Origin of the sequence: Stutzerimonas stutzeri (assembly GCF_000219605.1) — a bacterium.
In the GTDB taxonomy this organism is placed as follows: Bacteria; Pseudomonadota; Gammaproteobacteria; order Pseudomonadales; family Pseudomonadaceae; genus Stutzerimonas; species Stutzerimonas stutzeri.
The window spans coordinates 3007178-3060894 of sequence record NC_015740.1 but is presented as its reverse complement, the minus strand read 5'-3'; the positions used below and the strand labels follow the sequence as shown (position 1 = coordinate 3060894).

Annotated in this window: 63 protein-coding genes and 2 tRNA genes (1 of these 65 cut by a window edge); 39 read left to right on the top strand and 26 right to left on the bottom strand. The window is 61.3% G+C overall.

Annotated elements, in window-relative coordinates; translation table 11 throughout:
- Positions 1 to 83 precede the first annotated feature (83 nt).
- On the bottom strand, positions 84 to 413 hold the full coding sequence (locus PSTAB_RS14205) for a thioredoxin family protein (protein WP_013983457.1): 330 nt from the start codon (positions 411 to 413) through the stop codon (positions 84 to 86).
- A gap of 130 nt (positions 414 to 543) precedes the next feature.
- On the opposite strand from PSTAB_RS14205, the gene PSTAB_RS14200 reads away from it, so the two are divergent.
- Both PSTAB_RS14200 and PSTAB_RS21800 read left to right on the top strand, forming a co-directional pair.
- The gene (locus PSTAB_RS14200; protein ID WP_011913939.1) at positions 544 to 789 is read left to right on the top strand and encodes a hypothetical protein; all 246 of its coding nucleotides are present in this window, start codon (positions 544 to 546) and stop codon (positions 787 to 789) included.
- Positions 790 to 803: 14 nt separating this feature from the next.
- The gene (locus PSTAB_RS21800; RefSeq protein WP_011913938.1) at positions 804 to 965 is read left to right on the top strand and encodes a hypothetical protein; all 162 of its coding nucleotides are present in this window, start codon (positions 804 to 806) and stop codon (positions 963 to 965) included.
- A gap of 40 nt (positions 966 to 1005) precedes the next feature.
- Here PSTAB_RS21800 and dapC read toward each other — a convergent pair whose 3' ends face one another.
- The 5 genes from dapC to purM are packed head-to-tail and all read right to left on the bottom strand — an operon-like array spanning position 1006 to position 5396.
- A complete protein-coding gene (gene dapC, locus PSTAB_RS14195) occupies positions 1006 to 2202 on the bottom strand; it encodes a succinyldiaminopimelate transaminase (protein WP_013983456.1) in 1197 nt (398 codons plus the stop codon).
- 50 nt (positions 2203 to 2252) lie between these two features.
- Positions 2253 to 2918: a COG3650 family protein gene (locus PSTAB_RS14190; protein ID WP_013983455.1), complete on the bottom strand. Its 666-nt coding sequence runs from the start codon at positions 2916 to 2918 to the stop codon at positions 2253 to 2255.
- A gap of 53 nt (positions 2919 to 2971) precedes the next feature.
- Positions 2972 to 3682: a DUF3108 domain-containing protein gene (locus PSTAB_RS14185; protein ID WP_011913935.1), complete on the bottom strand. Its 711-nt coding sequence runs from the start codon at positions 3680 to 3682 to the stop codon at positions 2972 to 2974.
- Positions 3683 to 3690: 8 nt separating this feature from the next.
- Positions 3691 to 4338 carry a phosphoribosylglycinamide formyltransferase gene (purN, locus tag PSTAB_RS14180; protein ID WP_013983454.1) on the bottom strand — a complete coding sequence of 216 codons (648 nt, stop codon included), beginning with the start codon at positions 4336 to 4338 and terminating at the stop codon, positions 3691 to 3693.
- Positions 4338 to 5396: a phosphoribosylformylglycinamidine cyclo-ligase gene (gene purM, locus PSTAB_RS14175; protein WP_013983453.1), complete on the bottom strand. Its 1059-nt coding sequence runs from the start codon at positions 5394 to 5396 to the stop codon at positions 4338 to 4340. The genes purN and purM overlap by 1 nt, the downstream gene beginning before the upstream one ends.
- A 342-nt stretch (positions 5397 to 5738) precedes the next feature.
- Between purM and PSTAB_RS14170 the strand changes: the two genes are divergently transcribed.
- The 3 genes from PSTAB_RS14170 to hda are packed head-to-tail and all read left to right on the top strand — an operon-like array spanning position 5739 to position 8656.
- Positions 5739 to 6797: a DUF2066 domain-containing protein gene (locus PSTAB_RS14170; protein WP_013983452.1), complete on the top strand. Its 1059-nt coding sequence runs from the start codon at positions 5739 to 5741 to the stop codon at positions 6795 to 6797.
- A 60-nt stretch (positions 6798 to 6857) separates the two neighbouring features.
- Positions 6858 to 7955, top strand: coding sequence for an AI-2E family transporter (locus PSTAB_RS14165; RefSeq protein ID WP_013983451.1), 1098 nt, complete (start codon positions 6858 to 6860; stop codon positions 7953 to 7955).
- The gene (gene hda, locus PSTAB_RS14160; protein ID WP_013983450.1) at positions 7952 to 8656 is read left to right on the top strand and encodes a DnaA regulatory inactivator Hda; all 705 of its coding nucleotides are present in this window, start codon (positions 7952 to 7954) and stop codon (positions 8654 to 8656) included. Before PSTAB_RS14165 ends, hda begins: the two co-directional genes overlap by 4 nt.
- Before the next feature lie 40 nt (positions 8657 to 8696).
- Here hda and PSTAB_RS14155 read toward each other — a convergent pair whose 3' ends face one another.
- Genes PSTAB_RS14155 through arsC form a run of 3 tightly spaced genes read right to left on the bottom strand, consistent with a single transcriptional unit; the run spans position 8697 to position 10055 of the window.
- Positions 8697 to 9107 (bottom strand): DUF2069 domain-containing protein, encoded by a 411-nt coding sequence (locus tag PSTAB_RS14155; protein ID WP_011913930.1) that lies wholly within the window; start codon positions 9105 to 9107, stop codon positions 8697 to 8699.
- Positions 9100 to 9705, bottom strand: coding sequence for an NAD(P)H:quinone oxidoreductase (gene wrbA, locus PSTAB_RS14150; RefSeq protein ID WP_013983449.1), 606 nt, complete (start codon positions 9703 to 9705; stop codon positions 9100 to 9102). Before wrbA ends, PSTAB_RS14155 begins: the two co-directional genes overlap by 8 nt.
- Positions 9702 to 10055 carry an arsenate reductase (glutaredoxin) gene (gene arsC / locus PSTAB_RS14145; protein ID WP_013983448.1) on the bottom strand — a complete coding sequence of 118 codons (354 nt, stop codon included), beginning with the start codon at positions 10053 to 10055 and terminating at the stop codon, positions 9702 to 9704. The genes wrbA and arsC overlap by 4 nt, the downstream gene beginning before the upstream one ends.
- Positions 10056 to 10211: 156 nt before the next feature.
- On the opposite strand from arsC, the gene PSTAB_RS14140 reads away from it, so the two are divergent.
- Together PSTAB_RS14140 and PSTAB_RS14135 are read left to right on the top strand one after the other, a co-directional pair.
- Positions 10212 to 11444, top strand: coding sequence for a YihY family inner membrane protein (locus PSTAB_RS14140; RefSeq protein WP_013983447.1), 1233 nt, complete (start codon positions 10212 to 10214; stop codon positions 11442 to 11444).
- 147 nt (positions 11445 to 11591) lie between these two features.
- Positions 11592 to 11789, top strand: a complete 198-nt coding sequence (locus PSTAB_RS14135) for a hypothetical protein (RefSeq protein ID WP_013983446.1) — start codon at positions 11592 to 11594, stop codon at positions 11787 to 11789.
- Between the two features lie 2 nt (positions 11790 to 11791).
- On the opposite strand, the gene PSTAB_RS14130 is transcribed toward PSTAB_RS14135, so the two are convergent.
- On the bottom strand, positions 11792 to 12181 hold the full coding sequence (locus PSTAB_RS14130; RefSeq protein WP_013983445.1) for a hypothetical protein: 390 nt from the start codon (positions 12179 to 12181) through the stop codon (positions 11792 to 11794).
- A gap of 223 nt (positions 12182 to 12404) precedes the next feature.
- On the opposite strand from PSTAB_RS14130, the gene PSTAB_RS14125 reads away from it, so the two are divergent.
- Positions 12405 to 12860, top strand: a complete 456-nt coding sequence (locus PSTAB_RS14125) for a TlpA family protein disulfide reductase (RefSeq protein ID WP_011913925.1) — start codon at positions 12405 to 12407, stop codon at positions 12858 to 12860.
- 7 nt (positions 12861 to 12867) lie between these two features.
- Here the strand turns inward: PSTAB_RS14125 and PSTAB_RS14120 are convergent, their stop codons facing one another.
- From PSTAB_RS14120 to PSTAB_RS14105, 4 genes are all read right to left on the bottom strand, one after another.
- Positions 12868 to 13440: a lytic transglycosylase domain-containing protein gene (locus tag PSTAB_RS14120; protein ID WP_011913924.1), complete on the bottom strand. Its 573-nt coding sequence runs from the start codon at positions 13438 to 13440 to the stop codon at positions 12868 to 12870.
- A 5-nt stretch (positions 13441 to 13445) separates the two neighbouring features.
- Positions 13446 to 14378: a hypothetical protein gene (locus tag PSTAB_RS14115; RefSeq protein WP_013983444.1), complete on the bottom strand. Its 933-nt coding sequence runs from the start codon at positions 14376 to 14378 to the stop codon at positions 13446 to 13448.
- Between the two features lie 9 nt (positions 14379 to 14387).
- The gene (locus PSTAB_RS14110) at positions 14388 to 16103 is read right to left on the bottom strand and encodes a proline--tRNA ligase (RefSeq protein WP_013983443.1); all 1716 of its coding nucleotides are present in this window, start codon (positions 16101 to 16103) and stop codon (positions 14388 to 14390) included.
- 165 nt (positions 16104 to 16268) lie between these two features.
- Entirely contained in the window at positions 16269 to 17528 is a 1260-nt protein-coding gene (locus tag PSTAB_RS14105) for an OprD family porin (RefSeq protein WP_013983442.1), read from the bottom strand.
- A 436-nt stretch (positions 17529 to 17964) separates the two neighbouring features.
- Between PSTAB_RS14105 and PSTAB_RS14100 the strand changes: the two genes are divergently transcribed.
- Positions 17965 to 18387, top strand: a complete 423-nt coding sequence (locus tag PSTAB_RS14100; RefSeq protein ID WP_013983441.1) for an HIT family protein — start codon at positions 17965 to 17967, stop codon at positions 18385 to 18387.
- Positions 18384 to 18599 (top strand): SlyX family protein, encoded by a 216-nt coding sequence (locus PSTAB_RS14095; protein WP_011913919.1) that lies wholly within the window; start codon positions 18384 to 18386, stop codon positions 18597 to 18599. The genes PSTAB_RS14100 and PSTAB_RS14095 overlap by 4 nt, the downstream gene beginning before the upstream one ends.
- A gap of 39 nt (positions 18600 to 18638) precedes the next feature.
- On the opposite strand, the gene PSTAB_RS22075 is transcribed toward PSTAB_RS14095, so the two are convergent.
- Together PSTAB_RS22075 and PSTAB_RS14085 are read right to left on the bottom strand one after the other, a co-directional pair.
- On the bottom strand, positions 18639 to 19253 hold the full coding sequence (locus PSTAB_RS22075; protein WP_013983439.1) for a cold-shock protein: 615 nt from the start codon (positions 19251 to 19253) through the stop codon (positions 18639 to 18641).
- A 241-nt stretch (positions 19254 to 19494) separates the two neighbouring features.
- Positions 19495 to 19965: a Dps family protein gene (locus PSTAB_RS14085; RefSeq protein ID WP_011913917.1), complete on the bottom strand. Its 471-nt coding sequence runs from the start codon at positions 19963 to 19965 to the stop codon at positions 19495 to 19497.
- A 346-nt stretch (positions 19966 to 20311) separates the two neighbouring features.
- On the opposite strand from PSTAB_RS14085, the gene aspS reads away from it, so the two are divergent.
- From aspS to nadA, 17 genes are all read left to right on the top strand, one after another.
- Positions 20312 to 22087 carry an aspartate--tRNA ligase gene (aspS, locus tag PSTAB_RS14080; RefSeq protein ID WP_013983437.1) on the top strand — a complete coding sequence of 592 codons (1776 nt, stop codon included), beginning with the start codon at positions 20312 to 20314 and terminating at the stop codon, positions 22085 to 22087.
- A gap of 150 nt (positions 22088 to 22237) precedes the next feature.
- Positions 22238 to 22987, top strand: coding sequence for a YebC/PmpR family DNA-binding transcriptional regulator (locus tag PSTAB_RS14075; RefSeq protein WP_011913914.1), 750 nt, complete (start codon positions 22238 to 22240; stop codon positions 22985 to 22987).
- Between the two features lie 159 nt (positions 22988 to 23146).
- On the top strand, positions 23147 to 23671 hold the full coding sequence (gene ruvC, locus PSTAB_RS14070; protein WP_011913913.1) for a crossover junction endodeoxyribonuclease RuvC: 525 nt from the start codon (positions 23147 to 23149) through the stop codon (positions 23669 to 23671).
- Positions 23672 to 23717: 46 nt separating this feature from the next.
- Positions 23718 to 24323 (top strand): Holliday junction branch migration protein RuvA, encoded by a 606-nt coding sequence (gene ruvA, locus PSTAB_RS14065; protein WP_011913912.1) that lies wholly within the window; start codon positions 23718 to 23720, stop codon positions 24321 to 24323.
- Between the two features lie 3 nt (positions 24324 to 24326).
- The gene (ruvB, locus tag PSTAB_RS14060; RefSeq protein WP_011913911.1) at positions 24327 to 25379 is read left to right on the top strand and encodes a Holliday junction branch migration DNA helicase RuvB; all 1053 of its coding nucleotides are present in this window, start codon (positions 24327 to 24329) and stop codon (positions 25377 to 25379) included.
- A 51-nt stretch (positions 25380 to 25430) separates the two neighbouring features.
- On the top strand, positions 25431 to 25874 hold the full coding sequence (gene ybgC, locus PSTAB_RS14055) for a tol-pal system-associated acyl-CoA thioesterase (RefSeq protein WP_013983436.1): 444 nt from the start codon (positions 25431 to 25433) through the stop codon (positions 25872 to 25874).
- A gap of 2 nt (positions 25875 to 25876) precedes the next feature.
- Positions 25877 to 26569, top strand: a complete 693-nt coding sequence (gene tolQ / locus PSTAB_RS14050; protein ID WP_013983435.1) for a protein TolQ — start codon at positions 25877 to 25879, stop codon at positions 26567 to 26569.
- Positions 26570 to 26580: 11 nt separating this feature from the next.
- Positions 26581 to 27021, top strand: coding sequence for a protein TolR (gene tolR / locus PSTAB_RS14045; protein ID WP_011913908.1), 441 nt, complete (start codon positions 26581 to 26583; stop codon positions 27019 to 27021).
- Positions 27021 to 28019: a cell envelope integrity protein TolA gene (gene tolA / locus PSTAB_RS14040; RefSeq protein WP_013983434.1), complete on the top strand. Its 999-nt coding sequence runs from the start codon at positions 27021 to 27023 to the stop codon at positions 28017 to 28019. Before tolR ends, tolA begins: the two co-directional genes overlap by 1 nt.
- Positions 28016 to 29317 carry a Tol-Pal system beta propeller repeat protein TolB gene (tolB, locus tag PSTAB_RS14035; protein WP_013983433.1) on the top strand — a complete coding sequence of 434 codons (1302 nt, stop codon included), beginning with the start codon at positions 28016 to 28018 and terminating at the stop codon, positions 29315 to 29317. The genes tolA and tolB overlap by 4 nt, the downstream gene beginning before the upstream one ends.
- Positions 29318 to 29365: 48 nt before the next feature.
- Positions 29366 to 29869, top strand: coding sequence for a peptidoglycan-associated lipoprotein Pal (gene pal, locus PSTAB_RS14030; RefSeq protein ID WP_011913905.1), 504 nt, complete (start codon positions 29366 to 29368; stop codon positions 29867 to 29869).
- Positions 29870 to 29875: 6 nt separating this feature from the next.
- Positions 29876 to 30700, top strand: a complete 825-nt coding sequence (ybgF, locus tag PSTAB_RS14025; protein ID WP_013983432.1) for a tol-pal system protein YbgF — start codon at positions 29876 to 29878, stop codon at positions 30698 to 30700.
- Positions 30701 to 30819: 119 nt separating this feature from the next.
- A complete protein-coding gene (gene queE / locus PSTAB_RS14020; protein WP_041771797.1) occupies positions 30820 to 31461 on the top strand; it encodes a 7-carboxy-7-deazaguanine synthase QueE in 642 nt (213 codons plus the stop codon).
- A 40-nt stretch (positions 31462 to 31501) separates the two neighbouring features.
- Positions 31502 to 32176: a 7-cyano-7-deazaguanine synthase QueC gene (gene queC / locus PSTAB_RS14015; RefSeq protein ID WP_013983430.1), complete on the top strand. Its 675-nt coding sequence runs from the start codon at positions 31502 to 31504 to the stop codon at positions 32174 to 32176.
- A 107-nt stretch (positions 32177 to 32283) separates the two neighbouring features.
- Positions 32284 to 32359, top strand: a tRNA-Lys gene (locus tag PSTAB_RS14010).
- 199 nt (positions 32360 to 32558) lie between these two features.
- Entirely contained in the window at positions 32559 to 34055 is a 1497-nt protein-coding gene (locus tag PSTAB_RS14005; RefSeq protein ID WP_013983428.1) for an acetyl-CoA hydrolase/transferase family protein, read from the top strand.
- Positions 34056 to 34288: 233 nt separating this feature from the next.
- A complete protein-coding gene (gene nadA, locus PSTAB_RS14000) occupies positions 34289 to 35347 on the top strand; it encodes a quinolinate synthase NadA (protein ID WP_013983427.1) in 1059 nt (352 codons plus the stop codon).
- Between the two features lie 108 nt (positions 35348 to 35455).
- Here nadA and PSTAB_RS13995 read toward each other — a convergent pair whose 3' ends face one another.
- On the bottom strand, positions 35456 to 36886 hold the full coding sequence (locus PSTAB_RS13995; protein WP_013983426.1) for a M48 family metalloprotease: 1431 nt from the start codon (positions 36884 to 36886) through the stop codon (positions 35456 to 35458).
- A 110-nt stretch (positions 36887 to 36996) separates the two neighbouring features.
- Here PSTAB_RS13995 and PSTAB_RS13990 point away from each other — a divergent pair, with 110 nt between their 5' ends.
- A complete protein-coding gene (locus PSTAB_RS13990) occupies positions 36997 to 37248 on the top strand; it encodes a sulfurtransferase TusA family protein (RefSeq protein WP_013983425.1) in 252 nt (83 codons plus the stop codon).
- Between the two features lie 21 nt (positions 37249 to 37269).
- A complete protein-coding gene (locus tag PSTAB_RS13985; RefSeq protein WP_013983424.1) occupies positions 37270 to 38346 on the top strand; it encodes an AI-2E family transporter in 1077 nt (358 codons plus the stop codon).
- A 36-nt stretch (positions 38347 to 38382) separates the two neighbouring features.
- Here the strand turns inward: PSTAB_RS13985 and PSTAB_RS13980 are convergent, their stop codons facing one another.
- Together PSTAB_RS13980 and PSTAB_RS13975 are read right to left on the bottom strand one after the other, a co-directional pair.
- Positions 38383 to 38856: a peroxiredoxin gene (locus PSTAB_RS13980; protein WP_011913896.1), complete on the bottom strand. Its 474-nt coding sequence runs from the start codon at positions 38854 to 38856 to the stop codon at positions 38383 to 38385.
- A gap of 14 nt (positions 38857 to 38870) precedes the next feature.
- Entirely contained in the window at positions 38871 to 39431 is a 561-nt protein-coding gene (locus tag PSTAB_RS13975) for a glycine cleavage system transcriptional repressor (protein ID WP_013983423.1), read from the bottom strand.
- 226 nt (positions 39432 to 39657) lie between these two features.
- On the opposite strand from PSTAB_RS13975, the gene dapA reads away from it, so the two are divergent.
- The 4 genes from dapA (at position 39658) to PSTAB_RS13955 (ending at position 42823) form a co-directional block, all read left to right on the top strand.
- Positions 39658 to 40536 carry a 4-hydroxy-tetrahydrodipicolinate synthase gene (dapA, locus tag PSTAB_RS13970; RefSeq protein WP_013983422.1) on the top strand — a complete coding sequence of 293 codons (879 nt, stop codon included), beginning with the start codon at positions 39658 to 39660 and terminating at the stop codon, positions 40534 to 40536.
- Between the two features lie 16 nt (positions 40537 to 40552).
- Positions 40553 to 41653, top strand: a complete 1101-nt coding sequence (gene bamC, locus PSTAB_RS13965) for an outer membrane protein assembly factor BamC (RefSeq protein WP_011913893.1) — start codon at positions 40553 to 40555, stop codon at positions 41651 to 41653.
- A 94-nt stretch (positions 41654 to 41747) separates the two neighbouring features.
- On the top strand, positions 41748 to 42617 hold the full coding sequence (locus tag PSTAB_RS13960) for a phosphoribosylaminoimidazolesuccinocarboxamide synthase (RefSeq protein ID WP_013983421.1): 870 nt from the start codon (positions 41748 to 41750) through the stop codon (positions 42615 to 42617).
- A gap of 116 nt (positions 42618 to 42733) precedes the next feature.
- Positions 42734 to 42823: transfer RNA gene (locus tag PSTAB_RS13955), tRNA-Ser, on the top strand.
- Positions 42824 to 42944: 121 nt separating this feature from the next.
- Here PSTAB_RS13955 and PSTAB_RS13950 read toward each other — a convergent pair.
- The 3 genes from PSTAB_RS13950 to PSTAB_RS13940 form a co-directional block, all read right to left on the bottom strand.
- Entirely contained in the window at positions 42945 to 44177 is a 1233-nt protein-coding gene (locus PSTAB_RS13950) for an Arm DNA-binding domain-containing protein (protein WP_037005223.1), read from the bottom strand.
- Positions 44174 to 44386 (bottom strand): hypothetical protein, encoded by a 213-nt coding sequence (locus PSTAB_RS13945; RefSeq protein ID WP_020308482.1) that lies wholly within the window; start codon positions 44384 to 44386, stop codon positions 44174 to 44176. The genes PSTAB_RS13950 and PSTAB_RS13945 overlap by 4 nt, the downstream gene beginning before the upstream one ends.
- 333 nt (positions 44387 to 44719) lie before the next feature.
- On the bottom strand, positions 44720 to 45112 hold the full coding sequence (locus tag PSTAB_RS13940; RefSeq protein WP_013983419.1) for a hypothetical protein: 393 nt from the start codon (positions 45110 to 45112) through the stop codon (positions 44720 to 44722).
- Positions 45113 to 45380: 268 nt separating this feature from the next.
- Here PSTAB_RS13940 and PSTAB_RS13935 point away from each other — a divergent pair, with 268 nt between their 5' ends.
- The 3 genes from PSTAB_RS13935 (at position 45381) to PSTAB_RS13925 (ending at position 46759) form a co-directional block, all read left to right on the top strand.
- The gene (locus PSTAB_RS13935) at positions 45381 to 45698 is read left to right on the top strand and encodes a hypothetical protein (RefSeq protein ID WP_169313167.1); all 318 of its coding nucleotides are present in this window, start codon (positions 45381 to 45383) and stop codon (positions 45696 to 45698) included.
- A 195-nt stretch (positions 45699 to 45893) separates the two neighbouring features.
- The gene (locus PSTAB_RS13930) at positions 45894 to 46343 is read left to right on the top strand and encodes a hypothetical protein (RefSeq protein ID WP_037005245.1); all 450 of its coding nucleotides are present in this window, start codon (positions 45894 to 45896) and stop codon (positions 46341 to 46343) included.
- A gap of 185 nt (positions 46344 to 46528) precedes the next feature.
- Positions 46529 to 46759 (top strand): hypothetical protein, encoded by a 231-nt coding sequence (locus PSTAB_RS13925; RefSeq protein WP_013983417.1) that lies wholly within the window; start codon positions 46529 to 46531, stop codon positions 46757 to 46759.
- 321 nt (positions 46760 to 47080) lie between these two features.
- Here the strand turns inward: PSTAB_RS13925 and PSTAB_RS13920 are convergent, their stop codons facing one another.
- The gene (locus tag PSTAB_RS13920; RefSeq protein ID WP_013983416.1) at positions 47081 to 48202 is read right to left on the bottom strand and encodes an AAA family ATPase; all 1122 of its coding nucleotides are present in this window, start codon (positions 48200 to 48202) and stop codon (positions 47081 to 47083) included.
- An 854-nt stretch (positions 48203 to 49056) separates the two neighbouring features.
- Here PSTAB_RS13920 and PSTAB_RS13910 point away from each other — a divergent pair.
- A protein-coding gene (locus PSTAB_RS13910; protein WP_148263419.1) for an IS3 family transposase occupies positions 49057 to 50603 on the top strand; the annotation gives its coding sequence in 2 pieces (ribosomal slippage) (positions 49057 to 49543 and positions 49543 to 50603; 1548 coding nt in all).
- A 155-nt stretch (positions 50604 to 50758) separates the two neighbouring features.
- Here the strand turns inward: PSTAB_RS13910 and PSTAB_RS21345 are convergent.
- The 3 genes from PSTAB_RS21345 to cadR all read right to left on the bottom strand — a co-directional run bounded on the left by PSTAB_RS21345 (position 50759) and on the right by cadR (position 51929).
- On the bottom strand, positions 50759 to 51022 hold the full coding sequence (locus PSTAB_RS21345; protein ID WP_257719837.1) for a tyrosine-type recombinase/integrase: 264 nt from the start codon (positions 51020 to 51022) through the stop codon (positions 50759 to 50761).
- A 36-nt stretch (positions 51023 to 51058) separates the two neighbouring features.
- Positions 51059 to 51271, bottom strand: coding sequence for a hypothetical protein (locus PSTAB_RS22155; protein ID WP_148263418.1), 213 nt, complete (start codon positions 51269 to 51271; stop codon positions 51059 to 51061).
- A 223-nt stretch (positions 51272 to 51494) separates the two neighbouring features.
- The gene (cadR, locus tag PSTAB_RS13905; RefSeq protein WP_008175821.1) at positions 51495 to 51929 is read right to left on the bottom strand and encodes a Cd(II)/Pb(II)-responsive transcriptional regulator; all 435 of its coding nucleotides are present in this window, start codon (positions 51927 to 51929) and stop codon (positions 51495 to 51497) included.
- Between the two features lie 98 nt (positions 51930 to 52027).
- Between cadR and PSTAB_RS13900 the strand changes: the two genes are divergently transcribed.
- The gene (locus tag PSTAB_RS13900) at positions 52028 to 52924 is read left to right on the top strand and encodes a cation efflux transmembrane domain-containing protein (protein ID WP_008928737.1); all 897 of its coding nucleotides are present in this window, start codon (positions 52028 to 52030) and stop codon (positions 52922 to 52924) included.
- 145 nt (positions 52925 to 53069) lie between these two features.
- Positions 53070 to 53717, top strand: the 5' portion of a protein-coding gene (locus PSTAB_RS13895; RefSeq protein WP_013983411.1) for a ZIP family metal transporter. 111 nt of this gene lie beyond the right edge of the window; only the first 648 of its 759 coding nucleotides appear in the window; its start codon is at positions 53070 to 53072; its stop codon lies off the right edge, out of view.

Sequence of the window (53717 nt, the reverse complement as noted above, 5' to 3'; positions counted from 1 at the left end):
GCCACGGCTTGCCTGCCGATGGTCGTGAAGCACGGGGTCAATGCCGGTATTGCCAGGCCCGTGACCGCGTGGTTGCACGCGGTTCAGTCTCGTCCGGCTGCACCCAAGGCCTGCTCGATGGCCCGCAAGTCCTGCGGGCGAACCACGCGTCCCAGCTCCTGGCCCTTGCTCAGCAGAATCAGCGTAGGCCACAACTTGACCCGGAACGAACGTCCCAGCGGCCGCCCCGGGCCATCTTCGATCTTCAGATGGGTGATGCCTGACCGGTCCGCCAGCGCCTTGCCGATCAGCGGTTGGGCGGCGCGGCAGTGGCCGCACCAGGCCGTGCCGAACTCCAGCAGCACGGGGCCTTCCAGCGCGTCCACGTCAGCGCGGCTCGGTTCGATGTTCGCGTAGTGCTCGGTCATTTCCACTGGGGCGGCCCTCCGGATTGCGCGTATAGGTTCGAGCCTGCCATGGGCATGACGTTCAGCCGGCGGTCTCGACCTTTTACGCGGATGCTGTTGTCCATTGATGACAATCGCAACGGTGAGGTGATGACTAATGGCACGCAAGCATTTCGAGAAGTTCGAGGCGATTTCTTCGGCGGTGCCTGCTGAAGATGCGTTCGAGGCGGTGATCGCCATCAAGCGGCGCGACAGCGACGAGGACGTGCAGGTGTTCAAGGTCGCCGACGGTCGTCGCTATGACCTGGCATCGGAAGCGGACGCCATCGCCGAGGCCGCGTTGACTAAAGTTATAGAGGTCAGCGACGAGGGTCAGCTGATCTGGGAAGAACATGCCATCTGAAAGGGGGCAGGCTTATGAACGAGCATGACGAGCGGACAGAGCGGCAACACGGCGAGGCGCATCCCGAGCCGCGCGACGAGCATCCGGGTGCGGACATTCCCGAGCACATGAAGCCGGAGAACCTGGAGAAGCTGCGCGACTACGGCAAGGACATGATCCCGCCTGGCGTGGCTTGAGGGATCGTCAGGCCGGGCGGTCGGACCGCCCGGTGCGCTGTCAGAGCGTTTCGATGAAGTGGCGAATTCGCTGTGCTGCTTCGATGCATTCGGCTAGCGGTGCGACCAGCGCCATGCGCACGCGTCCGGCACCCGGAGAGGCACCATCCACCTCGCGTGACAGGTACGACCCGGGCACCACGGTGACGTGCTCGCGGGCGAAGAGCTCACGGGTGAATTGCTGGTCATCCATCGGCGTTTTCGGCCAGAGATAGAAGCCACCATCCGGGCGCTGCACGTCCATCACCGGCGCGAGGATATCCAGCACCGCGTCGAATTTGGCTCGATACAGCTCGCGATTGGCGCGCACATGTATCTCGTCGTTCCAGGCGGCGATGCTCGCCAGCTGAGTCTGCACCGGCATGGCGCAACCGTGATAGGTACGGTAGAGCAGGAATACCTTGAGGATTTCGGCATCACCGGCGACAAAGCCCGAGCGCAGGCCCGGCAGGTTCGAGCGCTTCGACAGGCTATGAAACACCACGCAGCGCTTGTAGTCGTTGCGACCCAGTGCAGCGCAGGCGCTGAGCAAGCCTGCAGGGGGATTGGCCTCGTCGAAGTACAGCTCGCTGTAACACTCGTCGGCGGCGATGACGAAGTCGTGCTCGTCCGCCAGGGCGATCAGCCTCTGCAGTGTTTCCAGCGGTACCAGCGCACCGGTCGGGTTGCCTGGCGAGCAGAGGAAGAGGATCTGACAGCGCTGCCAGATTTCCGCGGGCACGGCCTCGAAATCCGGGTTGAAGCCGTTCTCTTCGAGGCACGGCAGGTAGTGCGGCGTGGCTCCGGCGAGCAGCGCTGCGCCTTCGTAGATCTGATAGAACGGATTGGGGCTGACCACCAACCCATTGGCGTTGCGATCGACCACTGCCTGGGTGAAGGCGAACAGTGCTTCGCGTGTTCCGTTCACCGGCAAGACATGGCGCGCCGGGTCCAGCGCCTCGGCAGCCAGGCCGAAACGCCCTTCGCACCAGCGCGCGATGGCTTCGCGCAGCGCAGGAATGCCGAGCGTGGTCGGATAGACCGAGAGTTGGTCGAGGTTGTCCGCCAGCGCCTGGGCGACGAAATCCGGCGAACGATGCTTGGGCTCGCCGATCGACAGGGCGATGGCGCGCTTGTCCGCAGGCGGTTGGACGCCGGCAAGCAGCGTGCGCAGTTTCTCGAAAGGGTAGGGGTGCAGCAGATTCAGGGCGTTGTTCATGAGTGCTGTTCTTTCAGGATGAGCGCGGCGACCGCCCCGCATTCGTTGTTTCAGTCGTCGCGTCCGCCGCCATAGTAAGCGCAGCCGCGCAGGGTCTGGCCGTCCAGACGAAGTTCGGCGCTCAGATGGCTGACGGTCCCGCTGGCGCTGTCGACGCAGCGCTGCGGTGCGACCCAGAGATCCAGCTGCTGTGCATTGGCCTCGCTGGTGAAACTGAGTTGACCGCCGGGCAGTTGCTCCTGCAGGTAAGGCAGGGCAACCGGTTCCTGCCCGGGGCGGGTCAGCAGCATGCCGCGAGAGGTCACGTTGACGGTCCAGCCCGGCTCATGGCCACTGGCGCGTAGGATCAGGTGCTTGAAATTCTCCTCGCCGCAGCCGTGGCCTTCGCGCTGCAGGCGATAGACGCGGGTCAGCGCGAACTGGCCGGTCTCGTTCGGCCTGGCCTGGCTGAGCGTGCCGCGCAGGTCGGCGAAAAGGCGGTCGTGCCGGCCGATCACCAGCGCCTGGACCTCTTCCTGCAAGCCAGTCTTTCCCTCGAGCAGGTTGAGCATCCGCTGGCCCTGGCAGCTCTGGAACTGCAACTGGCCATCGACCTGGCGCAGCTCGCCTTGCAGGCGCTCGGTGGCCACTCGCGAGGGTGCCCGATCAGCAAAGAAGGATTGGCAGCCGGCCAGGGACAGCAGCAGCGCGATCAGCAGGGAGCGTGAAAGGGCCATCGGTGAACTCGGAGAGGTTGCGGGGCGGCGACCGCGATGGCCGCCGTGATGGATCAGTTGCCTTTGACGGTCTTGCCGCCAACGCTGCCCTCTTCGAGCATGATCTGGTACTCCTTGCCGTCCTTTTCCACCTGATGCAGCCGGACCAGCAGGTAATCCCAGTCCTTGGCGAACCAGAGGATGGTTTCACGCTTGCTCTGGGTCGGGTCGCGCACGCGCTCGACCTTGATCGCATCGACCTGACCGGCCTTGGTGCTGACCTTCTCCTGGCCGAGCACGCGGAAATCGTAGGTTTCGATTTCGTCGCCATCCACGACCTGGTAGCTCATGCTCTTCTTGCCGGCTGCCACTTCATGCTGCAGAGCCACCTGGTAGGTGGACTTGTCCAGCAGGCCGACGTGCAACGGCAGCTTCACCGGCTCGCCGCGGTCGCTACCCTCGACCACCTTGTTGTCCCAGTCGAAACGGTGCTCGACACGCTTGCCCTTGCCCAGACCGCTGCGCTTGAGGCGATAGGACTGCGGCAGGAAGGTGTCGCCTTCGGTTCGGAAGGTGCTGCGCTCGTTGAGGCTGGCGACCAGCATGGAGGCGTCGAAGTCCAGCCGCCAGCTGCCATCGTCCAGTTGCTCGAGGCTGCGCTGGGCGGTGCCACTGACCGGTACCTGTTTCCAGTCGGCGGTGTAGCTGGCGGAGAAGGGCTTGAGCTCCAGGGCCTGGACCGGAAGGGCCAGCACGGCGAGAGCAAGCAGCAAGGCGCGACGCATGGTATCTCCTAGATTTTGATCTGATAGCCGGAGACCGGCAGGGTGACGCCGTCCAGCATCGCGCCTTGTTCGGCGAGGCGCAAGCGCCCCTCGGCGAACCAGCGCATGGCCAGCGGGTAGATCTGGTGTTCGGCTACATGCACCCGCTGGGTCAGGCCTTCGATGTCGTCGCCTGGTTTGACCTGCAGGGCGGCCTGGAGGACCACCGGGCCGCCGTCCAATTCCTCGGTCACGAAATGCACGCTGCAGCCATGCTCTGCATCGCCCGCCTCAAGCGCGCGGCGATGGGTGTCGAGCCCCTTGTACTTGGGCAGCAGCGACGGATGGATGTTGAGCAGGCGGCCGTGGTAGTGACGGACAAAGCCAGGGCTGAGGATGCGCATGAAGCCCGCCAGGATCACCAGATCCGGGGCATGGGCGTCGATCAGTTCCATCAGCTCGGCATCGAACGCCTCGCGGCCATCGAACGCCTTGTGATCCAGAACGGCGGTGGGGATGCCGGCGCCCTTGGCCCGGGTCAGGCCGAAGGCATCGGCGCGGTTGGCAATCACGGCGCGAATGCGCGCCGGGTTGCCTTCGTGCTGACTATCGATCAGTGCCTGCAGGTTGCTGCCGGACCCCGAAATCAGCACCACTACGTTGCAGGTCGTGCCCATCAATGCTGTTTCAGGTTGTTCAGTACGACGCGTTCCGCGCCCTGCGCTGCAGTGGCGATCTGGCCGATGACCCACGGTGCCTCACCGGATGCGCGCAGGTCGGCCAGGACGGACTCGACCTGCTCCTGAGCCACGCAGATGACCATGCCGACGCCGCAGTTGAGCACGCGGTGCATCTCGTGTTCGTCGACGTTGCCCTTTTCCTGCAACCAGTCGAACACCGCCGGGCGAGTCCAGCTGGCGACATCGATCACCGCCTGGGCACCTTCGGGCAGCACGCGCGGGATGTTGTCGAGCAGGCCGCCGCCGGTGATGTGGGCCATGGCCTTGACCGCCCCGGTATCCTTGATCAGCTTGAGCAGGGGCTTGACGTAGATGCGGGTCGGTGCCATCAGCAACTCGGTGAGCGGCTTGCCGGCCAGCTGGGTGTTCTCGATATCGGCACCGGCCACCTCGATGATCTTGCGGATCAGCGAATAGCCGTTGGAGTGCGGGCCGGAGGAGGGCAGCGCGATCAGGGCATCACCGGCCTGCACCTTGGAGCCGTCGATGATCTCGCTCTTCTCCACCACGCCGACGCAGAAGCCGGCCAGGTCGTAATCCTCGCCTTCGTACATGCCCGGCATCTCGGCGGTTTCGCCACCCACCAGGGAGCAGCCGGCCAGTTCGCAACCGGCGCCGATGCCGGTGACCACGGTGGCGGCCACGTCGACGTTGAGCTTGCCGGTGGCGTAGTAGTCGAGGAAGAACAGCGGCTCGGCGCCACAGACCACCAGGTCGTTGACGCACATGGCGACCAGATCCTGACCGATGCTGTCATGCTTGTTCAGGTTCAGCGCCAGACGCAGTTTGGTACCGACGCCGTCAGTGCCGGAGACCAGCACGGGCTGCTTGTAGCCTGCCGGGATTTCGCACAGGGCGCCGAAGCCGCCCAGGCCGCCCAATACCTCAGGTCGTGCGGTGCGTTTGGCCACGCCCTTGATGCGTTCGACCAGCGCTTCGCCTGCATCGATGTCGACGCCAGCGTCCTTGTAGCTGAGGGAGGGTTGCTTGCTCATAGAATCCGGGCCTGTGAAAGGAGTGCGGGTGTCGACCGGTTGGTTGCTGCATGCGTGCTCGTGAAAACGCCGCCGGCGGCTCGGCTGTCTCGAGGAAGCCGGGCAGGCCCGCTGGCATTTCCCAAGGCCCGAATGCCGGGCGTGAGAGCGCCGGAACCGGTCTGCGGAAAGCGCGCGATTTTATCAGGCTTGCCGCATAGCGGCCATCCCGCAACGCTATCGGTGCCGCCTGACGGTTGGTGTGTCTGTGAGGTAGGCGGTTGCCGCCTCTGGGCCGCCTGTTTAAGGTGTAGCGTCCTGTCGCCCCACAATCCTGCCCCGGCTTGCCTGCGAGAATCGATCATGCGCCTTATCTACCGTTCACTCATCCTGTGCCTTGCGCTGGGCATGGCATTGCCTATTCAGGCCGAACAGCTCAGAGGCCTGTATCAGGTGCGTGAGGCCGTCTCCGGGCAGCAGGCGCAGGAGCGCGCTGCCGCTCTGCAGCGGGCATTCGACACGCTGCTGCTGCGCCTGACCGGCGACGCCGAGGTCGGCAAGCGCCAGGCTGTTGCCGCCCTACGCGAAGATCCGCAACAACTGATCAGCAAGTATGGTTATGAAGGTGAGCATATCGTCGTCGACTTCGACCCCGGCACTACCGAGCGCAGCCTGCGTCGCGCCGGCGTAGCGCTGTGGGGGGCGAATCGGCCGAGCGTGCTGGCCTGGTGGCTGAACGAGCGGGTCGAAGGCACCCAGTTGCTCGGCGACGGCCAGGACAGCGCTGCGCCGTTGCGTGCCGCTGCGCAGCATCGCGGATTGCCGTTGCGCCTGCCGTTGGCCGATCTGTCCGAGCAGCTGCTCGCCACGCCCGAAGCGTTCGGCGCGAACAGCCAGCAGACGCTGGGCGAGGCCTCCGAACGCTACGATGCCGATGTGCTGTTGGCGGTGCACGCACGCGAAGGCGACTCCGGCTGGCAGGCACAGTGGAAGGTGTGGCTCGACGATGGTCAGCGCGATGGCAAGGCGGAGGGTGAAAACCTCGAGGCGCTGGCTGACGCGGTGATGCTGGCGGTCAGTCAGTATCTTGCGCCGCGTTATGTGGTCGCGCCGGGCGCCGCTTCGGATATCACCCTGGAGATCATCGGCGCCGACGTGGCGCGCTTCGCTGAACTGGATCGCCTGCTCGAACCCTTCGGCGGCAGCCTGCTAAGGGTCGAAAGCGATCGCCTGGTCTACCGTGTCAACGCCAGTCCCGAGCAGCTGCGTGCGCAGCTGTCGCTGGCACGATTGCACGAGGTCAGCGAGGACGAGCTGCCACTGGATGCGCGGCAACCGATGGGCGAAGGGCCGGAAGGCACTGAACCCGCCCAGCCGCCAGCAGACTCCCAGGGCGGCACGGTGCTGCGCTTCCGCTGGTGATCCGCCTCCCTGCGATCGATCCCCAACCGAGACAACCGTTCTGCAAGGAAGCCATCGAGCATGACCATGAATGATTCGAACCGCTGGCTGTGGCTGGCGGGCCTGTTGCTGTGCACCTGGCTGGTGTATCTGCTGACCCCCATCCTGACGCCGTTTCTGATCGGCGTTCTGCTGGCCTATCTGGGCGATCCGCTGGTCGATCGCCTGGAGCGCTGGGGGCTGTCACGCACATGGGGCGTCATTGCCGTATTCGCGTTGTTCAGCCTGCTTTTGCTGGTGTTGTTGCTAGTGCTGGTGCCTATGCTGGGCAAGCAGCTGGTCAGGCTGTATCAATTGGCGCCACTGGCTCTGGATTGGCTGCAGCACGTGGCGCTGCCGTGGGTCCAGACGCAATTCGGGTTGGAAGACAACTTCTGGCAGCTCGATCGGCTCAAGGCGGCCTTCACCGCGCACCTGGGCAGCACCACCGATGTGCTGGGCATGATTCTGAGCCGCGCCACCGCTTCCAGCCTGGCGCTGCTGGCCTGGATCGGCAATCTGCTGCTCATCCCGGTGGTCAGTTTCTATCTGTTGCGCGACTGGGACCTCATCATGCTCAAGCTGCGCAGTCTGCTGCCGCGCAAGCGGGAGGGCATGGTGGTGCGGTTGATGAGCGAATGCCACGAGGTCATCGGCGCGTTCCTGCGTGGTCAGCTGCTGGTGATGCTGGCGCTGGCGATTATCTATGCCTCCGGCCTGATGCTGGTGGGGCTCGAGTTGGGGCTGCTGATTGGCGTGTTGGCCGGGCTCGCCAGCATCGTGCCCTATATGGGGTTCGTCGTCGGCATCGGTGCAGCGGTAATCGCCGCGCTTTTCCAGTTCGGACTGGCGCCTTATTCGCTCATCGGCGTGGCGGTCGTGTTTACCGTGGGGCAGATGCTCGAAGGCATGCTGCTGACGCCACTGCTGGTGGGCGATCGCATCGGGCTGCATCCGGTCGCGGTGATCTTCGCCGTGCTCGCCGGTGGGCAGCTGTTCGGTTTTACCGGTGTGCTGCTGGCGCTTCCGGTGGCAGCGGTGATCATGGTTCTGCTGCGCCACGTGCACGATCTCTATAAACTCTCGGACCTTTACGCCGAGCCCGCCGGTGCACCGGCCGAACCACCCGGTCAGCCATGAAACCCATCCAGCTTCCCCTAGGCGTCCGCCTGCGCGACGACGCCACTTTTGCCAACTTCTACCCGGGCGCCAATGCTGCGGCGCTCGGCTATGTCGAGCGCCTGTGTTCGCCTGCCGCGGGGTGGTCCGACGAGCTGATCTATCTCTGGGGGCAGCCGGGCGTCGGTCGCAGCCACCTGCTGCAGGCAGCCTGCTTGCGGGTCGAGGAGCGCGGCGAGCTGGCCGTCTATCTGCCGCTGGCCGAGGTTGCCGAGTATGGCCCGGCATTGCTGGACAACCTGGAGCAAAGCGAGCTGGTCTGCCTGGACGACCTGGATGCCGTAGCTGGCGACGCCATCTGGGAAGAGGCATTGTTCCATCTGTTCAACCGGCTGCGTGATGCGGGGCGGCGTTTGCTGCTGGCGGCCGATGCGTCGCCGCGCGAGCTGGCCATCAAGCTGCCCGATCTGCAGTCGCGATTGAGTCTGGCGCTGGTGTTCCAGCTGCAGCAGCTTTCCGACGAGGACAAGCTGCGGGCGTTGCAGTTGCGCGCCTCGCGCCGCGGCTTGAACTTGCCGGACGATGTCGGTCGCTTCATTCTGACCCGCGGCTCGCGCAGCATGAATGCACTGTTCGAACTGCTGGACCAGCTGGATCAGGCGTCGCTGCAGGCGCAGCGCAAGCTGACCATCCCCTTCCTCAAGGAAACCCTGGGCTGGTAGAGGATTGGCGGGCGCGCATCGCTGCGCTTCCGCCATCCGTTCAGGCCTCGCCGGCGGCCTTGCGCTCGTATTGATAGCTCCAGCGCGTATACAGCAGCGCCGCGACGAAGAGCGTCAGGCTGATGGCTGCTTCCAGCACGCCGTAGATCATTCGCGCCGGATCGATCGCGGCGAGCACGCCCTGGATGAAGTACAGGTTAACGATAAAGCAGGTCCAGGCATGCGCGCGCGGGCTGCCGGCCAGCATGCCGGGCGCGACCAGTGCCAGCGGGATGAGCTGGATGCTGAGCACGACCCAGATGCGTGCGCCGTGCAAGTCGGCGAATGCGAGGTTCCATACGGCCAGCAGTGCTGCCAGGCCGAAGAAGCTGGCAAGGCTGATCACCCGGCTGGATTTCACCCGGGGGGCGAGCCACTCCAGCGGTGGCAAGGGTTTGCGCTTCTTAGCCACGCGGGGTCTCCAGCTGCTGTGCGGTGCGCGCCAGGCGCTGCCCGAGGGCGCGACAAAGCGCGATTTCATGTTCGTCCAACAGCCGCTTGCCATCCGCGCCTGCATGGTGGCTCGGACCGTACGGAGTGCCGCCACCGCGCGTTTCCAGCAGTGCGTTCTCGCTGTAGGGCAAGCCGAGCACGAGCATTCCGTGATGCAGCAGCGGCAATAGCATCGACAGCAGGGTGCTTTCCTGGCCGCCATGCAGGCTCGAAGTCGAGGTGAAGACACCGGCCGGTTTGCCAACCAGTTCACCGGTCAGCCACAGGCTGCTGGTGCCGTCGAGGAAGTACTTCATCGGCGCTGCCATGTTGCCGAAGCGCGTCGGGCTGCCGAGGGCCAGGCCCGCGCAATTCTTCAGATCTTCCAAGGTAGCATACAGGGCACCTGCATCGGGAATGGCCGGGGCGACCGCTTCGCATTCAGTGGACACGGCGGGCACCGTGCGCAGGCGTGCTTCCAGACCGGCCATCTCCACGCCGCGGGCAATCTGCCGGGCCATCTCGGAGGTGGCGCCATGACGGCTGTAGTAAAGCACCAGGATATAGGGCGTGCTCACGGCAGGATCTCCAGCACTCTTTCCGGCGGGCGACCGACGATCGCCTTGTCGCCTGCCACCAGGATTGGGCGCTCGATCAGCCGCGGATGTTCGACCATCGCCTCGATGAGCTCGGCTTCGCTGAGTTCGGGGTTGGCCAGCGCGAGGCTCTTGTATTCATCCTCGCCGGTGCGCAGCAACTGGCGGGCGGAGAGCCCCAGCTTGTCGAGCAGCGCGCGCAGTTGCGCAGCGGTCGGTGGCGTTTCCAGGTAGCGCACGATGGCAGGTGTCAGCCCGCGGGCCTCCAGCAGCTCCAGCGCGCTGCGCGATTTGGAACAGCGCGGATTGTGGTACAGAGTGAGTTCGGTCATTTGTAGTTGCGTCAGGCCGGATGAGGTGGCCATTCTAACCCTCAAAGGGACGCTGGCCGAAATCTGGCGCCTCGCCAGCTCCGGGCACGCTTGTCTCGGGCTGTGGTCGTAAGCGCTGTCGCGCCAATGGCTGCAACAGCCCAGTAAGGAGTAGGGATGCATCAGCGCATCGACAACACGTTCGAGTTCGGCCGTTTCCTGGTTCGGCGCTTTATGGCCGATCAGGGACCGCAAAGCGCTGCGGCGCTGACCTACACCACGTTGTTCGCCGTGGTGCCGATGATGACCGTTACCTTCGCCATGCTCTCGGCGATCCCGGCATTCAAGGGGTTTGGCGAGCAGATCCAGTTCTACATCTTCAACAATTTCATTCCGTCCACCGGGGCGACCATTCAGGAATACCTGCTCGCCTTTACCAGTCAGGCGCGCCAGCTCACCTGGTTTGGTGTGGGATTCCTGATGGCCACGGCGTTGATGATGCTGCTGACCATCGAAAAAGCGTTCAACACCATCTGGCGCGTCCGCCAGCCGCGCCGAGGCGTCTCCAGCTTCTTGCTCTACTGGGCCATCCTCAGCCTTGGCCCGCTGCTGCTGGGCGCCGGTTTTGCCACCAGCACCTACATCGCCTCGCTGTCGCTCATTTCCGGGCCGTATGCGCTTATCGGCGTCGGCACGCTGATCAAGGTGATGCCGCTGCTGCTGAGCGTGGCGGCGTTCACCCTGATCTACGCCGCTGTTCCCAACACCCGGGTGCCGCTGCGGCATGCCCTGGTGGGTGGGGTCTTCACTGCGGTGCTGTTCGAGGCGGCGAAGCAGATGTTCGGTGTCTATGTCAGCTACTTTCCGAGCTATCAGCTGATCTACGGCGCTTTTGCGGCGGTGCCGCTGTTTCTGTTGTGGATTTACCTCTCGTGGATGATCGTGCTGTTCGGCGCGGAACTGGTCTGTGGTCTTTCCTCGTCGCAAAAGTGGCGCCGACGCCCACTGCCGCGTCTGCTGGTGATGCTGATGCTGCTGCGCAACCTGCACGAGCGGCAGCAGGAGGGGCGCGAGCTGCATCTGCGTGATTTGCACAAGGCGGGGCTCAGGCTGCCGGAGGACGAGTGGGATGACATCCTGGGCTTCTTCGAGCAGGAGCAGCTGGTCTGTCGCACCGGGTCTGGTGGCTGGGTGCTGTGCCGCGATCTGAATCACTACAGCCTGGATCAGCTGCTGCGTTGCAATCCCTGGCCGCTCTCGGCGCGAGTCGAACTACCGGAGCAGCTCAATGAGCCCTGGTACCCGACATTGCGCCGCTCGCTCGAATTGCTGCAGCAGGAACAGGCCAATCTGTTCGGCGGCAGCCTGGCGGACTGGCTGCAGGCGAACGGTGACAAAAAACGTCAGTAACGGAAGGAATGCGCAGGCCCAGATATCAACGGCGCTCATGGGCGGGCGATTTCCCTGCGCTGGGACGCGCGCAGTCACGCGTGCGGCCGGACGGCTCAACGCTGGCACGCTTCTGGCTATAACCTGGATAGTTGAGAGGACGGCCTGATGAACGGCAAGCGCAGCACCATTCTTTATCTGCACCAGCGAGCGCCCGATGCGGCGCTCGAGGCGTTGAATCGTCTGACCGGTCTGCGCTTTACGCAGTGGCCCGAATCATTGGTTGATCGTGCCGATGTGCTGACTGGCACCACAAGTGCCGATGCGGTATGCCAGTCGGAAAAGCCGAAGGTGGTCAGCGGCTGACTTCAGGCCTGGATGGCCTGTTTCTGCGCAACGGGCTCGACCGGGTGCACGAACAGCTCTTCGACGATTACCGCCGTGACCGCCGCGGCAGGGCGTACATGAATCTGCAGATCCTCGATCTTGTGCCGAACTGGCAGTCGCGCGACGCCTGATAGCAGGATCTTGCCGGCGCCGTCGGTGCGTCCGTGGTCCACGGCCGCTTCGCGAAGCTGCTGGCCATCGCGGTACTTGGCAATGAGCGACACCGTCAACCCTGGATGCCCCTGCAGTTGCAGCCAGCTTGCAACGTTGTATTCGGCGACGCGGCCCTCATAGGTGGTCAGCGCGATGACGGCTTGTTCGACGATGCGTGCGGGTACGGTACCGATCAGTTTGTCGTGATGTTGAGACATGGCTTCGCTACTGGCAGGCGGTGATGGGTGCGGAATTATAGGCAGCGCACCCGTGGCAAAACTGTGCACTTGGCCGCCGCACCACGTGACCCGACTCGCATAACGACAAAAACGCGCCGGTAACTTGGCGCCTTCGGTGGCTCCGTCAGGATATGGTGCGGCTGAGGTGCCCTTGCGGCGAGGGAGGCGGTATGCTCTGCCTTGTGTGTAGGGGATAGCCACCATGACCAGACCGCTCGCTTCGCTCCTTCTATGTTCCTGCCTGTTCCTGTCGGCCTGCGATAACGGCTGGGGTGTCGATCAGCATGGACGCGAAATCACCGCTGCGCAGTTGCAGGGGCGTTGGCTGCTGATCAACTACTGGGCCGAATGGTGCGGGCCGTGCCGAACCGAGATTCCCGAGCTGAATGCATTGTCCGAAGCCGATCACGGGCTTGAGGTGCTGGGGGTCAACTTCGATGAGCTGCGTGGCGAGGAGCTCGCCCAGGCAGCCGAAACCCTGGGAATTCGGTTTCGCGTGCTCAGCGATGATCCGGCCGAGCGTCTGCAGTTGTCCCGTAGCGAAGTGTTGCCCGTTACCTATCTGGTGGACGATAGGGGCACCGTCCGCCAGCGCCTGGTGGGTGAGCAGACCGCCGAAGGAATCCTGGCGCATCTGGCTCGCCTGAAAGACCAGTGAAGTCCGGTCAGGGTTTGACGTACCAGAAATCCTGCCAGAAACCGATCACCTTGGCCGGGTAACGATTTTGGCCGAGGCTGCCGTTGTAGCGCGCCAGCGCCCGATTGATGTCGCCCTTTTCCTTCTGCAGGTAGTAGCTGAGGATCGTGCAGCCATAGCGCAAGTTGGTTGCATTGTCGGTGAGGTTGTCCTGGGGGCGTCCCAGTTCAGCTTTCCAGAAAGGCATCACCTGCATCATGCCTTGCGCACCGACGCTGGAAATGGCGAAGCGGTCGAAGCGGCTTTCGGCATGAATCAGCGCCAGCACCAGTTCCGGCTTCAGTCCGGCCTTGCTCGCTTCCCGATGGACCAGCCTCAGCAGCGACAGGCGCTCCTCGGCGTCCGGGACATAGCGTTTGAGCCGCCCGGACATGTCGACCAGCCAGACCTCGGCATCGAAGCGATCCTGAAAGCTGTCCGCCTCGGCGACCGTACGCTGCATCAACTCGCGCAGTTCCGGTTCCGGAGCCTGGCGAATGTTGGCCGCCGCCGGCAGCGCGCCGAGCAGCAGCAATGCGAGCACGATACCGCGCAGCTTCATCGTGCTCAGTTCCCGTCGCTGCCTTCGATCAGGCTTTGCAGGAACTGCTGCTGCAGCTCCGGATCGTTGCGTGTCAGCTCGATCAGGCTCTGCTCCAGTTCGCTGGCTTCTTCTTCCAGCCCCAGCTCCGACAGGCGGCGAACGCGATGTACCCACTGTGCCACATCGTCGCCCTCGAGATCGTCGAAGATCAGGTCATGGGCTTCCTGCAGCTTGCCGCGCAGCTTGTGGCTGACCAGTAGCGTGGCGTCGGCACGGGTGCCGTCCTGAGCGTCTTGCACGGATAGCTGCAGCTTGCCTACCTGTGAGATGTCTTGGTCGGGGAAGGGCCCGTCGAGAAGGTTCAGGCGCAGGACGCCGAATCTGTCCGTCGACAGTTCATGCGTATGCGGACCGGCGACAACCAGAACCGGGCGTTCGGCCCAAGGCAGGCTGGTGTATTCGAGGCGTGCGTCCCTGCGTTGTTCATTGATGCTGGCAAGGTTCTGCTGCGAGCGACCGTTGGATTCGACGTTCATGAACGGGTTCATGCCGGCGAAGCCGTAGCTGATCCAGCCGCGAGTCGCCTGCTCGGGCAGATTGCCGAGCAGCACCACGTTGAGCACGTTGGCCCCGACGCCTGCCACCACCGCGACTGCACCCAGCGGGATCTCGTACAGCTCACGCCAGGGCTGGTAGGGCGTGTAGCGGTCATAACGACGGGTGACTTCGAAGTCGGTCACTTCGAACGTCTTCTGCTCCTGCACACGAATTCGCCGTTGTGGCAGCTCGAGTACCTGCGGTTCGCCAAGCTCGATGCGAAGGCTGTGGTCGAGCAGCTTGCGCTCGGTGCGGGCCTCGTGCTCGCTACGCTGAGGCAGGTGATTGGCGCAGCCGCCAAGCAGAAGCGCCGCACAGAGCGCGGCGCTGGTTGAAGCGACAAGATGTCGGTTGAGCATGGTTTCCGATCAGCGATGAGCACGCGAGTTGATGAAGGACAGGATTTCCGATGCGGCGACCGGCTGCGGCTGGGCATCGCGGCGATGCTTGTACTCCAGCATGCCGTCTGCCAGCCCGCGATCACTGACGACGATGCGGTGCGGGATGCCGATCAGCTCCATGTCGGCGAATTTGACGCCGGGACTGGTCTTCTTGTCACGATCGTCGAGCAGGACTTCGTAGCCGGCTGCGGTGAGTTCGGCGTAGAGGTTGTCGGTGGCTTCGCGAACCGCCTCGGTCTCGTACTTCATCGGTACCAGCGCAATCTGGAATGGCGCCAGGGCGTCCGGCCAGAGAATGCCGCGCTCGTCGTTGTTCTGCTCGATGGCCGCGGCCACCACGCGGGAAACCCCGATGCCATAGCAGCCCATGATCAGGGTCGCCGGCTTGCCGTTCTCGCCCATGACCTGGCAGTTCATCGCTTCGCTGTACTTGGTGCCGAGCTGGAAGATATGACCCACTTCGATGCCGCGCTTGATCACCAGGCAGCCCTTGCCGTCCGGGCTCGGATCGCCAGCCACCACGTTGCGCAGGTCAGCAACCTGCGGCAGCGGCAGGTCACGTTCCCAGTTCAGGCCGAAATAGTGCTTGTCGTCGACGTTGGCGCCGGCAGCGAAATCCGCCATCAGGGCGACGGAGCGATCGACCACGCATTGAACCGGCAGCTTCAGTGGGCCCAGCGAGCCAGGACCTGCGCCGATGGCGGCACGGATCTCGGCTTCGGAGGCAAACACCAGCGGGCTGGCGACCTGTTCCAGGTTGGCGGCCTTGATCTCGTTCAGTTCGTGGTCGCCACGGATGATCAGTGCGATCAGCTGGTTCTTTTCGACACCATGCACCACCAGCGTCTTCACCGTTCTTTCGACCGGCAGACCGAACTGTTCGACCAGTTCGGCGATCGTCTTGGCGTCCGGCGTGTCGACCAGGCGCAGCTCCTCAGTGGCTGCTGCACGCTCGGTTTCGCGGGGGATGGCTTCGGCCTTCTCGATATTGGCAGCGTAGTCGGAGCTGTCGCTGAAGGCGATGTCGTCCTCGCCGGATTCGGCCAGCACATGGAACTCGTGGGAGCCAGTACCGCCGATGGAGCCGGTGTCGGCCTGCACCGGACGGAAATTCAGGCCCAGGCGGGTGAAGATGTTGCAGTACGCCTGATGCATGCGATCGTAGGTTTCCTGCAGCGACTCCTGGGAGAGATGGAAGGAGTAGGCGTCCTTCATCAGGAATTCGCGTCCGCGCATCAGCCCGAAGCGCGGGCGGATCTCGTCACGGAACTTGGTCTGGATCTGGTAGAAGTTGATCGGCAACTGCTTGTAGCTGTTCAGCTCATTGCGGGCCAGGTCGGTAATGACTTCTTCGTGGGTAGGGCCCACGCAGAACTCGCGGTCGTGACGATCCTTCAGGCGTAGCAGCTCGGGCCCGTATTGCTCCCAGCGCCCGGACTCCTGCCACAGCTCGGCCGGCTGGATGGCGGGCATCAGAACTTCCAGTGCGCCTGCCTTGTTCATTTCCTCGCGAACGATGGCCTCGGCCTTGCGTAGCGCTCGCAGCCCCATCGGCATCCAGGTGTAGAGGCCGGAAGCCAGCTTGCGGATCATCCCGGCACGCAACATCAGCTGGTGGCTGATCACCACGGCATCGGAAGGGGTTTCTTTGAGGGTTGAGAGCAGGAACTGACTGGTGCGCATGTGGCCGTTATGTCCGTGCAGAGGCTGGAATTAGGCTCGGCATTGTACGGCGCGCGGGGTGCGGCGTACAGGACGGAGGCGGTGAGGCTCGGGGCGCCTGACGAAACGAAAGAGCCCGGCTTGCGCCGGGCTCCATTGCTGCATCGGTATGCGTAAGCGCCTGGGTTACAGGATGCTCAGCGGGTACTCGATGAAGGCGCGGATCTCGTTCAGGTCCGGGCTGCCAGCGTCACGCAGGGCGCCGTTGGAACGGTAGATCGAGTTGCGCAGCTTGAGCGACAGGTCCTTCACCGGGCCGCTCTGTACGACGTACTGGACCTGGTTGAAGAATTCGCGCTCCTTGCCTTCGCCAAAAGCGGTATCGATGTTGTCGCCATAGACATAGGCGGTCTTCCAGAACAGGCCGGGTGCGCCAAAGGTGCTGAAGTCCAGTTCATAACTGGCCTGATAAGAACGCTCGTCCTTCCAGTTGAAGTCCGAGTAGTAGGAGTTGGCTACCCAGATGGAGCTACCGCCGTCGCCAATATCATAGATATAGCCGCTATCTCCGCTCACTCGCTGATGAGCCAGGATGAAGGCGTGAGCGCCGATGGAATATTTGCCCGAAAGGCTCCAGATCTTGGTGTCGAGTGTCTCTCCGAATGTCTCCTTATCGTACTTGTTATCGTAAATATTGAAGTCAAAAGTGAGTGATTGATCCCCACCGATCGGCATCACGTAGTTGACGTTAGCGTATTTTTTCTTCGCAACGTCTTCGTTGTCGGCGTAATACAGCGATGCGCTCAGATTTTCATTGAAAGCGTAGCTGCCGCCGATGACGTCGATGCTCTTCAGTGTTCCTCCGATGGTGCTGTTATAAGAATCACGACTGGAGGACGGCATGGCGCTGTCCGCGGTAAAGCGGCCTGCGTTCAGTTCGAGACCCTCGATTTCCTTGCTAGTGATCAGGGTGCCGGTAAAGGTTTCAGGCAGAAGGCGCGAGTCGTCGTAGGCAAGGACCGGCATCATCGGCATTTGGTTGCCGTACTTGATTACTGTGTTGGAAAACTGAGCCTTGATTGCGGCACCTGTCTGGGAGAGGTCGCGTTCAGGGTCGCCGTTGGAGTCGGTTTCGAACATGGCGCCGTAGTTGTAACCACGACCGCCATCTAGGCGCACCCCGAGAATGCCATATGCATCTACGCCTACGCCGATGGTGCCCTGAGTGAAGCCCGACTCGAAGGTGGTGATGAAGCCCTGACCCCAGCTACGGCGGTCTGCGGTGCCATCCTTGAAATCACGGTTGAAATAGGTATTACGCAGCAACAGATCGAGGCTTGCGTCCTCGACAAATCCCTTGGACTCCGATTGCTGGCTGGCCAGCGCCATCTGGGAGGTGCCCGCCGCTACGGCCAGGGCGATTACGCTCCACTTCATCACTTTCATTGTGATTGCTCCTTTGGTTTAAAAATGGTGCTTACCTTTCTGCTATTTGGTCAGAAAGGGTGCAACTTCTTAGTCCCGCATCAGGCTTTAGCCAGTAATGGTCGCTTACGCGAAAAAGCCATCCAGAGAATGTACTGTTTAGCTCTAGTGCAGCGCTAGAGCAAGCTGCACGACGCCGATTGAGCGCTTGAAGCTTTGGTCGGCGCGTCCTCGCTTCGAAATAGCAAGAATCGTACTCAAATTGAACGCGCGCGGAATGATGGCATTTATGGGCTAATTCCAAGTGTGCTTTGCACCGAAATGTCACCTCTGCACCGCTGGCTGGCACCATCGTCGTGCGTAGTTGGCAAGGGAGGTGGCCGGACTGTCCTGGCTCCTTGCGGTATGCTTTGGCGATCATGTAGCGCAACCTGCGCGGCCAGTTCTGGAGGTTTCTATGTTCGTCCTCGATTCGCGTCTTGAGCAGGATACGTTGGTGCTGGGGGATTTCCCGCTCTGCCGCTTGCTGCTGATGAACGATGCGCAGTACCCCTGGTTCATCCTGGTGCCGCGCCGCGAAGAGGTCAGCGAGCTGTTCCAGCTAGACGCTGCCGATCAACAGGCCTTGTGGCGGGAGACGACGTCGTTGGCCGAGACGGTCAAGGACACCTTTCGCGCGGACAAGATGAATGTCGCTACGCTGGGCAACGTGGTCGGCCAGCTGCACATGCATGTGATCGCCAGGCGGCGCGACGACGCGGCATGGCCTGCCCCGGTGTGGGGGCGGCATCCGGCCAAGCCGTATAGTGACGAGCAGATTGCTGCCATTCGAAGCAAGCTCAAGCTCGTGCTCACCGATCACTTCCGCTTTGGAGAATGATTGTGGATCTTGAATCGCGAGTAACGGACCTGGAGACGCGTCTGGCATTTCAGGATGACACCATCCAGGCGTTGAACGATGTACTGGTCGAGCAGCAGCGGCTGGTGGAGCGGCTTCAGCTCCAGCTGGTCGCACTGGCGAAGCGTCAGGAGGAGATGCAGGGTTCGTTGGGTGCTGCCGATGAGGACGAGGCGCCGCCACCTCATTATTGAAGAACCGCTGGCGGGGCGCCGGCCCCGCCAGGCACTGCGTTAGCGGCCAGCTTCGACCGGGACGACGTCTTCGGCCTGCAGACCCTTGTCGCGCATCATGATGGTGAACTCCACTCGCTGGCCTTCCACAAGGATGCGGTGCCCCTCGCCACGAATGGCGCGGAAGTGGACAAATACATCGTCACCGCTGTCCCGAGAAATGAAACCGAACCCCTTTGAGGTATTGAACCACTTGACGGTGCCGGCTTCGCGTCCGGCCGCGGAGGGAACACTCGCGCTCGTACTCATGCGAGACGGTTTGGGTTGCTTGTTGCGGCGCTGAGGTGTTGCCAGGTGCAGCAGCACTGCGACAAAGGCAAGCAGCAGGCTGGCCAGGGTGGCGGGTTGACCGGCGATTTGTGGCAGTGAGGCGAGTACGAAGACGGCTTGCAGGGCGATGGACAGGAGCAGGAGCGCCGACGCGGCGATGATCACCGGGCGGGTCCGGCTGTCATTCAGTAGTGCCGACGGCGCGAATTGAACATTGAGCAGGCCGAGCATCAGCAAGCACAGGGCTTCGGGTTGCAGTAACAGCGGCTCAGCGCCGCGCAGGCTGGGAATGAAGGACAGCAGCAGAGCGATGACGCCCGCTAGAACATGGACGATCTTTAACATTCTTGTATGACTCACGATTTGATGACACGACAGAGAGGCGGCAATGCCAAGGCTCGCTGGAAAACGTTCATCGGGCAGGGCTGAACACTGTTCGAGGAACCGCGCGCGTCTGGGCAATAGCGCGGCGTATTTAACAGGAAAGGCGTAGGGCGCTCAAATGAGCGTGGAAGCGGCGGGATCCGAGCGCAGGAGGGCCGAAGCGGGACAGGGCGCGCAGCGTCGCACGCCCGTCCGATGAGCCTTAGGCAGAAAGCAGGCTGCGCAGCATCCAGGCAGTCTTCTCGTGGCTCTGCATGCGCTGGGTCAGGAGGTCGGCCGTCGGTTCGTCATTGACCTTGTCCAGCAGCGGGAAAATGCCGCGAGCGGTGCGGACCACCGCCTCCTGGCCTTCGACCAGCAGCTTGATCATTTCCTCGGCCGACGGTACGCCTTCCTCTTCCTTGATCGAGCTCAGGCGGGCATAAGCCGCGTAGGTGCCCGGGGCCGGAAAGCCCAGGGTGCGAATGCGCTCGGCGATGTCGTCCACGGCCACAGCAAGTTCGGTGTACTGGGTTTCAAACATGGTGTGCAGCGTGTTGAACATCGGACCGGTCACGTTCCAGTGGAAGTTGTGGGTCTTCAGGTACAGGGTGTAGGTGTCGGCGAGCAGGCGAGACAAGCCCTCTGCGATGGCTGCACGGTCCTGTTCGGCGATACCGATGTTGATTTCCATGTTTTTCTCCTGTGGATGGTTCAGTCGTTAGTTATGCCAGAAAAACACGCTGCGTTGTGAAGCGTCGCGTTTCCGGATCAATGCTCATCGCTTTTTTGAAGTCGCCAGACGGTCCAGGGTTCAATCGGCTGATCCCGTCGTCCGGCTCGACGGCTGCGCCGCGGTGATTAAGTGGCTATAATCCCGCGCTTGTGCCCGGCGCTTCAGCTTGCATGCTGCATCTCCCGGCGCCCCATGTGCGATATGCCAAGTGCGGTACCACGCGCAGCATGCCGCAGGCGCAGGGCCGCAACGGTGCTGTCGGCCTGTGCCCCATCGAATTCTGATACGAGAAGCGAACACCACCATGATGCGCAGTCACTATTGCGGCCAGTTGAACGAAAGCCTGGACGGTCAGGAAATCACTCTTTGCGGCTGGGTACATCGCCGTCGTGACCATGGCGGGGTGATCTTCCTCGACGTTCGCGATCGCGAGGGGCTGGCCCAGGTGGTTTTCGATCCCGACCGCGCGGAAACCTTCGCGACGGCCGACCGCGTACGCAGCGAGTACGTGATCAAAGTGACCGGCAAGGTGCGCCTGCGTCCGGCCGGTGCGGTGAATCCGAACATCGCGTCCGGCGCCATCGAGGTGCTGGGTTACGAGCTGGAGGTGCTCAACGATGCGGAGACTCCGCCGTTCCCGCTCAACGAGTACAGCGATGTCGGTGAAGAAACTCGCCTGCGCTACCGCTTCATCGACCTGCGTCGCCCAGAGATGGCCGAGAAGCTGAAGCTGCGCTCGCGCATCACCGCCAGCATCCGTCGCTACCTCGACGAGAACGGCTTCCTCGATGTCGAAACGCCGATCCTTGGCCGTCCGACGCCCGAGGGTGCTCGTGACTATCTGGTGCCGAGCCGCACCCATGCGGGCAATTTCTTTGCCCTGCCGCAGTCGCCGCAGCTGTTCAAGCAGCTGCTCATGGTGGCCGGCTTCGATCGCTACTACCAGATCGCCAAGTGCTTCCGCGACGAAGACCTGCGCGCCGATCGTCAGCCCGAGTTCACCCAGATCGACATCGAGACCAGCTTTCTCGACGAAGCGGACATCATCGGTATCACCGAGGGCATGATCCGCAAGCTGTTCAAGGAAGTGCTGGATCTGGAGTTTGGTGAATTCCCGCACATGCCGTTCGAAGAGGCCATGCGTCGCTATGGCTCGGACAAGCCAGACCTGCGCATCCCGCTCGAGCTGGTGGACGTTGCCGATCAGCTCAACGCGGTCGAGTTCAAGGTGTTCTCCGGCCCGGCCAGTGATCCGAAAGGTCGCGTGGCCGCCCTTCGTGTGCCGGGTGCCGCAAGCATGCCGCGCAGCCAGATCGACGACTACACCAAGTTCGTCGGCATCTACGGCGCCAAGGGCCTGGCCTATATCAAGGTCAACGAGCGCGCCAAGGGCGTCGAGGGGCTGCAGTCGCCGATCGTCAAGTTCATCCCGGAAGACAACCTCAACGTGATCCTCGACCGCGTCGGCGCGGTCGATGGCGATATCGTCTTCTTTGGTGCCGACAAGGCCAAGATCGTCTCCGAGGCGTTGGGCGCGCTGCGCATCAAGCTCGGCCATGACCTCAAGCTGCTGACCTGCGACTGGGCGCCGCTGTGGGTCGTCGACTTCCCGATGTTCGAAGAGAACGATGACGGCTCGCTGAGCGCACTGCACCACCCGTTCACCGCGCCGAAATGCACACCGCAGGAGCTGGAGGCCAACCCCAGCGCTGCGCTGTCGCGTGCATACGACATGGTGCTCAACGGTACCGAGCTAGGCGGCGGCTCCATCCGCATCCATCGCAAGGAAATGCAGCAGGCGGTATTCCGCATTCTCGGCATCGACGAGGCCGAGCAGGAAGAGAAGTTCGGCTTCCTGCTCGATGCGCTGAAGTTCGGTGCGCCGCCGCACGGCGGTCTGGCCTTCGGCCTGGATCGCCTGGTCATGCTGATGACCGGCGCGCAGTCGATTCGCGAAGTCATTGCCTTCCCGAAAACCCAGAGCGCTGCGGATGTCATGACCCAGGCGCCTGGCGCGGTGGACAACAAGGCACTGCGCGATCTGCATATCCGCCTGCGCGAGCAGCCAAAGGCGGAGTAAGCGCTACCCGAAGCCTGGTTCTGCCAGGCTTCTTCGTCTTGCGACTCCGGTCGTACGGGCGTCAAGGCGATAACCGTTTCCCGGCTGGCGATCCAGCGGTTGGCGAACGGTTGTCGGGATTTCTGATTCAGTCGAAGAATGGAGTGAGTTATGGCTGGTCATTCCAAATGGGCCAACATCAAGCACCGCAAAGAGCGCCAGGACGCCAAGCGGGGCAAGATCTTCACCAAGCTGATCCGCGAACTGACCGTGGCGGCCAAGCATGGCGGCGGTGTCCCGGCGGACAACCCGCGCCTGCGCCTGGCGGTGGACAAGGCGCTGACGGCCAACATGTCGCGCGAGGTCATCGACCGTGCCATCGCCCGCGGCGCTGGCTCGAACGAAGCCGACAACATGACCGAGCTGAGCTACGAGGGCTACGCGCCGAGTGGCGTGGCGATCATCATCGAAGCCATGACGGACAACCGCAACCGCACCGCCGCGGAGGTGCGTCATGCCTTCAGCAAGAATGGCGGCAACCTCGGTACTGACGGTTCGGTGGCCTACATGTTCGATCGCAAGGGGCAGATCAGCTATGCACCGGGCGTCGACGAGGATGCGCTGATGGAGGCTGCGCTGGAAGCCGGCGCCGACGACGTGGTCACGCAGGAAGACGGCTCGGTCGAGGTGTATACCAGCTTCGCCGATTTCCTCTCGGTCAACGAGGCGCTCACAGAAGCCGGTTTCAAGGGGGACGAGGCGGAAGTGGCGATGATTCCGTCGATCATGGCGCCCATCACCGATGTCGAGACCGCACAGAAGGTCCTGCGTCTGATCGATGCGTTGGAAGATCTGGATGACGTACAGAACGTCTATCACAACGCCGAAATTGCCGATGAGATCATGCAGCAGCTGAGCTGAGCCATGTCGCTGGAAGGAACCGGAGGTCGCAGTCGCGCTTCCGGTTTTTTATGGTTCGGCGTGGCGTCGAAGAAGCGTTGGGATGTGATGACGCCAGTGGCGTCGGGGCAGGCGCCTCCGTATACTCGTCACTGGATAAATAGACAGCACGGCCAAGGCATGACGCTGATTTTGGGTATCGATCCGGGCTCTCGAATCACCGGCTACGGCGTCGTCCGAGATACCGGTCGTGGTTGCGAGTACGTCGCTTCGGGCTGCATTCGCACCGGCAGCGGCGAGCTGTCGGAGCGCTTGCGCGCCGTGTTCAGTGGCGTCAGCGAAGTCATTCGCACCTATGGTCCGGTGACCATGGGAATCGAGCAGGTGTTCATGGCCCGTAACGCCGATTCGGCGCTCAAGCTCGGGCAGGCCCGCGGTGCTGCCATCGTCGCGGGGGCCGAGGCGGGACTGCAGATCGCCGAGTACACCGCCACGCAAGTCAAGCAGGCCATCGCCGGCACTGGCGGTGCGGACAAGCAGCAGGTGCAGATGATGGTCATGCATCTGCTCAAGCTGCTGGAGAAGCCGCAGATTGATGCCTCGGACGCCTTGGCCATCGCCCTGTGCCATGCGCATCACCGGCAGAGCCTGGTCCCTCATGGGCTGATCGGCGCCAAGCGAAGAGGCGGGCGGCTGCGGCTGTAGCCTTGCGAATAGGACCCGGCATCGTCGGGCACTGGAGGAAGCAGGTTTGATCGGACGTTTGCGCGGCACGCTGGCGGAAAAGCAACCGCCTCACATGATTCTCGACGTCAACGGCATCGGCTATGAAGTCGAGGTGCCGATGACTACGCTTTATCGCCTGCCAGCGGTCGGCGAGCCGGTGACTCTGCACACCCATCTGGTGGTGCGTGAAGACGCGCAGCTGCTTTATGGGTTCGCCGAGAAACGCGAGCGTGAGCTATTTCGCGAGCTGATCCGGCTGAACGGCGTGGGACCCAAGTTGGCTTTGGCGCTCATGTCGGGGCTGGAGGTCGATGAGCTGGTGCGGTGCGTTCAGGCGCAGGATACCTCGGTGCTGGTGCGCATACCTGGTGTCGGCAAGAAGACCGCCGAACGACTGCTGGTTGAGTTGAAGGACCGCTTCAAGGCGTGGGAAAGCATGCCGGCCATCGCAACCCTGGTAGTTGAACCTGGCAGCAAAACGGCAGTCACAAGCGCCGAGAATGATGCGGTCAGCGCTTTGATTTCCCTGGGCTTCAAGCCCCAGGAGGCCAGCCGGGCAGTGTCCGCCATACAGGAAGAGAATTTGAGCAGTGAAGAGATGATTCGCCGCGCCCTCAAGGGCATGGTGTAAACCATGATCGAAGCGGATCGTATCGTCACGGCCAGCAGTCGCGATCGCGACGAGCAGTTGGATCGCGCCATTCGCCCCCTGAAGCTCGCGGAGTACATTGGCCAGCCGGTCGTGCGCGAGCAGATGGATCTATTCATCCGCGCCGCGAAAGGGCGCCAGGAAGCGCTCGACCATACTCTGATCTTCGGTCCGCCCGGGTTGGGCAAGACCACCCTGGCGAACATCATTGCCGAAGAAATGGGCGTGTCAATCAAGAGTACTTCTGGTCCTGTCCTCGAGCGGCCGGGCGACCTGGCCGCTTTGCTGACCAACCTGGAAGCCGGCGACGTGCTGTTCGTCGATGAGATCCATCGCCTCTCGCCGATCGTCGAGGAGGTGCTGTATCCGGCGATGGAGGACTTCCAGCTCGATATCATGATCGGCGAAGGGCCGGCGGCGCGTTCGATCAAGCTCGATCTGCCGCCGTTCACCCTGGTCGGCGCCACGACGCGGGCCGGCATGCTGACCAATCCATTACGCGACCGCTTCGGTATCGTCCAGCGTCTGGAGTTCTACTCCACCGAGGATTTGGCCACGATCGTCAGGCGGTCGGCCGGAATCCTCGGGCTGCCAACCGAACCCGAGGGCGCGTTTGAGATCGCCCGTCGCGCGCGCGGCACGCCGCGCATCGCCAATCGTCTGCTGCGCCGGGTTCGTGACTTCGCTCAGGTGCGCGGCAAGGGTGAGATCACCCGGCAGATCGCTGACCTTGCGCTGAACATGCTGGATGTCGATGAGCGCGGGTTTGATCATCAGGATCGTCGCCTGCTGCTGACGCTGATCGAGAAGTTCGATGGTGGCCCGGTGGGCATCGACAGCCTTGCCGCGGCGATCAGCGAGGAGCGCCACACCATCGAGGACGTGCTCGAGCCATACCTGATCCAGCAGGGCTACATCATGCGTACGCCGCGTGGTCGCGTGGTGACGCGCCATGCCTATCTGCACTTCGGCCTCAACTTGCCCAAACGCATGAACGAGCCGCCGACGCCGGACCTGTTCGAAGGCGACATAGTTTGAAGAAAATATTGTTCTGTTACCCGATTGGCATTTGCAGGGCCGAGCACTAGTATGCGCGCGCAAGCCGGAGCTGAAATCTTCACCCACCGCTGTCGAGTCTATTACGAGGACACCGATGCGGGTGGCATCGTCTACTACGTCAACTACCTCAAATTCATGGAGCGAGCTCGTACCGAGCGGTTGCGCAGCCTGGGATTCGCCCAGTCGCAGCTAGCCGGTGAGGACTTGCTGTTCGTCGTGCATTCGGTCGAGGCGCGTTATCGAGCCCCGGCGCGCCTGGATGACGAGCTGCTGGTGACCGCCGAGGTGGTCGAGCTCAATCGTGCCAGCCTGCGTTTCCGTCAGCAGGTGCGGCGTGCGGTCGATGACGTTCTGCTGTGTGAAGGGCAGGTCCTCGTGGCCTGCGTACGTGCCGAAAGTTTGAAACCCCGAGCTATTCCCGAAGCGCTGCGTGATGCCTTCGCTGGCTTGGGTCTATCCCCTGCAGGAGAGTAAGCGTGGAAGCCAACGTCGATCATATGTCCATGTGGAGCCTGATCAGCAACGCCAGCTTCGTGGTGCAGCTGGTCATGCTGATACTTGTAGGCGCTTCGGTGACCTCATGGATCCTGATTTTCCAGCGCGGCAACATGCTGCGCGCTGCCAAGCGGTCGCTGGATGCCTTCGAAGAGCGCTTCTGGTCGGGCATCGATCTGTCCAAGCTGTATCGCCAGGCAGGCAGCAATCCCGACCCTGACTCGGGTGTCGAGCAGATCTTTCGCGCCGGTTTCAAGGAATTTTCCCGGCTGCGCCAGCAGCAGGGCGTAGATCCGGACGCCGTGATGGACGGTGTCAACCGCGCTATGCGGGTCGCCATTTCCCGTGAAGAGGAAAAGCTCGAGCAGAGCCTGCCGTTTCTCGCCACCGTCGGTTCCACCAGCCCTTACATCGGTCTGTTCGGTACCGTCTGGGGGATCATGAACTCCTTCCGTGGTTTGGCTCAGGTGCAGCAGGCCACGCTGGCCACCGTGGCGCCCGGCATCGCCGAAGCCCTGATCGCTACAGCGATCGGTCTGTTCGCCGCAATTCCGGCGGTGATTGCCTACAACCGCTTCTCGGCTCGTGGCGAGATGCTCATCGGCCGTTACTACACCTTCGCCGATGAGTTCCAGGCCATCCTGCACCGCAAAGTTCACACCACCGAAGACTGAGGCCCACGGCCATGGCCAGAATCCGCAACAGACGCAAGCCCGTCGCCGAGATGAACGTGGTGCCCTACATCGATGTGATGCTGGTGCTGCTGGTCATCTTCATGGTGACGGCGCCGATGCTTAACCAGGGCGTCAAGGTCGATCTGCCCAAGGTCAGCAGCGAGGCCTTGCCGCAGGACAACGACAAGCAGGTGTTGACCATCTCCATCAAGGCCGACAAGACCTATTACTGGAACGTTGGCAGCGAAGTCGACACCGAGAGCAAGGGTAATGAGGCGGTCGCGCTGGAAGACATGACCCGCGCCGTGGTCGCCATCATGCGTCAGCGTCCGGACACTCAGGTGTTCATCCGCGGTGATCGCGCCGTTGACTACGGGGCGGTCATGGCCGCCATGGGTGGCCTGCAGGAAGCCGGCGTGGGCAATGTCGGCCTGATCACCGAGGCCCCTTGATGCAACAGCGTGACTCGTCACCTTCGCAGAGCTATTTCTGGCCGACCGTGCTGGCGGTCGGCCTGCACGTCATCATCTTCGGCATGCTGTTCGTCAGCTTTTCCATGACGCCCGAGCTGCCGCCATCCAAGCCGATCGTGCAGGCAACGCTTTATCAGCTGAAGTCCCAGAGCCAGGCGACCACGCAGACCAACCAGAAGATTGCCGGCGAGGCGAAGAAGACGGCTGCCAAACAGTACGAAGCCGAGCAGATGGAGCAGCGCAAGATCGAGCAGCAGAAGCAGGCTGCGGCGAAGGCTGCGGAACAAAAGAAGGCCGAGGAGGCTCGAAAGGCCGAAGCGGCGAAAGCCGCTGCCGATAAGGCCGCTGCGGCCAGGAAAGCCGAAGAGGCGAAGAAGGTAGAGCAGCAGAAGCAGGCCGAGATCGCGAAGAAGAAGGCCGCCGAGGAGTTGGCCAAGAAGAAGGCGGCTGAGGAGGCCAAGAAGAAGGCCGCCGAAGAGGCCAAGAAGAAGGCGGCGGAAGAAGCCAAGAAGAAAGCGGCAGCCGAGGCGGCCAAGAAGAAGGCCGCCGAAGAAGCCAAGAAGAAGGCCGCGGCGGAAGCAGCGCGCAAGGCTGCCGAAGACAAGAAGGCCCAGGCACTGGCAGAGCTTCTGTCCGATACCACCGAACGCCAGCAGGCGATGGCCGATACCCATGGCGATCAGGTTGCCGGCAACTTCGATGATCTGATTCGGTTGCGCGCGGCAGAAGGCTGGACTCGTCCGCCGTCTGCACGGAACAACATGACGGTACAGCTGCAGGTAAACATGCTGCCTGATGGCACCATCACCAATGTCAGTGTGTCGAGATCGAGCGGTGACGTACCGTTCGACAACTCTGCGGTTGCCGCAGTCAAGAACATCGGTCGGCTGACTGAAATGCAGGGCCTGAGCCCGCAGGAATTCCAGCCTTACCGGTCATTCAAAATGACATTCACGCCTGAGGATCTTGCGTTGTGATCAACTCCCTTCGAGGTCTACTTGTCCTGCTCTGCTGCCTGGCAGGCATTGCAGTGGCGCAGGAGAAAAACATCGTCGTTACCAGCGGCGCCGATCGCGCCATCCCCATTGCCGTCGTCCCGTTCGGCTGGCAGGGCGGTACCGTACTTCCAGAGGACATGGCGGAGATCATCGGTAATGACATGCGCAATACCGGCATCTTCCAGCCGATTCCACGGCAGAACATGATCAGCATGCCGACCCGTGGCAGCGAGATCATCTATCGCGACTGGAAAGCGCTGGGTGCGCAGTATGTGATGGTGGGTAACATCGAACCCGCTGGCGGCCGGCTGCAAGCGCGCTACGAAGTGTTCAACGTGACCACCGAGCAGCAGGTGATGAGCGGCACTGTCGGCGGTTCGCCGGACCAGCTGCGCGATATGGCGCACCATGCGGCGGATCAGTCGTTCGAGAAGCTGACAGGCATCAAGGGCGCGTTCTCCACTCGTCTGCTGTATGTCACGGCCGAGCGGATGGGGGGCGCCAATACCCGCTACACGCTGCAGCGTTCGGACTATGACGGTGCGCGGGCGGTAACCCTGTTGCAATCGCGCGAGCCGATCCTCTCGCCGCGTTACTCGCCCGATGGCCGCCGTATAGCCTATGTCTCGTTCGAGCAGAAGCGTCCGCGCATCTTCGTGCAGCACATCGACACCGGCCGCCGTGAGCAGATCACCAATTTCGAAGGGCTGAATGGTGCCCCGGCATTTTCTCCGGACGGCAATCGACTGGCGTTCGTGCTGTCCAAGGACGGCAACCCGGAGATCTATGTAATGGATCTCGGTTCGCGTCAGCTGCAGCGCCTGACCAACCACTACGCCATCGATACCGAACCCTTCTGGGGCGCTGATGGTCAGACCATTTATTACACGTCCGACCGGGCAGGCAAGCCGCAGGTCTACAAGCAGCGTCTGGGTAGCAACTCGGCCGAGCGCGTAACCTTCGTCGGCAACTACAACGCCAACCCGAAACTCTCGGCTGACGAGAAGACGCTGGTCATGATTCACCGTCAGGATGGCTACACCAACTTCAAGGTTGCCGCCCAGGATCTGCAGCGCGGCAACCTGCGGATACTTTCGGATACCAGTCTGGATGAGTCTCCCACTGTTGCGCCTAATGGCACCATGCTAATCTACGCCACCCGCCAGCAGGGCCGGGGAGTCTTGATGCTCGTGTCCATCAACGGACGCGTTAGGCTCCCGCTTCCAACAGCTCAAGGCGAAGTCCGAGAGCCGTCCTGGTCCCCTTACCTGAACTGATGCGGTATCAACGCTTTTTAACCAAAAACACACCTGGGGTTGTTACACATGGAAATGCTGAAATTCGGTAAGTTCACCGCTCTGGCTCTGGCCATGGCTGTTGCTGTCGGTTGTTCGTCCAAAGGCGGCGACGATTCGGGCGAAGGTTCGGGCGCGATCGATCCGAATGCCGGTTACGGTGCTGATTCGGGTGCCATCGACGGCAGCATGAGCGAAGAAGCCGCTCTGCGCGCCATCACCACCTTCTACTTCGAGTACGACAGCTCCGACCTGAAGCCGGAAGCCATGCGCGCTCTGGACGTTCACGCCAAGGACCTGAAAGGCAACGGCGCTCGCGTCGTTCTGGAAGGCCACACCGACGAGCGTGGTACCCGTGAGTACAACATGGCTCTGGGCGAGCGTCGTTCCAAGGCCGTTCAGCGCTACCTGGTTCTGCAGGGCGTTTCCCCGGCTCAGCTGGAACTGGTTTCCTACGGCGAAGAGCGTCCGGTTGCCATGGGCAACGACGAGCAGTCCTGGGCTCAGAACCGTCGCGTCGAACTGCGTAAGTAATTCGTCATGCGCAAGTACCGCCACGCTCTGACTTTTACAGTGCTCGGCCTGCCGCTGATGGCGGTGGCTCAAGTGCCGGTTGTGGATTACGAACAGGGTGACGCCAGTGGCGGCTCCGGTTATTCCACGGCCGCGCCGAGTGGTGACGGTGCCTATGCCGGAGGTGGAGCTGCTGCTCCATCTTCGGCGCAGGGCATGCTCTTCATGCAGCTGCAGCAGATGCAGGAAGAGATCGCGCAATTGCGCGGCATGCTCGAGGAACAACAGAATCAGATCCAGCGCCTGCAACAAGAGGGGCTGGAACGTTATCAGGATCTTGATCGGCGCTTGTCCAGCGGGCCCGCGGCGTCCAGTAAGGCGTCCAGTAATCAGTCGGCGCCGTCGCGCGAACCGGCGGCTGCGGGCGGTGCCGGTGCATCCGCTGCCTCGTCCGGACAGTCGCAGAGCGCTTCGGGTGATCCGGCGCAAGAGAAGCTCTATTACGACGCCGCGTTCGACCTGATCAAGGCAAAGGACTTCGACAAGGCCAGCCAGGCTTTCGCTGCATTCCTGCGCAAGTATCCAGATAGTCAGTACGCTGGCAATGCGCAGTATTGGCTGGGTGAGGTCAATCTGGCCAAGGGCGATCTGCAGGGTGCGGGCCAGGCTTTTGCCCGCGTCAGTCAGGCTTATCCGCAGCACAGCAAGGTGCCGGACTCGCTTTACAAGCTGGCCGATGTCGAGATCCGCATGGGCAATCGCGATAAGGCCCAGGGGATCTTGCGCCAAGTCATCGCGCAGTACCCGAATACGTCCGCGGCGCAGTTGGCACAGCGCCAGCTCAATCGCTGAATTCGCCTGCGTTAACGAACGAAACCCGCCCACAGTGCGGGTTTTTTCGTTAGAATCGCTGCCCCTATTTCCCGCAACGGAGGCGGATGGCCTGTTTAGCCGTCACGCCCGTGGCTGATATGACCCTGCGAATTACCGAGATCTTCTACTCGCTGCAGGGGGAGACGCGCACCAGTGGATTGCCCACGGTGTTCGTTCGCCTCACCGGCTGTCCCCTGCGCTGTCAGTACTGCGATACCGCCTATGCGTTCAGCGGCGGAGAGCTCATAACCCTCGATGCCATCCTGGAGCGTGTCGCTGCCTACAATCCGCGTTACGTCTGCGTGACAGGTGGCGAGCCGCTGGCTCAGCCCAATTGCGTGCCGCTGCTGCAGCGACTTTGCGATGCGGGGTACGAGGTTTCACTGGAAACCAGCGGCGCGCTCGACATTTCCCCGGTGGATGAGCGCGTCAGTCGGGTGGTGGACCTGAAAACCCCAGGCTCGGCGGAAGTCGGACGCAACCGCTATGAGAACATCGTCCATCTCACCCGCAACGATCAGGTGAAGTTCGTCATCTGCTCCCGGGAGGACTACGACTGGGCCGTGTCCAAGTTGATCGAGTACGGGCTGGACCGGCGGGCCGGCGAGGTCCTGTTCTCCCCCAGCCATGGTCAGGTCGATGTCCGCGCGCTGGCGGACTGGATCGTCGCGGACAACCTGCCGGTACGGTTGCAGCTCCAGCTGCACAAGATCATCTGGAACGATGCGCCTGGCCATTGAGCATGGCGCCCATCAATCGTTTTGAAGGTAAAACGCGGAAATGAACGAGAAGAAAGCAGTCATCCTGCTCTCCGGTGGGCTTGATTCGGCGACCGTCGTGGCCATGGCGCGCGCCCAGGGCTATGCCTGCTACACCATGAGTTTCGATTACGGCCAGCGTCATCGGGCGGAGCTGCAGGCCGCCGAACGGGTCGCGAAGCAGCTGGGGGTCGTCGAGCACAAGGTCATCGGACTGAACCTTAACGGCATCGGCGGCTCGGCATTGACCGACGCCAGCATCGATGTGCCGGAGGCGCCCGGTGAGGGAATTCCCGTGACCTACGTACCGGCGCGCAATACCGTCTTCCTGTCGCTGGCGCTTGGCTGGGCCGAAGTGCTGGGGGCTCGCGACATCTTCATTGGCGTCAATGCGGTGGACTATTCCGGTTACCCCGATTGCCGGCCGGAGTTCGTCGCGGCCTTCGAGCGGATGGCCAATCTTGCCACCAAGGCCGGGGTCGAAGGGCAGGGGTTCCGCATTCAGGCGCCGCTGCAGAACCTCAGCAAGGCGCAAATCGTCCGGGAGGGAAGTCGACTGGGCGTCGATTATGCGATGACGGTTTCGTGCTATCAGGCGGATGACGACGGTCGCGCCTGTGGCAAGTGCGACAGCTGCAGATTGCGTTCGGCTGGTTTTGCCGAGGCTGGCCTGGCCGACCCGACACGCTATTTCTGAGGCCGGCATTCTCGGCGGGGCGTCTGCCTACGTCACTGCCTAAGGCTAAATTTTTTCAAAAAAAAGTTTGTTTTCATCAATCAAATCAGTATCATGCGCCCCGCATCGGGTCGTTAGCTCAGTTGGTAGAGCAGTTGGCTTTTAACCAATTGGTCGTAGGTTCGAATCCTACACGACCCACCATATCGCTCCTTGGAGCAGGAAAAGCCGGAGGCCACTAGGTCGTCCGGCTTTTTTATATCCGCAGTTTTTGTGGCGCTTCGCTTGAGTCGTACATTCGACCATAAGCGACGTTTTTCTCTACGACCTTAGTAGATGGCTCAAGCGTTTTTAAACGTAATAGACTGCGACCTTCCTGATTGTCCGTTGGTTCGAGGCTCAAATGTATTCTGATCGCATCCGCTTGTCCTCTCTGCAGAACAAGGTCATGAGCGCCCAAGAGGCTGCTTCCCTTATTCGCGACGGCATGACCGTTGGCATGAGCGGCTTCACCCGCGCGGGCGAAGCCAAGGCCGTACCCCTTGCGCTGATCGACCGTGCCAAGGACGAGAAGCTGCAGATCAGCCTGGTGACCGGTGCCAGCCTGGGTAACGATCTCGATGGCAAGATGGCTTCCGCCGGCCTGCTGGCCCGCCGCATGCCGTTCCAGGCCGACCCGGTACTGCGCAAGGCGATCAACGCAGGTGAGGTCATGTTCATCGACCAGCACCTGTCGCACACCGTGGAGCAGATGCGCAACCATCAGATCAAGCGTCCCGATGTCACCATCGTCGAGGCGCTGTGCATCACCGAACAGGGCCACATCGTGCCGACCACCTCCGTGGGCAACTCGGCCAACCTGGCCATGTTTGCCGACCAGGTGATCATCGAGCTGAACCTGGCGCACAACCTGAACCTTGAAGGCCTGCACGATATCTACTTCCCGGGCGAGCGTCCGAATCGTGGCCCGATCCCGCTGACCAAGGTCGATGACCGTCTCGGCAGCGCAGCTATTCCGGTCGATCCGGCCAAGATCGCTGCGATCGTGATCACCAATCAGCCTGACTCCTACTCCACCGTCACGCCGCCGGACGAAGAAACCCAGGCCATCGCCAACCACCTGGTCGAGTTCTTCAAGAGCGAAGTGGCTGCCGGTCGCATGGCCAAGAACCTCGGCCCGATGCAGGTCGGTATCGGCAACATCGCCAACGCCGTAATGTGTGGTCTGATCGACTCGCCGTTCGAAGACCTGGTGATGTATTCCGAAGTACTGCAGGACTGCACCTTCGAACTGATCGACGCCGGTAAGATGACCTTTGCTTCCGGTTGCTCCATCACGCTCTCCGAGCGTTGCAACGATCGCGTGTTCGGTAACCTGGAGAAGTACAAGGACAAGCTGGTGCTGCGTCCGCAGGAAATCTCCAACCATCCGGAGCTGGTGCGCCGTCTCGGCATCATCGGCATCAACACCGCGCTGGAGTTCGACATCTACGGTAACGTCAACTCCACCCACGTGGGCGGCACCAAGATGATGAATGGTATCGGTGGTTCGGGCGACTTCGCGCGTAACGCCCACCTGGCCATCTTCGTGACCAAGTCGATCGCCAAGGGTGGCAACATTTCCAGCGTCGTACCGATGGTTGCTCACGTCGACCACACCGAGCACGACGTGGAGATCCTGGTGACCGAGCAGGGCCTGGCAGACCTGCGTGGCCTGGCTCCGCGCGAACGTGCGCGCGTGATCATCGACAACTGCGTGCATCCGTCCTACCGCGATGCGCTGAACAAGTACTTCGAGGATGCCTGCAAGAAAGGCGGCCAGACCCCGCATCTGCTGGGTGAGGCCATGCAGTGGCACATCAACCTGGAAGAACGCGGTCACATGCTCAAGGGCGAGTGATCCAAAGAAACCGCCGGCGCCCGCCGGCGGTTTTCGTTTGGGGCTGCGAAGGCCAGCCCCTGTGTCCGATGCTTTCCCTTTTGCCGATGCATCGGCTAGTATTCCTGCCCCGTCGAATGGCAGGAGCCTCGTCCGAATCCTGCTCCTTCCGTCTTATCGACAAGCCCGACTTTACCGTTGCCGCCGAGCTACCTGGCGCTTCGTGCAATCCCGTGTTGGCAGGACCCGCGACCATGACGCAGATACCCGAACGCATCCTTGTGCAGGCACACCTGGCGGCGAAGCAGCCCCAGCCGCTGACGCCTGAGCAGGAGGCAAAGTTGCGCAGCGAGATCGCTGCCGAGTTGAAGCGCCAGGATGCGGTGCTGGTGGCGCACTACTACACCGATCCGGTGATCCAGGCGCTGGCCGAAGAGACTGGCGGCTGCGTTTCCGATTCGCTGGAAATGGCACGTTTCGGCAACGAACACCCCGCGCAAACGGTCGTGGTGGCTGGCGTCAAGTTCATGGGGGAAACGGCGAAGATCCTCAATCCGGAAAAGCGCGTGCTGATGCCGACGCTGGAGGCAACCTGTTCGCTTGATCTCGGCTGTCCAGTGGATGAGTTCTCGGCGTTTTGCGACCAGCATCCCGAGCGCACCGTGGTGGTCTATGCCAATACCTCGGCAGCGGTGAAGGCACGTGCCGACTGGGTGGTGACATCCAGTTGCGCGCTGGAGATCGTCGAGAGCCTGATGGATAACGGCGAGAAGATCATCTGGGCACCGGACAAGCATCTGGGCAATTACGTGCAGCGCGAAACCGGTGCGGACATCCTGCTGTGGGATGGCGCCTGCATCGTGCACGAGGAGTTCAAGGCCAAGCAGCTGGCGGACATGAAGGCGTTGTATCCGGATGCGGCAATTCTGGTTCATCCCGAATCACCGCAGGCGGTTGTCGAGCTGGCCGATGCAGTGGGTTCGACCAGTCAGCTGATCAAGGCCGCGCAGACGCTGCCGCAGCAGACCCTTATCGTGGCGACCGACCGCGGAATCTTCTACAAGATGCAGCAGCTGTGTCCGGAGAAGACCTTCATCGAAGCGCCGACGGCGGGGCAGGGCGCGACCTGTCGTAGCTGTGCGCATTGCCCGTGGATGGCGATGAACACGCTCGAGCGCACCCTGGAATGCCTGGGCACCGGAAGCAATGAGATTTTCGTCGACCCGGCGCTGATTCCGCGGGCTGTGAAGCCGCTGAAGCGAATGCTCGATTTCACCCAGGCGGCACGCTTGAAGCAGGCCGGTAACGCCTGAGCCCTTCGAGAGCGGCGGATACGCACTCGACCGCGTCAACCGAGGCCACGCTTTTTCGAGCGTGGCTTTTTCATTGGTATGGTCTGTAGGGGTGTCGCGTGCTGCTTATCAACGCAGCATGTCCTCGACCATGCGCTTCTCTTCGATCAGCTGCTTCTGCCTGGCGTCGATTCGCGCGGAAATCTGGAAGTTGCTGGCGCGGCGCTTGGCCAGGTTGAGCTGCTCGATGCCCTGATCGTAGTCGCCGACCAGCGCAAAGTATTCGGCGCGCGCCTGATGCAGGCCGACAATGTTTCCGCTAAGGCCCCGGACCTCTGCGACCTGGTACCAGATGTCCGGGTCCCGCCGGCGCTGCTCGGCGAGTTTGTCCAGCTCGCGTTCGGCTTGTTGGGTCTCGCCCCGCTCCATCAACAGGTCGATATGCATCTGGCGCACCGGGTAGTTACCCGGATACAGCTGCAGCAGGCGCTGTAGTCGGGTCTGCGCCTGCTGCAGGCGATTGGCTGTTATGTCGAGCTCGACCTGTGCCAGATTGTAGGTGAGGTCATCCGGAGCCTTGGCCAGCAGCGGCTCCAGGCTGCTGGCCGCATCGGCGAGCTGCCCGGCTTTCATCTGCGCCAGCGCCAGTCCGTAACGGGCGGCGTCCATCTCGGGGTTCTCATCGAGCATTGCGCGGAAACGCTTGGCTCCGACGCCGGGTGTGCTTTCGAACTTGAGTTGGGTACGCGCCCGCATCAACTGGTAGCGCAGGCTGTCCTGAGTGCCGCCCTGCGCATATTGCTCGGCTCGGTTTGTGGTGTCTGCGATGCGCGATTCGCTGACCGGGTGGGTCAGAAGGAACTCCGGTGGCTTCTGGTCATAGCGGTACTGCCGCATCAGCCGGCCTAACATCGATGGCATGGCGCGTGGGTCATAACCGGCGCGTTCGAGGTTGACGATGCCGATACGGTCGGCCTCCTGCTCGTTCTGCCGGGAGAAGCGACGCTGGGCCTGGATGGCTGCGGCCTGGGTGGAAACGATGGCGGCGATGCCCGCATCGCCGGCCCCGGCTGCGGCTGCCACGACGCCGGCGAGCATGGCGGCCATCATCGGCAGCTGCATGCGCTGCTGGGCTTCGAGGCCGCGAGCGAAGTGTCGCTGTGAGAGGTGAGCCAGTTCGTGCGCCATCACCGAAGCGTACTCGGCTTCGGTCTGCGCATGAATGAACAGGCCACCATTGACCCCGATGATGCCACCGGGTGCGGCAAAGGCGTTTAGCTGCGGGCTGTCGAGCAGGACGAATTCCAGACGTCGATCCTGTAGCTGGCTGGTTTCGGCCAGGCGGTACACGCTGTTCTCGACGTAGTCCTTGAGCTGGGGGTCGGAAAGCTGCTTCACCTGCCCCCGCAGCAGGCTCAGCCAGGCGCGCCCGAGCACATGTTCCTGTTCCGGCGACACGATGCCCGAGCTGGCGTCGCCGAGCGAAGGCAGGTCGTTAGCCAATGTCGGTTGCACAAGCAGGCAGGTGAGCGTGAGCAGGGCGGGGCGCAGCAGTTTCATCCAGGCAGGCTCGTTGAAGTGAGAACGGCTACTGTAGCCTTGACCTTGGCTGGCTGGCCAGAGCCCCGGTGCGCTAGGTATGCTGCGTGGCTTTGCTGAGGAGGCGAACCATGAGTGAAGGTCGACCACTATCGCCCGCGTGCGATGCCGAGCTGGACGCCGTCGGCCTCGACTGCCCGATGCCGCTGCTCAAGGCCAAGCTGGAATTGAATCGCCTGCCCAGCGGGGCGGTACTCAAGGTTGTCGCCAGCGATCCTGGCTCGCAACGGGATTTTCGCAGTTTCGCCAAGCTGGCCGGCCATGCGCTTCTACATGAAGAGGTCGAGGATGGTCTTTATCGTTACTGGCTGCGCAAGGCCTGACGGTTCGCTTCGAGGAAATACATGATCAAGGTATTACGCGGTTGGATGCAGCGTTACTTCTCCGACGAGGAGGCGGTTGTTCTCGCTGTTCTGCTGTTCCTTGCATTCGCGATCGTCCTGACACTTGGCAAGATGCTGGCGCCGGTGCTGGCCGGACTGGTGCTGGCGTTCCTGATGCAAGGGCTGGTGGGTGCCATGGAGCGTCGGCGGGTGCCGCACCTGCTTGCGGTCTGGCTGGTATTTCTGATGTTCGTCGGGGTGCTGGTGGTGTGCACGCTGTTCATCGTGCCGCTGCTCTGGCAACAGGTGCTGACGCTATTCAACGAGCTGCCGCGCATGCTGGTGGAGTGGCAGTCGCTGCTGCTGTTGCTGCCGGAGCGTTATCCGCAACTGGTGACCGAGGAGCAGGTGCTGCGCGGCATCGATTTCATGCGTGGCGAGATCGGCCGCTACGGCCAGCTGGTGCTGACGTCTTCACTGTCGAGTCTGCCGCTGCTGATCGGGCTGATGATCTATCTGGTGCTGGTGCCGATTCTGGTGTTCTTCTTTCTGAAGGATCGCGAGCAGATCAGCAACTGGATCAAGGACTACCTGCCACGCGAGCGCGGCCTGATCACTCAGGTCTCTCAGGAGATGAACCTGCAGATCGCCAACTACATTCGGGGCAAGGCGATCGAGATCCTGATCTGCGCCGTGGTCTCGTACGCCGTCTTTGCCGCGCTGGGGCTCAATTACGCGGCACTGATGGCGATGCTCGTGGGCGTCTCCGTCGTGGTGCCCTACATCGGGGCTACCGTGGTCACCATTCCCATAGCGCTGATCGGGATATTCCAGTGGGGTCTGGGCGACCAGTTCTTCTACCTGATGGTGGCCTACGCCATTATCCAGACTCTGGATGGCAACGTCCTGGTGCCGTTGCTGTTCTCCGAGGCGGTGAATCTGCACCCGGTGGCGATCATCTGCGCGGTGCTACTGTTCGGTGGGCTGTGGGGGTTCTGGGGGGTGTTCTTCGCCATCCCCTTGGCGACCCTGTTCAAGGCCGTGTTGTATGCCTGGCCGAGGGAGCCGGCGACCGTGGTGGTCGAGCCTGGCGAATGATGGGAAAGGCTGGCGCGGCGCCAGCCTTTATTGTTTCTACGCGTGGTTCAGTGCCTGGGCGGCCTGGAGCACGGCCTCGACATGGCCGGGCACCTTCACGCCGCGCCATTCCTGACGCAGTACGCCGTCGCGGTCGATGAGAAAGGTGCTGCGGTCCACGCCGAGATACTCCTTGCCGTAGAGTTTTTTCAGCTTGATCACATCGAACAGCTGGCAGAGCTGCTCGTCCTTGTCGCTGATCAGCTCGAAGGGAAAGCCCTGCTTGGCGCGAAAGTTCTCGTGGGTTTTCAGGCTGTCGCGCGAGACGCCAAAGACCAGGGTGTTGGCCGCGAGAAACGCCTGATGGAGATCACGAAAACCCTGACCTTCGGTCGTACAGCCCGGTGTGTTGTCCTTCGGATAGAAATACAGCACGACCTGCTTGCCGGCCAGCGACGCGAGGTCGATCGACTGGCCGCTGGTAGCCTGGGCCTGGAAGGGTGGAATCGGTTGGTCGATTGCGACTGCCATGTTGCCTCCTGATCTCAAGGGTTCTGCGGACGCCAGGGTTCGATCAGCGCATCGAGGTTGAGCGCGTCGGCAAAGTCGAGAAACTGATCGCGCAGCCAGCTGATCTGCGTGCCTGCAGGCAGGGTGACGGTCAGGGTGGCGTTGAGCATGGTGCCGCCGGTCTGTGGGGCCTGGTAGGTGTCGCAGGTCAGGCTTTCCAGTTCGACGCGGTGGTCGATGAAGAACTGGCACAGCTCGTTGAGGATATCGGGGCGGAAGACTGCGCTCACATAGGCCACATAAGGCAAGGCCTGCGGGCGGCTTTCCAGCGCTTCGCTACGAACGACATTGGCCGTGAACGCATGCTTCTTCGCGAGCCCCGGCAGCGTGGTTTCCATCCGGGCGAGAGCATCCCAGCTACCACCGACTTCCAGAACCAGTGCGCTGCACTGGCCATGACGCGTCAGGCGAGTGCTGACGACCGCGCAGCGATTCTCGTTGGCGGCGCGGCAGAGCACATTGGTCAGCTCCATCGGGTTGGCGCCCAGGGCGCTGATGACGAGAAATTGTTCGCGGGGGAGAGGGGGGGTGGACATGCAGCATTCCTGGCGGTGGTGAATCGGTCGGCCAGCCAAGCCGAAAACGGCTAAGGGTAGCGAAAAGCGAGGGCAGAGGGAATGCACGCCTCACATGGCGGGCTCCCTTGGCAACTGCAGGCAGCGCTTTGCCGGCTCGGCGCGGCGTGTGTCAGGCTACTCGCAAAGCGCTGGGGAGCCTTGTACCATTACGCCTCTTTTTATTTATTCCGGCAGGAGTGGTTGCATGATTGCGGGCAGTATGGTGGCGCTGGTCACGCCCATGGATGCGCAGGGCGGTCTGGACTGGGACAGCCTGAGCAAGCTGGTGGATTTCCATTTGCAGGAAGGCACCAATGCAATCGTTGCTGTCGGTACCACCGGTGAGTCGGCCACCTTGAGCGTGGCCGAGCATATCGAAGTGATCCGCCGCGTGGTCGACCAGGTCAACGGGCGCATTCCGGTGATCGCCGGAACGGGCGCCAACTCCACCAGCGAAGCGGTCGAACTGACCGAGAACGCCAAGACCGCCGGCGCCGACGCCTGCCTGCTGGTCACTCCGTACTACAACAAGCCGACCCAGGAAGGCCTGTACCTGCACTTCAAGCACATCGCCGAGGCCGTGGCCATCCCGCAGATCCTCTACAACGTACCGGGCCGCACCGTGTGCGACATGCTGCCCGATACGGTCGAGCGTCTGTCGAAGGTGCCGAACATCATCGGTATCAAGGAAGCCACTGGCGACCTCAAGCGCGGTCGGGAAGTGCTGGACCGCGTCAGCAAGGACTTCCTCGTCTACTCGGGCGATGACCCCACTGCCGTCGAGCTGATGCTGATGGGCGGCAAGGGCAACATCTCCGTCACGGCGAACGTCGCCCCGCGTGCCATGAGCGAACTCTGTGCCGCGGCGATGGCCGGGGATGCCGAGACCGCTCGCGCTATCAACGAGCGCCTGATGCCGCTGCATCGTGCGCTGTTCCTGGAAGCCAATCCGATTCCGGTCAAATGGGCGTTGCACGAGATGGGCCTGATGGGCAATGGCATCCGTCTGCCATTGACCTGGCTCAGCCAGAGCTACCAGGAACCGCTCCGTCAGGCGATGCGCCAAACCGGCGTGCTGGCTTAATAACAAAGGAATACGCATGAAGCGACTGGCCGGACTCTCGACCCTTGCCCTGATGATCTCTGCAACCAGTGGCTGCGGCTGGCTGTGGGGCGATGATGGATATTTCCGTGACCGCGGCAGTGACTACCTTTCGGCACGTCAGACCGCTCCGATGCAGGTCGCCGTCGATGGCGGAACGCGTCCGCTCGATCCTCTGCTGCCGATCCCGCGCCAGGTGGCTGACAATACCCACTCCGGCAAATACGAAGTGCCGCGGCCGCAGCGCCTGCAAGTGGCCGCGGACGTCAGTGATTTCAGTGTGCAGTCCTCCGGGGACTCGCGCTGGCTGGTGGCGCAGTATGCGCCGGCTCAGGTCTGGATCGCGGCCCGTCAGTTCTTCACCGACAAGGGCTTCAGCATCGCTGAAGAGCGGCGTCAGACAGGTGAGTTTGCCACTGCCTGGCAAACCGCCTCGCAACTGGACGAGGCGCTGGTGCGCAACCTGGGTATCCAGGAAGGTGAGACGCGCGTCCGCGTCCGGGTCGAGCCGGGCGTTCAGCGCAACACCAGCGAGATCTTCGTGGTCAGCGTCAAGCGTCCGGCCGGTAGCAGCACCGACGTGGCCTGGCCGGAAACTTCGAGCAACAAGGAACTCGACCGCGTGCTGCTCGACGAGCTGCAGGCCAGTCTGAACCGCAGCGCCCGCCAGGGTGGTTCCGTTTCGCTGCTCGCCGAGCGCGATTTCGATGCGCCAAGTCGCGTCAGTCTTACTCAGGATGGCAGCGGCAATCCGTTGCTGCAGCTGGACAGCGACTTCGATCGTGCCTGGTCCAGCGTCGGCCGTGCCCTGCAGGCCGCCGACGTGCGGGTCGACGATCTCGATCGCAGCCTTGGCGTCTACTACGTGAACCTCAGCGAGCGTGCCGACGACCCCGACGACAAGCCTGGTTTCTTCAGCCGGCTGTTCGGTGGCGCACCGGACAAGGACGAAATCGAAGCGCGTGCCGAGCGCTATCAGGTGCGTCTGACCCGTGCGGGTAACGGTGTGCAGGTGACACTGGACAAGAGCATCGATACCGTCGCGCCAGCGGACGTCGCCCGTCGGGTGCTCAGTCTGATCAAGGACAACCTGGGCTGACTGCGAGCTGCCCCGTTACACGAACACGGATAGGCGAAACCCATGGTTTCGCCTGTTTCGTTTCTGCTGACCTGCCAACCGCGGAAAATTGCGTATGACCACTCCCACCGCCCTCAGCCTGAAGAAGATCTACTCGGGCAAGGTTCGCGACCTCTACGAGATCGACGACAAACGCATGCTCATGGTCGCCACCGATCGCCTGTCGGCCTTCGATGTGATCCTTGCCGAGCCGATTCCGGAGAAGGGCAAGATCCTGACCGCCATCTCCAACTTCTGGTTCGACAAGCTCAAGGGACTGATTCCCAATCACTTCACCGGCGACAAGGTCGAGGACGTGGTGCCGGCTGACGAATTGCCGCTGGTGGAGGGGCGCGCGGTCGTCGCCAAGCGCCTCAAGCCGGTTGCGGTGGAGGCCATCGTGCGCGGCTATATCGTCGGTTCCGGGTGGAAGGAATACCAGAAGAGCGGCACCGTCTGTGGCATCCAGCTGCCCGCCGGCCTGAAGGAAGCTGCCAAGCTGCCGCAGCCGATCTTCACCCCCTCGACCAAGGCCGCGGTAGGCGACCACGACGAGAACATCTCCTTCGAGCAATGCGAGGCGATCATCGGCAAGGAGCTGGCTGCGCAGGTGCGTGACGTATCCATCGCGCTCTACAGCGCAGCCGTCGAGTACGCCGCCACTCGTGGGATTATCATCGCTGATACCAAGTTTGAGTTCGGCCTGGATGAGAACGGCACGCTGACCCTGATGGATGAGGTGCTGACGCCCGACTCGAGCCGTTTCTGGCCCGCCGACAGCTATGAAGAGGGCAAGAACCCACCGAGCTTCGACAAGCAATTCGTCCGCGACTGGCTGGAGTCCACCGGCTGGAACAAGCAGCCCCCTGCACCTGCCGTGCCCGCAGAGGTCGCGCAGAGAACCGCCGACAAGTATCGCGAAGCATTGACGCGGCTGACCGCGTGAAGGGTACCGGGCGGCCGGAATCGGTCGCCCGGCCGTGCAAGCGGCTGAAAAACGGTAAAAAATCTGTGCAGTTGGGGTTCGAAAAAGCCGATCCAGCTGCTATGATGCGCGCCGCTGGAGAGATGCCGGAGTGGCCGAACGGGACGGATTCGAAATCCGTTGTACCTTCGCGGGTACCTAGGGTTCAAATCCCTATCTCTCCGCCACTAATATAAAACCTGAAAGCCCCGTCGCACTAAGCATGCAACGGGGCTTTCTTGTTTCTGGTGTCTCATTTAGGACAGTTTTAGGACAAAAGCATGGCGTTCTAAGCCGCTCAATGCCGGTCTAGTCCGTTCTGAACCCCATCAGCTGCGACACGATGCCGGCCATGCTTTTGGTGTCCGAGGGAATCCAGCGACCGTAGTGCTTGCGGACCATTGTTGTGTCGGTGTGGCCAAGCTGGCGCGCGACCCATTCCGCCGGAACGTAGCTCGATAGCGCCTGGCTGGCGAAGGTATGCCGGCACTGGTTGGCACCGCGGTGTCGGACGCCGGCTTTCTTCAGGTGCGATGTGAACCATGTGCTCACTGTTTTACCACTCCACGGCAGACCGCTGGCCGAGCTTCGGAACAGGAGACGGATCGACTCTTTCCGCTTGGTCACGTTGTCGCGCTGAGTGACAGTGATCAGCATCGGCGGATCTTTCTCTGCGTCGGCCACAGCTCTGCGCAACTGTTCGATGGCCGGGTCGATCAGCTCTACCGTCCGTACCCGCGAACGCTCCTTCGGCACCTTGTATTCTCCGGCCACCAACGCGCGGCGCACCCGCACTACGCCTGCATCGAGATCAACATCCTCGACCGCTAGCGCGATGATTTCTGACAGGGATAGGCCGGCCCAGCAGTTGAACAGGATCATTCGCACATCTGGCCGACGGTCAGGATCTGCCTTGGCGATGAGCTCGATCTCTTCCCGCGTGAACGGATCGGCATGCTCGACGTCTGCATCGGTGTCGATATTCGTGATCCGGTCCAGTGGATTGGTCTTAATGATCCCGTCGCTGAATGCATCGGCCCATACGCCGCGTACTACCGTGAAGATGTCGTTCACCGTCTTCGGTGACAAGCCTCCTTTGAGTAGGTGCGCCTGAAACAGCTCCAAGTCGGACTTGCTAACATCATTGATGCGTCGCTTCCCGATCTTAGCTTCGACGTGACGCGCCTTGCTGACGTAGTTAACCACGGTGCTGGTTGCCTTCTTGGCACGCTGCACCTCAAGCCAGCGGTCAAGGCCTTCTTTCACCGTCCGATTGATGCTGGGGCCGCCGATACCTGAAAAAGCGGCCGCCCGAGGCGATTCGGGAAAGTGTGCCGCATAGTCGAAGCGACCCTCTTTGATCTCTGCCAAGATCGTGCGCCGCTTGTTGTCGGCGTATGCAATGCTGGCTTTGTTGATCTTCACGATGCTAGGCAGAGGCTCCCGGCAGCGCTGACCGCGGTACATGAACGAAATGCGCAGCCGCTTTCCGTTTAGTTCTACTCCGGCAGGCAGCTTTCCAGCGGCGGAGTTGAGTGTCACAACTCGCCGCCTAGCCAGTCTTCAATTGCGGTGCGACTATAAACGATCCGATTGGCCGGGTCGGTTCGCCAGTGCTTGCCCTCCAGCCAAAGGCCGCTGGACCGGTATTTCCGGGCAGCCTCCGTGCTAATGCCAAAAACGGGTTCAAGCAAGTTCTGGCGGAACCAGAGACCTGGCGCAATCCAGATTTCATGTTCGAGAGTGTTCATATTTACCTCGTGAGTTAAGCTGACGAAGTATTTATATCACTAGCGCTGGACGCTGAAAGTCGTCTAATTGAGGGAAAACTAGAATTTGAGAGTGAAATGCTTTGATTCGAAGCTTTATGGTGCTTGGCCGTCTGAAGAGGACTGGGAATTCAGATCGCTAGGCTGGTTGTTGCATGGCTCAGTTTGGGTAAGTCCTCGGTTAGCTGTTTTTATAGTTGGCTGCGTATTTTTTGGTCTTTCATGATTAAAAACGCCTGATACAATGCATCAGGCGTAGAGCGCGGCTTCTAAAGCAGTAGCGTGCATTCCTGCATCTTTCGATCTAGTGCTCTTTCAAGACTTCTCTTCCATATCGCTGAGACGTTTGAATGCTTCTTTCAGCGAAAGCAGGTAGAAGAAAATCTCCCTGATCAATGCCAAGCGTTCCTCGGTAGCAATTACGATTTCCCGCTCTGCAGGATCAGTCGCGCGGAAAGAGTTGCTGCGAACACGGTTGTTCAAGTTGGAGCCGATCACACTCCAATGACGGCTTGGGGCGTCGCACCTGTACCAGACAGGAATATAAGTGCCCTCATAGCCAATGGTCTGCGGGCGGTATTTCTGGATGGGCGCAGCAGGATTGTTCATGTACTCATCTACCACCTGCTGGGAATAGCTAGTCGTCACCTCACTCAACTGGTTTAGCGGTGCCTCAACATGTAAGGAAATCGGCTTGGGGGTTTCCATATAGAGCTCCGTTTTGTTGGTTGTAGGAGCTATTTTCCATAAGATTCGGGGCTAATGTTTCTTTTAAGTTACGAAAAAACGTGATTAGACGGAATTGGAGGTGGTGTTGGGCTTGTTATGGTCGGCTTATGTAATTCCCTGTCGGATTCCGACAGTAAAAATTCTTTTAAATGATTGCCGATCAGGTCTTGCTGACGTTGGATTGTCAGGTAATTTCAAAGCAGATTGCAACTGAAGTCGCCAGTCAATGCGGCTGGATCGGCCGGCGGTGTCCAATAACACCGGCAGTGCATCATTGTTCAAGGGCTTCGGTCCGCCTCCGGCAAGGGGTGCACAACTCTGTCTTTCAGTCGAGGGTAAAAATATGGAAAGCATATACCAGCATGTCGAGGATATCGTCACGGTCGCAGAATTGCAGGATGGATTCTACGAAGTCGAAGTGACGGTGCTTGTTCGCCGCAGTGGTGGTAGCGAAAGCGATTTTATTCGCATGCAACTAGAAAGCTACGATGGAGACAAGAAGAGCCGACAGCTCACAGTCAAGGGCTGCCGTAGTTCAGGAATGCAATGGTTTAGGGGGGGCTGAATGCCCGCGAAGACGCTGGCAGGTTAGTCGCCTCGCTAGCCGGGTCAGCCTCCGATTTTGGCTCTTGGCAATGGCCAATCGGTAATTCTAGAAACAGAGGTGAAGAGTCACCTGACAACATGCTCCGCCTGCTGAGCTTTTGCTTCGCTTCAGCAGGTGGGGATGCTGTTGGTAAACGTGACCAAGGAGACAGCCGTGAGCCTGTTTAGCCAGTTTGCCAGCCTGTTCGCCGCCATCGTTCGACCAGATAGATCAGCGTACACAACCGTGATTTATCCCATCCGAGGAAAGGCTGTCGTCGTGCACGACGGACTCGGTATTTGTCATGAACGCGCGTGCTACCAATCTCCGGATTCCCTCATAGGGGAGGGAATGGAAACGAGCTTCCCGTTTGACGATTACGCTGCCTGTGCCGAGCCACACACGCTGACTCAGGCTAGCAATTTCTTATCCAGCTCTTCGGCTGGCTGTGCCGAATTCATAGAAGGCAGTCTGATCAACCCGGTCAACGGAATGCCGATGATGGATGGCTGCTTCGATGTTATGGGCAACCCGTATGGCATGGATGCGCTTGGCGACCGCCTGTATTTTGATCATGAAGCGCCTAATTTCGGAGAAACCTCTTCCTCCGTCGATTTTGATTGAACGGAGCGATAAGCGTAGTCAGAGTCCCGAGTAGCTCGTCGCACGTGCTAGTGAGCTACATTCTTTATCTTCGAAATGATTGTGTTACGGCAATCGCTGTAATTGAGAGCCGCGAAATTCCGAAAGGCGCTTCAGTACGGCATCGACATGCAGCTCCATCAGATCGGAAATGAGGTCGTCCGGATGTGCCGCTTGTCATCGAGCAGGACGACCGCTTGTGGGGCGTGGAAGTGAAAAAGGTCGCTTCCGTGCAGAGCAAGGACGGCCGCGGCCTGGCGCGCTTGGCTGAGCAGGCCGGGCCCAGCTGGCAGGGCGGCATTTTGCTTTACACCGGCACCAACACCCTGCGGCTTGAAGACATACCCAGTGCTTTTGCTGTTCCCATGGACCAGCTATGGAACAAGGACATCCGATGAACACCAACGCCTCAAGCAGGTGCGGCGCCGACAACGTGGTGATGGCTCAGGTCCAGAACAATGGTATAGAACCATGAAGGCCGACCTGGTGGATGAGGGCGATTTAAGCCATCGCAGATGAGCAGCCACACCGGTATGGCGCCCAAGTTGCTCCCCGACGAGTCCACGCGGGACGTATTCCTAACGGTTTGTACGAGCTGTTGAAGAAGGATGCGGGAGCGGACATGCTGGTTGCTGCCAGGGCCTGACCTAGGCTTGCTGGTCGATAGCCAAGCAAGCGAAACTAGCGGGCTGGCAAGACCCTCCAGATATCCGCTGATGCTACTCAGTGCAGAGCGCCACGTGCGATTCATCTACGCTGACGATCCCACGTCTCGCAAGGCTATCGCAGGCTTCTTTCGCCCGGTTTCGGGTCACCCCGTGTTCGGCAAGTCGCTTTTTCCAGTCATCGAGCGTGATATCTGGCGCTTCTCCTTTTTCACTGGCTTCGGAATACATGTCCTTTAGGACCTGTAGTGCGCGCTGCTGATTTTTTCCCTGCGGCTGGAGTGGATTGCTCGTCGCTGTGTATGCCACCGATCTGAGGACAGCCGATTGGACCGGGTGGCCGAAAGCGTCTTTCACCAGAACGCTTTCCAGTTCGAACGCCAGCGGAGTCGGCTTTACCGCGTCTTTCATTTTTCCTGGTGTGAGACGGACCATGCCGTCCTTGGCGCTGCAGGTCACTTCGTACTCGGCGTCCACTCCGCACTTCAAGGCAATAGAACCTCGCGCACCACGCTCGTGGTCTTTACCGGAGTGATGGACGATCAGCACCGTTGCCTGCCAGCGCCGGCGCATGTCGTCGAGGTTGCGTACGAAGTGATTGATGTCGGTGGCACTGTTTTCCTCTCCCAAGAAATTCCTCGCCATGGTGTCAATCACGATCAGTGTGGGCTGAACTCCCGTAGCGATCGCGATGCTGTCCACAGCGCTTGCAACGCGTGCCGCGCTATCACAATCGAAAAAGTCAGCTGGGGTTTCGGAGATGAATAGCGAGCCAGGAACCGCGGACCTGTTGTGTGCTGCCCAGGCGTGGATTCGGCGGGCCACTCCGCCGTGGCCTTCGCCGACGATGTAGAAAACGGCACCTGGCTTCACATCATGACCATGGAATGACAGGCCGGCTGCAATGCAGCAAGAGATGTCCAGGGCGAGAAAGGACTTACCGGCCGATGGCGGTCCATACAAGACGGCCAGGGTGTCGGATTCGAGGTAATCTTTCACGAGCCAAGCGATGGGTTTTACTGGGAGCTGATTCGCGGCCAGGAACTTGAACGAGTGTGCGGCGCGAGACCGTACCGGCCGCTGCGCTTCGACTACCGCGGCATTGGCGGGCTCAACCTCGTCGGCGAAACGTGACATTGTTGCGGGTGCGCCAGGGCGCTTGGTGATGTCGGCCATAGGGGGCTCCTGATGTTGATTGGTCGGGAGCTACCTTAATGATCCGGCCTTGCGTTGCGTTTCGGCTAACTGGCGAAAACGCCCAATTTGCGTGAACTCGATTCGCGCGCATTGTGATATCGCGGGCAGGTTGCACCCTGCTCTTCAGCAGGTTTGCGTCGACGCTGACCAAGTCGCGGTTTTTGAATACCGGAAGCGCCCCGGCCAGTTGAATCAGAGAGAGGTGGCGTCCAATCCGTAGTCGCCTGGTTGCACGGGCAATTTCGTGCCTGGCTAGGATCGTCGGGGGACAACCCGCGCGAGCGTCCGACGAATTTCATCGCTTAGTAATTTGAGTTGTTCGGACACTTCTCGTTGAGCCGACTCTTGGCGCAACAACAAGCCAATAGGTCAGGCAAAAACGGCATACAGCGTTGGGGGTTCAAAGCCAAGCATCCCCGGCCAGGATGGACGAATCACACCCTGCCTCCCGGGCAAAGGGCGTATCGCTGATGCCGCGGCTGGCGGTTGTATTCCTTACCTGGCCGGGATCGCTTTTCCCGCTAGGTGCTGCGTCCGACGAATTGTCAGGCCTTAGGAGTGCGCTGTCGGACGCTCCGATCATCCGAGGCATGGAACATCAGCAGGGTGAATCCTTGTGGCTATGTCTGGACGAAGCATCGGCCCCGAACTCCTTGAAAAGCACCCCGGCCAGGGCAATCATGTTTGGCCTGCTGATGTCAGAGTTCGACGCTCAATCAGCTACCTGGCAGGGTCAGAGTCCCTATCTCTCCGCCACTATCCCGCCGCGTCAGGATAGTTGTCGAGTGAGTTGATTCGATGAGTCTTGGTCGGTGGGCGGAAGTGAGAGTCGTGTGGCGCGTTATTCGATAGAGCACCGGGAGTGGGTGGTACGGCAGATGATGCCCCCCTTGAACCGGACGGTGCCGGAGCTGGTGGAAGCGACAGGCATTACTGATGCCACCCTGTATGCTTGGCGCAAACAGGCCAGAGCAGCGGGAGCAGTGGTGCCGGGAGACGGACAGCAGGCCGACCAGTGGTCGAGCCAGGACAAGTTTCGGGTGGTGCTGGAAAGCGCCAGCCTCAATGCGGCTGAGCTGGCGGAGTACTGCCGGCGCAAAGGCCTGTATGTCGAGCAGATCAACGCCTGGCGCGAAGCCTGCGAGCAGGCCAACAGCCTGGCTCAGCCGAGCAAGACCCGGCGCGAACGCGAAGAGGAAAAGGCCGCGAAGAAGCGCATCAAGCAGCTGGAGCGTGAACTGCGGCGCAAGGATGCGGCGCTGGCAGAAACCGCGGCTCTGCTGGTGTTGCGAAAAAAAGCCGAGGCGCTCTGGGGGAAGGACGAGGACGAATGATCAGCGCCCCGGATCGCCGTGAAACGCTGCAGTTGATCGAGGACGCCGTGGCGGCGGGAGCGCGGCGGGCGCAGGCCTGCGCCGAACTGGGTCTGTCGCTGCGCAGCCTGCAGCGCTGGCAGCACTGCCCGGAGGATCGGCGTCCTTCGGCACAACGAGCTGAGCCGGCCAACAAGCTGAGTCCGCAAGAGCGCCGCCGCGTGCTGGAGGTCGCCAACCAGCCCGAGTTTGCCAGCCTGCCGCCGCAGCAGATCGTGGCGCGGCTGGCCGATCAGGGCACCTGGCTGGCCTCGGAGTCGACCTTCTACCGGGTGCTGAAGGACGCCGAACAGCAGCATCCGCGCGGCCGTAGCCGCCCACCGGTGAAACGAGCGCTGACGACCCATGTGGCCGACGGCCCGAACCAGCTGTGGTGCTGGGACATCACCTGGCTGCCGACCACGGTCAAGGGCCGTTACTTCTACTGGTACATGATCAAGGACGTCTACAGCCGCAAGCTGGTGGCCAACGAGGTGCATGAAAGTGAAAGCGCCGAGCAGGCCGCCCAGCTGCTACGCCAGGCCTGCCTACGTGAACAGCGGGCAGGCCAGCCGCTGGTACTGCACTCGGACAACGGCAGCGCGATGAAGGGTTCGACCATGCTGGCGGCCATGCAGAACCTGGGGGTGATGCCCTCGTTCAGTCGCCCGCGGGTGAGCAATGACAACGCCTATGCCGAGGCCCTGTTCCGCACGGCGAAGTACTGCCCGCTGTGGCCGGAGCGGCCCTTCGACACGCTGGAGCAGGCCAGGAACTGGGTGAACCGCTTCGTGGCCTGGTACAACCATGAACATCGCCACAGCGCCCTGAAGTTCGTGACCCCGGCGCAGCGACATACCGGCCAGGCGGAAGAGTTGCTGCGCAAGCGTATCGAGCTGTACGAGGCGGCGCGTGCACGGCACCCGGAGCGCTGGAGCGGCAACATCAGGAACTGGGTGCTGGCACCAATCGTGTGCCTGAATCCGGAACGGGAAGCGGTACTGCAGCAAACATCAAATGCAGCGTGACACGCTCACGCGATAACTACCTTGAAAATCGCCGTTATTGAAAGACCTGAAAGCCCCGCGGCACGAAGCGTGCAGCGGGGCTTTCTTGTATCTGGCGTCTCGTTTAGGACAGTTTTAGGACAAAAGCATGGATTTCTAAGCCGCTCAATTCCGGTCTAGTCCGTTCTGAATCCCATCATCTGCGAAACAATGCCGGCCATGCTTTTGGTATCAGCGGGAATCCAGCGACCGTAGTGCTTGCGGACCATCGATGTGTCTGTGTGGCCAAGCTGCCGCGCGACCCATTCCGCCGGAACATAGTTGGATAGCGCCTGACTGGCGAACGTATGCCGGCACTGGTTCGCGCCACGATGGCGGACGCCGGCTTTCTTTAGATGCGAAGTGAACCAGGTGCTCACTGTTTTACCGTTCCACGGCAGTACGATCCTGGCAGAGATTAAAGAGGGGCGATTCGACTACGCCACACATTTTCCCGAATCGCCTCGGGCGGCCGCTTTTTCAGGTATCGGCGGCCCCATCAATCGGACCGTCAAAGAGGGTCTTGGCCGCTGGCTAGAGGTGCAGCGCGCCAAGAAGGCATCCAGTACCGTGTCAGCGTAGGCAACGCTAGCCTTGTTGATTTTGGCGATGCCAGGCACCGGCTCCCGGCAGCGCTGGCCGCGGTACATGAATGATATGCGGGGTATCCGGATTTTTTGGTTGATTGGCTCATATCATGATGACGGAACCAACCATCAGCTCAGCGGATTACCTGGTTGATGACGACTCTTCTTCACGGCCCCTGCAAGTTTGCAGCAACGCCCAGGTTCGCATGCCGAGATACGCAGTGAGGCTTCGCGATCAACACACCATGCATTCACAATGTCACTGCAAGGTCCGGCATGTCTCTGCTCAGTCCTTACGGCCTGAGCTAGCCCTATACAGCTGTTGTTTGCTCTCCTCGCTGATCCCCGTCAGGATGCCGCAGGCATTGATCTCCCGACCCTCGTTGCAACTCGCCCTCAGTGAAACGAGTTGTTGCTCAAGCGCTTGCAGAGCAGTTATCTGCGACCGCACATGAGAGATGTGGTCATCGAGCATGGCGTTGACGGCGGTACAAGGCTGGCGAGGGTCGTCCTGATAGCTCTGTAGCTCGCGAATCTCTGTCAGTGACAGGTCCAGAATTCGGCAGCGGCGGATAAAGGCAAGCCACTCGCCATGCTTCTCGGTATAGACACGGTAACCATTCTCCTGCCGTTCTGGCGGCGGCAACAGGCCCTGCTGCTCATAGAAGCGGATCGTCTGCGTGTCGATACCCGCTATCTGGGCTAACTGACCAATGCGCATCAGGCTTACTCCTCAACGGATCATCTTTCCCATTGACCTTATAGTAGCTATATAGTTTTTAATACTAGCAATCTATGTTGGTTAACTGGAGCCGTATCGTGAGTAAAGCCTGTGGTGGCCCATGTAGCTGCGATGCAACGCCTGCAGCGGATACCGATATGCCGGTCTCCTCCGAAGCGTCAGGGGAATGGGTCAGCGTGTATGCTGTGCCGAAGATGGATTGTCCCTCAGAAGAACGGATGATCCGCTTGGCGCTGAACGGCTTTGATGAGATTCGAACGCTGTCCTTCGACTTGTCGAACCGCCGATTGGAGGTCGTGCATGACGGCGAGGCTGAGCCCATTACCGCGAAACTGGCGACCTTGGGGCTAGGCGCCTCTCTTCAGGAAACCGTCATTGCCGACCCAGAGACGATCAAGGCCGCTGAGAGCTCGGCAGTCTCTGCTACGCAGGAGTCAGGCACTCTGCGCGTGTTGCTCGGTATCAATGCGATCATGTTCGTGGTGGAAATGACTGCTGGCCTGATCGCCCAGTCTACCGGCCTGATCGCTGATTCCCTGGATATGTTTGCCGATGCAGCCGTCTATGGCCTGGCTCTCTATGCCGTAGGGCGCAGTGCGAAAATGCAGGTACGTGCCGCGCATCTGGCAGGGGTACTGCAACTGATTTTGGCTATCGGCGTACTCGTCGAGGTGGTGCGACGCTTTGTTTTCGGTAGTGAGCCTGAATCGCTGATGATGATGGCGATCGCCTTCGTCGCGTTGATCGCCAATACCGGTTGCCTGCTGTTGATATCCAAGCACCGCGAAGGCGGCGCGCATATGAAGGCAAGCTGGATATTCTCGGCCAATGATGTGGTGATCAACATGGGCGTCATCGCCGCCGGTGCCTTGGTCGCCTGGACGGGGTCCAGCTACCCTGACCTGATTATCGGTACCATCGTGGGCCTGATCGTCCTCAACGGCGCTCGGCGCATCCTGGCGCTCAAGGGGTGAGGCTGCACGGTACGCAGCTATCGATGCCTGGGACACTTGATCGAAGTGGCTGTACAAGCGCGCTAGGCCTGAACGACAGCATATAGCGCGAAGGCTCGGAGCCAGCAAGGTAGCGTATCTAGGAATCAACCAAGGAAGGAAGATGATGGATAGTATCTGGCTGGTACTCGGCCTGGCGCTGTTGCCCGCCTTAGGCAATTTTAGTGGTGGGCTCGCTGCGGAGGCCTCCCGAACTACCGGGCGCCGTCTCAATTACGCCCTTCACGGCGCTGCCGGCCTCGTCATTGCGGTGGTGGCGGTTGAAATCATGCCGCGCGTGCTAGAGAACCTCTCAGCCTGGGTAATCGCCCTCGCTTTCGCGCTGGGCGGCATTGCTTACGTAGGTATCGAGAAGCTCGTTGAGAGTCTCCAGAAGCGACAAGGCCAGCAGGGAGAAGGCGGTCAGACGAGTGTCTGGATGATCTATATCGCCGTATCCATCGACCTGTTCAGCGATGGCCTCCTGATCGGGGCGGGGTCGGCGGTCTCACCGTCGGTCGCGATAATCCTGGCGGCGGGTCAGGTTCTCGCCGATGTTCCTGAGGGCTTTGCGACGATCGCCACCATGAAAGATAAAGGAATCCCTCGTAGCAAGCGGATACTGCTCTCTGCTTCCTTCGCGATTCCTGTGCTCTCGGCAGCCGTCTTTGCTTACTTCGTACTCAGGAACCAGCCGGAGGCATTTAAGCTAGCGGCACTGACGTTCACGGCAGGCCTTCTCACGGTCGCTGCCATCGAAGATATGATCTCCGAG

Excerpts from the sequence above, each read along its gene's own strand:
- PSTAB_RS13960 (WP_013983421.1), top strand. The coding sequence starts at position 41,748 with ATGACCACTCCCACCGCCCTCAGCCTGAAGAAGATCTACTCGGGCAAG.
- nadA (WP_013983427.1), top strand. The coding sequence starts at position 34,289 with ATGACGCAGATACCCGAACGCATCCTTGTGCAGGCACACCTGGCGGCG.
- PSTAB_RS14110 (WP_013983443.1), bottom strand. The coding sequence starts at position 16,103 with ATGCGCACCAGTCAGTTCCTGCTCTCAACCCTCAAAGAAACCCCTTCC.
- PSTAB_RS14200 (WP_011913939.1), top strand. The coding sequence starts at position 544 with ATGGCACGCAAGCATTTCGAGAAGTTCGAGGCGATTTCTTCGGCGGTG.
- ybgF (WP_013983432.1), top strand. The coding sequence starts at position 29,876 with ATGCGCAAGTACCGCCACGCTCTGACTTTTACAGTGCTCGGCCTGCCG.
- PSTAB_RS14185 (WP_011913935.1), bottom strand. The coding sequence starts at position 3,682 with ATGCGTCGCGCCTTGCTGCTTGCTCTCGCCGTGCTGGCCCTTCCGGTC.
- dapA (WP_013983422.1), top strand. The coding sequence starts at position 39,658 with ATGATTGCGGGCAGTATGGTGGCGCTGGTCACGCCCATGGATGCGCAG.
- PSTAB_RS22075 (WP_013983439.1), bottom strand. The coding sequence starts at position 19,253 with ATGTTAAAGATCGTCCATGTTCTAGCGGGCGTCATCGCTCTGCTGCTG.
- PSTAB_RS14005 (WP_013983428.1), top strand. The coding sequence starts at position 32,559 with ATGTATTCTGATCGCATCCGCTTGTCCTCTCTGCAGAACAAGGTCATG.
- PSTAB_RS14095 (WP_011913919.1), top strand. The coding sequence starts at position 18,384 with ATGATTGTGGATCTTGAATCGCGAGTAACGGACCTGGAGACGCGTCTG.
- PSTAB_RS13940 (WP_013983419.1), bottom strand. The coding sequence starts at position 45,112 with ATGGAAACCCCCAAGCCGATTTCCTTACATGTTGAGGCACCGCTAAAC.
- PSTAB_RS14130 (WP_013983445.1), bottom strand. The coding sequence starts at position 12,181 with ATGTCTCAACATCACGACAAACTGATCGGTACCGTACCCGCACGCATC.
- PSTAB_RS14125 (WP_011913925.1), top strand. The coding sequence starts at position 12,405 with ATGACCAGACCGCTCGCTTCGCTCCTTCTATGTTCCTGCCTGTTCCTG.
- PSTAB_RS14120 (WP_011913924.1), bottom strand. The coding sequence starts at position 13,440 with ATGAAGCTGCGCGGTATCGTGCTCGCATTGCTGCTGCTCGGCGCGCTG.
- PSTAB_RS13975 (WP_013983423.1), bottom strand. The coding sequence starts at position 39,431 with ATGTCCACCCCCCCTCTCCCCCGCGAACAATTTCTCGTCATCAGCGCC.
- PSTAB_RS14170 (WP_013983452.1), top strand. The coding sequence starts at position 5,739 with ATGCGCCTTATCTACCGTTCACTCATCCTGTGCCTTGCGCTGGGCATG.
- PSTAB_RS14085 (WP_011913917.1), bottom strand. The coding sequence starts at position 19,965 with ATGGAAATCAACATCGGTATCGCCGAACAGGACCGTGCAGCCATCGCA.
- PSTAB_RS14075 (WP_011913914.1), top strand. The coding sequence starts at position 22,238 with ATGGCTGGTCATTCCAAATGGGCCAACATCAAGCACCGCAAAGAGCGC.
- PSTAB_RS13995 (WP_013983426.1), bottom strand. The coding sequence starts at position 36,886 with ATGAAACTGCTGCGCCCCGCCCTGCTCACGCTCACCTGCCTGCTTGTG.
- PSTAB_RS14115 (WP_013983444.1), bottom strand. The coding sequence starts at position 14,378 with ATGCTCAACCGACATCTTGTCGCTTCAACCAGCGCCGCGCTCTGTGCG.
- PSTAB_RS13980 (WP_011913896.1), bottom strand. The coding sequence starts at position 38,856 with ATGGCAGTCGCAATCGACCAACCGATTCCACCCTTCCAGGCCCAGGCT.
- ybgC (WP_013983436.1), top strand. The coding sequence starts at position 25,431 with ATGCGCGCGCAAGCCGGAGCTGAAATCTTCACCCACCGCTGTCGAGTC.
- tolA (WP_013983434.1), top strand. The coding sequence starts at position 27,021 with ATGCAACAGCGTGACTCGTCACCTTCGCAGAGCTATTTCTGGCCGACC.
- cadR (WP_008175821.1), bottom strand. The coding sequence starts at position 51,929 with ATGCGCATTGGTCAGTTAGCCCAGATAGCGGGTATCGACACGCAGACG.
- bamC (WP_011913893.1), top strand. The coding sequence starts at position 40,553 with ATGAAGCGACTGGCCGGACTCTCGACCCTTGCCCTGATGATCTCTGCA.
- PSTAB_RS22155 (WP_148263418.1), bottom strand. The coding sequence starts at position 51,271 with ATGTACCGCGGCCAGCGCTGCCGGGAGCCGGTGCCTGGCATCGCCAAA.
- pal (WP_011913905.1), top strand. The coding sequence starts at position 29,366 with ATGGAAATGCTGAAATTCGGTAAGTTCACCGCTCTGGCTCTGGCCATG.
- ruvB (WP_011913911.1), top strand. The coding sequence starts at position 24,327 with ATGATCGAAGCGGATCGTATCGTCACGGCCAGCAGTCGCGATCGCGAC.
- PSTAB_RS14105 (WP_013983442.1), bottom strand. The coding sequence starts at position 17,528 with ATGAAAGTGATGAAGTGGAGCGTAATCGCCCTGGCCGTAGCGGCGGGC.
- PSTAB_RS13945 (WP_020308482.1), bottom strand. The coding sequence starts at position 44,386 with ATGAACACTCTCGAACATGAAATCTGGATTGCGCCAGGTCTCTGGTTC.
- PSTAB_RS14190 (WP_013983455.1), bottom strand. The coding sequence starts at position 2,918 with ATGGCCCTTTCACGCTCCCTGCTGATCGCGCTGCTGCTGTCCCTGGCC.
- purN (WP_013983454.1), bottom strand. The coding sequence starts at position 4,338 with ATGGGCACGACCTGCAACGTAGTGGTGCTGATTTCGGGGTCCGGCAGC.
- arsC (WP_013983448.1), bottom strand. The coding sequence starts at position 10,055 with ATGACCGAACTCACTCTGTACCACAATCCGCGCTGTTCCAAATCGCGC.
- PSTAB_RS14100 (WP_013983441.1), top strand. The coding sequence starts at position 17,965 with ATGTTCGTCCTCGATTCGCGTCTTGAGCAGGATACGTTGGTGCTGGGG.
- purM (WP_013983453.1), bottom strand. The coding sequence starts at position 5,396 with ATGAGCAAGCAACCCTCCCTCAGCTACAAGGACGCTGGCGTCGACATC.
- PSTAB_RS13920 (WP_013983416.1), bottom strand. The coding sequence starts at position 48,202 with ATGGCCGACATCACCAAGCGCCCTGGCGCACCCGCAACAATGTCACGT.
- dapC (WP_013983456.1), bottom strand. The coding sequence starts at position 2,202 with ATGAACAACGCCCTGAATCTGCTGCACCCCTACCCTTTCGAGAAACTG.
- ruvC (WP_011913913.1), top strand. The coding sequence starts at position 23,147 with ATGACGCTGATTTTGGGTATCGATCCGGGCTCTCGAATCACCGGCTAC.
- PSTAB_RS13990 (WP_013983425.1), top strand. The coding sequence starts at position 36,997 with ATGAGTGAAGGTCGACCACTATCGCCCGCGTGCGATGCCGAGCTGGAC.
- PSTAB_RS14165 (WP_013983451.1), top strand. The coding sequence starts at position 6,858 with ATGACCATGAATGATTCGAACCGCTGGCTGTGGCTGGCGGGCCTGTTG.
- hda (WP_013983450.1), top strand. The coding sequence starts at position 7,952 with ATGAAACCCATCCAGCTTCCCCTAGGCGTCCGCCTGCGCGACGACGCC.
- PSTAB_RS21800 (WP_011913938.1), top strand. The coding sequence starts at position 804 with ATGAACGAGCATGACGAGCGGACAGAGCGGCAACACGGCGAGGCGCAT.
- PSTAB_RS14135 (WP_013983446.1), top strand. The coding sequence starts at position 11,592 with ATGAACGGCAAGCGCAGCACCATTCTTTATCTGCACCAGCGAGCGCCC.
- aspS (WP_013983437.1), top strand. The coding sequence starts at position 20,312 with ATGATGCGCAGTCACTATTGCGGCCAGTTGAACGAAAGCCTGGACGGT.
- PSTAB_RS13985 (WP_013983424.1), top strand. The coding sequence starts at position 37,270 with ATGATCAAGGTATTACGCGGTTGGATGCAGCGTTACTTCTCCGACGAG.
- queC (WP_013983430.1), top strand. The coding sequence starts at position 31,502 with ATGAACGAGAAGAAAGCAGTCATCCTGCTCTCCGGTGGGCTTGATTCG.
- tolR (WP_011913908.1), top strand. The coding sequence starts at position 26,581 with ATGGCCAGAATCCGCAACAGACGCAAGCCCGTCGCCGAGATGAACGTG.
- queE (WP_041771797.1), top strand. The coding sequence starts at position 30,820 with ATGACCCTGCGAATTACCGAGATCTTCTACTCGCTGCAGGGGGAGACG.
- PSTAB_RS14140 (WP_013983447.1), top strand. The coding sequence starts at position 10,212 with ATGCATCAGCGCATCGACAACACGTTCGAGTTCGGCCGTTTCCTGGTT.